Origin of the sequence: Kitasatospora sp. NBC_00240, from assembly GCF_026342405.1 — a bacterium.
Lineage (GTDB): Bacteria > Actinomycetota > Actinomycetes > Streptomycetales > Streptomycetaceae > Kitasatospora.
In genome coordinates, this window is sequence record NZ_JAPEMU010000003.1 from 1 (window position 1) to 56,564 (window position 56,564).

Consider the following 56,564-nt stretch of genomic DNA (forward strand, 5'->3'; position numbering starts at 1 on the left):
ATGTCGAGCAATCCCACGTCGAGGACGCGTGGGTCCGGGCCGGCCAGAGGGCCGCCGCGCGCTTTGGGAGGACACGGTGAAGTGGAACCTGCGGATGGTCGCCGCCCAGCGCGACGTCTGGAAGGCGTCCGAGCTGCAGAAGATGTTCGCGGACGCCGGACTGGTCATCTCGGCGGGCAAGATGTCGCACCTGTGGTCGGGGCGCCCACTGACCGTTCGCCTCGACGATCTGGACGTGATCTGCGCGGTGCTGCAGTGCACACCCGCTGACCTCCTGGTCCCCGAGCCGATCGACAACCGGCAGCCGGACGGCGTGGACGAGCAGGCCGAGCGGAAGGTGGTCGGCGGCAGCCCGGTTGTCCTCCGGCGCCGTCCCGGCCGGTCCGGGCCGCCGTTGTGAGCACGCCGATACGTCGCCGCCGTCCCTGGGCGACCCGCAGCTGCCGGGACTGTCTCGGCTGGGGATGGCTCGACCGCCCCCGCTGCAAGGCATGCTGGGGCTTCGTTGCCAAGGCCACCGGCGGTCACTGCGAGGTCTGCGACCGCGACGTGGCCGCCCAGGACGGCGTCTGCCGGCTCTGTCGGCGCCAAGCCAGCCTGATCGCCGGACCGGACAACAAGACGCGCGTCGATCTGACGGCCGCCGCCCGCACCGGCCACCAGCTGTTCATCGTCGGCACCCTGCGTCCGCGGGGCGGCCCGCCGCTCCGCCCGGAGCACCCCGCGGACCAGTCGACGGATCGGTTGCTGCCCTCCGTCCGGCCGCGATGGAGACAGCTGCCGCTGTTCGAGATGGCCCATGACCTGCGCGGAGTCAGCAGCATGGCACCGCTTCTCGATGCCGAACTGGCCGCCGTCCTGGAAGCGCGCGCCGGACGGATCGCGGAGCTGAGAGGCTGGCCCCCTCGCACACTCGGCTCCGTCCGCAGGGGCATCCGCATCCTCTGCGCGGTCCACGCGATCGGCGAGCCGATCCGAGCGTCCACGATCGCCCAGCTCACCCACAACGCGATCCCCTCCAACCACGTCCTGGAGGTCTTCGAAGACCTGGACGTGCTGCTGGATGACCGGCCCGACACCGTGAGGGCCTGGTGCGACACACGCCTGGAATTCCTCGCAGCCGGGATCCGGGCGGAGGTCGACGCCTGGGTCGCGATCCTGCGCAACGGCAGCCGACGTCGGCGCCCCCGCGCCCGGTCCACGGTCATCACCCAGCTCAGGTTGGTCCAGCCGTTCCTGCGCGAGCGGACGGCGGCCTACACCACCCTGCGTCAGGTCGCCCGCGACGACATCACGAGCTGGCTCCCCGACCGCCCCAACCGAGTGCACGAGGCCAGTGCCCTGCGGAGCCTGTTCGGCGTGCTGAAGAAGGAACGGCTCATCTTCGCCAACCCGATGCGAGGGGTGAGAACGAGCGGGAACCACGTCTCGGTACCGGTTCCGCTCACCAACCAGGAAGTCGACTCCGTCGCCACCGCAGCTGAACAGGATCCCGCCCTGCGGGTGGTCGTCGCCCTCGCGGGCGTCCACGCACTGCCCGCCCGCCGCATCCGCGCGCTCCAACTGGACCAGGTCGACCTGCCCGGCCGCCGCCTGGATCCAGCCGGAAGCAATCGCCCCCTGGACGACTACACAGCCGAGGCGATCACCGACTACCTGGCCCACCGGCGCCGACGCTGGCCCAACAGCACCAACCCTCACCTCCTGGTCAGCCGCAACACGGCCACCACCACGACAGCCGTCGGCACCTTCTGGCTCGACCGCCTGGTCAATCGGCTCCCCGTCAGCCTGGACCGGCTCCGACAGGACCGAATCCTCGAAGAAGCCGCCGCCACGGGAGCCGATCCGCTCCATCTCGCCCACGTCTTCGCCCTCAGCGCCAAGGCCAGCCTCCGCTACACCACCGCAGTCACGGAGTCCGCAGCGGAACAGACCTGAAGGAAGCCCTGAGCAGCCACTTCGACGCCCCGCTCGCAGCGCGACAGAGCCGGCGCGGCATCATGTCACCGCAGCGACATCAGCCAGGGAGAGCATGTGATCGAGTTCATCGTCCACGACGACCCGGTCGGGCGCGCTCAAAGCAACTACATCGCCCATGCCGACCTGGCGCCCTTCGGCCTGGACGGGCAGAAGGAGCAGTTGTGGCTGAAGCCTCTCGACGACGGGACCTTCTCGATCGCCTGCATCCCGTTTCGCACCTACGGGCTGGCCTTCGGCGACCAGGTCGTTCTTTCGGACGTTGACGAAGTCGCCGAGGTGGTCGCCCTCTCCTCCCATCGTGTTCTGCGGTTGCTGTTCGTCCCAGGCCTGCCCCCGGCACAACTGAACCAGGCAGTCGATCGCATCAAGAACGAGATCGGTACGGCGGGACTGCTGAGCGAATGGAGCGGTGACCGTCACGTCGCCGTCGACATCCCGCCCAATACGGATGCCTCCCGACTGTTCGCAATCATGGAACACGAGGTCACGGAAGGCCGAGCGTTCTGGGAATGGGCCGACGCCATGCCGTTCTCCGCACGACGCTGAGCCGACCCACCAGTTCGGCCTGCTTCCAGGCCGAACTCGGTCTCTCCATGCGGCAATACTGCCCGGGCTTCCGTGGGTTCGCCCGGCCGATACTTCAGAATCTCTGAACCCGCGGAAGATTGGGGTGACGCCGTTCTACTGCACCCCTGGAGTGGACGGCGCCCACGAGAAGGGCGGCGTCGAGCACGAGGGCGGCAGGTTCCGCCGCACCCACCTGGTCCCGCCACCGCAGGTCGCCACGATCGCCGAGCTCAACGAGCAGTTGGCCCGGATTGATGAGCTGGAGGACACCCGGCACGTCCACGGCCGGCCGACCAGCATCGGATTCGACTTCGAGGCCGAGCGCGAGCTGCTGAACCCGCTGCCGGCGGACCCTTACGACTGCGGGCTGGACCTGACGCCGACGGTCCACCGCAACGGGCGGATCACGGTTCGTCAGAGCTACTACTCGGTGCCGGCCCGATTCATCGGCGGCACGGTCCGCGTCTCGCTGCGGGCCAACGAGCTGCTGGTCTTCGACGGGCGCCAGGTTGTCGCCCGCCACCCGAGGCTGACACGGCGTTATGTCTACCACGACGTGCTGGACCACTACCTGGAGGTCCTGCTGGTCAAGCCCGGTGCGTTCGCGGGTGCCGCAGCGCTGGCCCAGGCCCGTGCGGAGGGCACGTTCACCTCCGCCCACGAGGCGTTCTGGGCCGCCGCGCGGGAGGCGCACGGTGAGCGGGAGGGCACCCGGGCGCTGATCGAGGTCCTGCTGCTGCACCGCCAGTTGCCCGCCGATGCCGTCGTCGCCGGACTTCAGGCCGTCCTGCGGGCGCGCTCCTGCAGTGCGGACCTGGTCGCGATCGAGGCCCGCAAGGCCCAGGAGGCACCGGAGGAGCTGGAGGCGGCCGTCCTGGACAAGGACCCGGTGCAGGCCGAGGCGTTCGCCCGGCTCGGGGTGACAGCCGCTGAGCGGGGCAACGTGATCTCGTTGCACGGCCGCCGGCCGCTGCCCGCCGACACTCGGCCGCTGCCCTCGCTGTCGAAGTACGACCGCCTGCTCAAGCGCAGGCCCACCCAGGAAGGCACGGCATGACCCTGACCGCCGCGAACCCCGCCACCGGCCGGGCGCACGAGCTGACCGGCACGGCGGCGCCGGGCCGCATGCACCGCCCGGATGTCGACCCGGAGGACGCGCTGATCGACGAAGCCTGCAAGACACTGCGGCTGCCCACGATCCGCGACCGGTTCGAGGAGCTCGCCCAGGCCGCCCGCCGCGAGAAGTTCACCTACAAGCAGTTCCTGCTGGACCTGCTGCAGGTCGAGTGCGCGGACCGCGACGTCCGCCGCCGCCAGCGCCTGGTCGCCGCCGCGAAGTTCCCTCGCCCCAAGCGCCTGGAGGACTTCGACTACGACGCCAACCCGAACGTCTCCCCGGAGACCGTCTCCGCCCTCAAGAGCCCGACCTGGGTACGCGAAGGCCGACCGCTCGTCATGATCGGCGACTCCGGGACCGGCAAGTCCCACCTGCTGATCGGGGTCGGCACCGCCATCGCCGAGGCCGGCATGAGTGTCCGCTACACGACCGCGACCGCGCTGGTGAACGAGCTCGCCGAGGCCGAGGCCCACAAGAACCTGACCGCAGCCCTCCATCGCTACACCAAAGTCGATCTTTTGTGCCTGGATGAGTTCGGCTACCTCAACCTGGACAAGAAGGGCGCCAAGCTACTGTTCCAGATTTTCACCGAGCGCGAGGAGCGCAAGGCCACCGCGGTGGCCTCCAACGCGCCGTTCGGCGAGTGGGACAAGACGTTCACCGACCCGAGGCTCTGCGCGGCCATCGCCGACCGGCTCACCTTTCGCTTCACCCTGATCGAGACCGGCACCGAGTCGTTCCGCCTCCAGACCACCGAAGCCGAACACGCGGCACGGTGACTCCATCCTCCGCCCTGCGGAGTTGTCTCCTGAAAGCCGGTGGCGGTGGCTCAGTCGAACCGGATGTGCTTGGCCCCTGTCCAGGCCCGGCGAAGGCGCCCTCGTAGTGTGCTGTCGGTGTTCGGGGCGAGCGTCAGTCCGGAAGAGACGGCGATGTGGTCGGCGACCTGCGGGATCGTGAGGCGATCGGTCCACAAGTGCTCGGCGAACTCGACCTCGCGCAGGCGCTCCAGACACAGGTCGAGTTTCGACAGAGCGAAGCTTTCCCGGCGCAAAGGGGCGTCTTTCCCGGCGACGAACTGCACGGCATGCCCGAAGCCACGCTCGCGCAGCCGTTGCAGCACCGTCCCGCGCTCGGCCAGCAACGCGAAGTGCCGGACGTCATGGCCGCGCTCCCGCAGCCGGCCGACGGTCTCGCGGAAGTACGCTGGCTCCACGACCGTCATCGGCGCGATCACCACACCGTCGTGCTCGGCGAGAGCCCGGTCCAGCACCTCATAAACACCCTGCCGCCAGGCGGGAAGGTCCTGGAAGTCCCCGCGCAGTGGCGGGGGCGTCATCCGGTGAAGGCCGAAACCTACGTGTTCGGGGTCGCAGATGATGCTGCCGGCAAGCCGCCGCTGGATCTCGTGCGCGGTCTGCGTCTTGCCACCGCCGAAGGGGCCGTTGATCCACAAGAGCATGCACAGACCCTACTGCGCTGATGCGGCAACGGAGCCGGGTCCTCCCGGGCTGGGCCTGTCAGGGACCGCGCCCGGGGGGACCCGGGACAGCCAACCTATCGACCAGACCATCACAAACCCGGTGACAGCACCGGGACACGAAACGTCGTGACGAAACATCACCCGATAGGAGTGGCTCCGAAACTCACCGCCGATCTTGGTCCATCGACGACCCCACAAGCTCCACGAACGGAGCAACGTGGCTCTCACTTCCACTGTCCGAGTGGCTCTCACTCAACCTGTCGAAAACAGGCATCCAGACCGTGCCGGACACCGAACTTGCCGAGGCTCTCGAAGTACTGGCCGGCGCCACGCTGGCCGCCACCCTTGACCCTCTCCCCAACCTCTCCACCCTGGAGGATCTTCGCCCGCCGGTATCGACGGCGCTGCGCACGACGCTGGAGAGGGCCCCGTCGGGCACTGGCGGTGTCGTGGCCGCCGTTGCCACGGCCCGCACGATCGCGTCCGTTCGGGGTTTCGATGCCAACCTCGCCGCACTTATGGCCCTCTCGACCGGAATCCGTCTCGATCAGGCCGTGAGGGTCCCGGGGTACCTGGCTGCCAAGCGGGCGGGGCCCGGTGTACTCCAGGGCCTTGCCGACTACCTGACGAAGGCGAACATGCCCTTCGATGAAGTGGTACGCCGCCTTGGCACCATGCTCCCGGCCGTCAGCGAGGAGAATCGCAGGCAGACCGTCCGCGAGTCGATCCTCGCGGTCCGCCGTGCGGCTCCCGTCATGCAGAGGATTGCGGACCTGGTCCGCTCCGAGGGCGCAGCGGCCATGTCCAGGCATGCCCTTTCGAGCGGCCATCCAGTGCTCGTTGCCCGCGCCGCAGCAGCTACGGCTGTCGCCGAGGCGCTGCACCGATATCCGGGAGAGGGGGACCGACTGGTGCAGGAAGCGATCGATTGCGGCGCTCTCCTTCTCGTCGCGATCGCGGAGGGGGGAATGGTGATCGGTGCGGGTGGAGCCGTAGGTGACGGCTCATTGATCGTCGCCGCCCGCGGTCAACTGGTCGAGCTGGGGCGCCGGCCCGATACCGCGCCCTCGCGCTTGCGGGCGTCCGCGGCAGCCGAATGGGTGTGCGCCACCGGCGGCGAGGCGGCGGCGCTCCTGCGGCGCCACGGCATCCACTGACCCTGCAGATGCCGCCGCAGGCCGATCAGTGACTGTCGAGCAGTAGTGCGATGTGGCCGACGGAGAGTCGCCCGCGCGAGCGACTCTCCGACCCCCATCGCCGCTTGCATAAGGCTATATGCAAATGTATTGTCGTTTCTGCTGGGTGGGGGTGACGACAAGCCCGCCGCCCGCTGCGCGCCCAGTCTCGCGGCCCGGAATCCGGCCGCCCGTCCGGATCACCCGCTGGGCGGCACTCTCGTTGCAAACCCGTATCCCTGGAGGTATTTCCGGTGTTCGGCAGACTCCTCATGCTCATCTCAGGCAACGACACCTTCTCCTGTCCGCACCACGGCTGTCCCGCGCAGGTCAGCCTCCGCGGGTTCAGCCCGCACCACCGTCTGGAGTTCAAGCGGTGGGCAACTGACCACTCCCGCCACCGCATGCCCCGCGCGACCCCGAAGGGACTCTGATGTCGACCACACCGTCCCGCCCGGACCCGTCTCGCGGAGCCGCAGCAGGCACCGCGCCCAGCATTCCCGCGCGCTGCGCGAGCCGGCCGCGAAGCGGCGGTCTGGTAGTCCCGTGGATCACCTTCGAGCACGGCGGTCACGCCGCGTTCGGCACCGTCGACGAGCGAAAGCGCATCGTCGCGCTGATCAACAGGCTCTGCCAGGTGTGCGGGCAGCGCCTAGAGAACCGGATCTTCCTGGTGGTCCGGCCGAGCGATGTGCGTCTTGGCCACGCCTTCGAGCCAGGTGTGCATCCCGAGTGCCTTCCGTACAGCGAACAGCACTGCCCGATGCTCAACGGTGCCGCCACGACGTACCGCCAGCGGTCCGTGATGACAACTCACCCCGCAGGCAGGCCGTGCAACGACCCGTCGTGCCCATGCTCCTCGGTCAAGCCCGCTCAGGACGACGAGTTCCGAGTGGGCCAGCCCGCTGACGACTTCGACGGCTGGATGATCGACGCACAGGACTACCAAGTCATGTGGGACCCACAGGACAAGGAGAGGCCGCTCGGCTTGGATCTTGACGTCCCGGTGCTGAGAATGCGTCCCATCCGCCGGAATCCCCGGCCTGACCTGCCCTATCCCGAGGAGTTCGCGGTGCTGCTGAAGGCCCTCGGCCTGGGCCTTTGAACGGCCCCACTCGGAAAGCCCGTGGCTGCGACCGCGCCTCCCCTGACGAAACGGAGACATCGATGCCCGCCCTCACGACCATGCTCGGCAAGGCCCTGGGAGCCGCCGCAGAACACCCGCAGGGTTGGCTCCCGGATACCGTCACCGAGAAGACGCTGGCTCAGCTCCGGGATCTCGGCTACGTCCCGGCCGAGCCCGGCCGACCCGCCATCACCCTCAAAGGCCGCCTGGCGCTGCTCAGCCGCCCGCAGCTGAACGCCCTGACGACCGCGATGTCGGACGGCCGGTTGGCGCCGAACGTCGCGTGGCAAACCTCGCACAGGCTCGCCCGGTGGCACCTCGTCGTGTTCAAGGACGCGGCGGGGAACAGCTTCCCGGACGACGCGGACACCGGCAGCGGCCGCCCTGTCCGTCACGCCTTCCGAACCGGTCTCGGTCTCGCCGTTGCCACAACCGCGCCGCCGAGGCGCTGACACTGCCTCGCACCAGCGCACCGCCCACCGGCGGGGCGCCCGCACAGGCTGCGGGTGCCCCGATGCGGGACATCACGGCCGCGCTGGCACCGCGCCTGAGAGCCGGCCACCACTCCTGAACTACCCTGCCACTCCACGATCGGAGTACAACCGTGCCCATATTCCTTGAGGAGCCCAGCTACGGCCCCGGCGGTCCGGACGGCCAGGGCTGGAACCGGCTCTCGCTCAACGCGCACTTCGACCAGCGCCACCAGTGCGGGCTGCTGCCGATCAACTTCCCCACGCTGTTCGAATCGATGACCGGCCGCCAGCGCTGGGGCGGCTACGAGCGCTGCCGCCAGCTCGCCCCCGGCCACTGCGGCGAGTGCCCGATCCAGCGCCGCCACACCGAGGACCAGGGCGCCATCGCCTGGCCCGACCGCACCCCGCTACTCCTCGCTCGCGTCCGGCCCCTAGCTCCCACCCCCGGCGCGCTCTTCGCCGACCCGGCCTCCGGGCGCAGCACCTTGGAACTGCGGCCATGGCCGGGAGGCACGGCCGTGGAGGCCTCCTGGGTGCAGGTCCGCAACACTCCCGCGCTCCGGCTCAGCTGGGCGTGGCGGGACGCGGAGGGGGAGGCGTTCTGGCTGGTGCGCAACAATCCCGCCGCCGCGGACGCGGTGGTGCGGAGCAAGAAGTTCGGCGCCCACACGCGGCATTCGCTATACAGCCTGGAGGACGGGCCGCGTGTAGCCCTGCTGACCTGCCGCGGCAGCTGCGCCCACGCCTCCTCGCACCTACAGCACCTGGCCGCCGACCTCGGGGTCCACGCCGGCAGGTCGCCCGGATGTGTGCCAGACACGACCGAGCGCCTGCCCGGCGTCCGCAGTATCGAACTCGCTCAGAAGGACGGGCGCAGCGTCATCCGCCGCCACGGTGCCGAAACCCTCATCGCATGGGACGTGCCATTCGACGAGACCACCGCGGCGGCTCTAGCGGCGCACACCGTCCGTCTCACCTCCGCAACCTGACGCTTCCGCAGCAGGGCGCGGGGCGCGGCCGCCACCAGGCCGGCACAGCGCCGCTACCGCGACCCCAACAGAAAGGCAAGAACTCATGCCTGAGCACAGCCCCGTCTCCATCCTCGGCCTGGTGCGCGATCAGATTGACACCCAGGCCGAGTACGCAGTGCAAGTCCGCGACTTCGAGGCATGGGCCCGCCCCATCGACGTCGAGCACCGTCAGCTGACGGGGCTGGACGTCTGGCACGTCGTCCGACGTGCCCACGCGGCGGTAGCCAGAATCGGCCCTCACGGCGTGATCACCCTGGCCACCCCGGCGGCGGTGCTGCGCTTCATACCGATCGGGGTCTACGCGGCTCTCTTCTGCTCGGCTGACGACTGTGAGAACGCCGCCGACGGTGAGGGTTGGGATGGCCTCTGCGGCAGCTGTGCCGACCGTGTCTGCGCAGCCGAGCACCATCCGAAGGAGACCACCACCGCGGCGAAGCCCGGGGCCATCACAAACCAAGAGAGATTGCGTAAGTCTATTTTAACATGTAATGTCGCTTGCGCGGCCGGAGTTCGGCCCGCCACTTCACCCTCTCAAGAGGAGAACACCGAGCATGAATGACAAGCGCATCACGGAGTCCGTCAACGCCCTCCGACACATCGCATGCGTCCTCGCAGCAGCTCTGCTGATATACGGCCAGTTCCGGCTGGCGGCATGCGCGGGGGTGGCCTCGCTGGTCGCCAGCTACTGGCTTCGGGAACGGCGCAGCGGAGTCGAGCCGTCTCGGGCCGCCACGAAGCCCTGCCACCACAAGGCCGCCCGCACAGCGGCCACCAGGTCCCCGGCAGCAGCACCCGCGACGGCCGCAGCCGGGCGGACGAACATCCAGCCTGCTGCAGGCGGACGGCTCGCGCCCCGCAGGCTCGCGGTCGCTCCCGCGCGCCGGACGCAGCCCGGTGTAGCGTCCGACGGCCATCGCGCCCCCTGGCTCCCCCAGCGCCGGGGGCGTTATGCCGGGTGAGGACTCACAGGACCAGGGGGCCGCCGCCGTCCCCCTGGTCCTCGGCGAGCGGGAGGCCGCCATCCTTTTGCTCGAACAGCGCTTCTGGGCGCGGTCGGCGCCCACGTCGGCCGGGCCGAAGGAAGCGGCGATTCGGGCGGAGCTCGGCATCACTCCAACGCGCTACTACCAGCTGCTCAACGGCCTGCTCGACACTGAGCGAGCTCTGGCGTCCTATCCCGTGATGGTCAACCGCCTACGGGCGGTCCGCGACGACCGCCGGACCGCCCGCCAGTGACACCCGGAGACTTTGATGGCAACGACCGCACCGTAGCCGGACACATCAGCATTGAGCCGCCACTCAGGTGAGCGGAAGTCCGCTACAACCCCTCAACTCGCACGACGCCAGCGGCGACGTGCGAGAGAGCCGTTCTGACGTGCATCTGTCCGTGGCGACGTCCCGGCTGGGTGCGAGGGAGGAGTGATCACAATCCTCACCGCCGACGGTCTGGTTCCCTCCTGGGACGCGTCGCGTCCCGTGCATTGATTGTGCGAGGAGGTGCAGGCCGCCGTCGAAGCCTGGCCGGGCCGCACGTTCGCCGGCTTCTTCGAGAGTCTCGACGAGGTGGGCGGCATTTCCCGAGTGCTGGTCAGGAACGGAAAGGCAGTGACCATCACCCCGTAGATCACCTGGGCCTCGGAGGATTAGCCCGAGGCGCACGCATGCGCCCCGGCCGGAGCTGGACAGGCTCCGGCCGGGGCGCATTGGCGTACCTACGGACCGAGGGGGAGCGACGTCGACGCACCGGTGGGACGGCGTTCGGCCCTGCCCACAGTCGGCTACTTGCTCACCGAAGCCCCTGCGGGCCCGCCGACAGGCACGGGTGGAGCGGCCGCGATCTCAGACGTCCCGGGGTCGACATGGCGCCGGCTGCAGGGTGAGCCTGGACGGTTCCTCGGGGTTGGCCGTGAACGCGCGGCCATCTTCGTCGACGACCGTGGCGTCCATCGAGGGGTTCCGCCCCGGCGCTGGAACTCGACGGTCGGCTGCTTGCTGGCGCGAGAGCGACGGGCCACGACAGGGTCGAGGCCTCCGTCGACAGTCCGCCAGTGTCGTTGGCAGTCACGGGGATCGGTAGCTGCCACCGTCTCCGGCGAGCCGGGGTGAGTTGCGGCGAGGAACTCTCCTATGGCCCTGGCAGGCGCAGCGAGTCGGCGCGCCAGGTGCTCACCGGCCGCTGACCCGGGGGTCGGGGTCTGCACCTGCGGGTCGGCCCGCAGGGCGGCCGGCACCGGGCGAGCCGAGGCGAAGCCTTCCGGGTCACGGCGAGGCGACCGCCGGGCCGTCGCCACAGGGCCAGCTCGGGTGAGCAGCTTGGGCGTAGTTGTCTAACTCTATTTATCGCTGTAGTATCAGCACTATTGGGAGGGCGTCCTCCCGGTCTCCGCTCATCGAAAGGGGACTTCTGTGCCCTCTGATCAGCACACCACTCGACCAGTACACCCTTGCGGCCACACCGCCCCGATGCGGGGCTACGTCGCGCTGTGCCGATACCACGGGAGCGTCGTAGCTCCCGCTGACCTTCCGGCGGTCCTGACCGGATTCCTCGGCGCCTCCAAGCAGCTGACCGAGCATCTGGGGATCGGTTTCTGGCCCCTGCTCGGCCGCGCGTATCTCACGCACACCGGAACCGAAGGGTCAGCCCCACCCCGTCAGGACTTGGAGCTACCGCTGGCCGACGTTCCGGACGGAGAGCCCGCAGCTGTTGCCGCGGCGCTGACCGCCTTCAACGGTGGGCTCGGCGCTCCAACGCCACCGCACCAGTACAGCCGCTCCCTGAGCTTGCTGCTGGCCTCGCTCGTCGGGCTGGCTGACCTGCTCGACGCCGATTTCGAGGGGTGCTTGCTCCTGGCCGTTCCGGAAGAGCCGTCCCCACCGCCCGGCCACGTCCCACCTCCCCTTGAACCACGACCCAGGAAGACAGCCCCGTGAGCCCCAGCCCCGCCACCGACATCATCAGCCCGGCCACCGTCGGCCGCGGATCGGTCCGCCAGCGACTCGACCGCGGTACACACCCGGCAACGCTCAAGCCCCTGAAGCCGACCGCCCCGGACGCTCCTGCGGCCTTCTGTGGAGGCTGCGCCTCCCTCCAGCCCCGCATCATCGGCGACGGATCGACACGGCTGAAGTGTGCCCGCAAGGCCACCCGCCGCCGCGGGCCCGATCTCAAGCCCGACTTCCCGGCCTGCGAGGACTACCAGGCCGCCTCGGCATAGCAGCCCCGATCCCGCGGGGCGCCCACCGCGCAGCAGCCGCGCGGGACGGCTCGGGTTCCGCTGCGCCCTTCGATCACCCCATTCCAAGAAGAAGGAACGACGACGGCCATGGCGAATGTCGAAGTCACGATCCAGGAGCTCATCACAGGGTTCCCGTGTTCCTATTCGAATCGCACCCAGGCACTGCACTACCTCCTGGTCGTCGGCGGTAACGGCTATGTGTGGGGCGGCGGCGAGGTCGTCGCTCGGCACGCCGACAGCCGGACCTGTCTGAGCGTCCACACGCTGTCCGGTCGCGAGCTGAAAATCGTGGAAGCGGCACGGCGGGCCGGGCAGGATGTTCCAGCCGGCCTCCTGGGCATGTGCCCGGCGGACGCGCTCCGCCCGCAGGCGGCCCGGCTGGCGCGGACATCGGGTCCGCTGCAGGGTGAGGCGCACCCGCCTTCTTCCGGGTGCCTCCTGCTCACGGTCCCCCCGGACACGGCCCCCGACTGGCGCGCGGCCGCCGAGGAGGTAGCTGCGGTGGTCCGCCCGCTGTGGGAGAGCCCGGCGGAGCGCTGGCTGGCCCTGCTCGCCGTCTTGACGGATGACCAGCGCGCCTACCACCGGCGCCAGCGGGCGGGGGCGCTGGCCACCCTCGACGCCCTGGGTCTGACCGACGGAGCCAATCCCGGGAAGGACCGTTGATGGCGGTGTTCCCGCAGGGCCGGCCGGTGAAGGAGTGTCCCGGCTGCGGGGTGCCGGTTGGAGAGGCTCATACCGGTAGCTGCTCGGAGGCCCAGTGCACGCGCACCGGAACCACGCGCGGGATGTGCGGTTCCTGGCACGACCACGGCGTGAGCGTGTGGACCGGGATGGGGCCAGGCGAGGCGGAAGCCATCGAGTTCGGCTGGTTCGCCGCTCTGGTGCCGGGCCGGGGGTGGGTGCCTGTCCCTGCTCAAACCCCGAGTCCCGAGCACAGCTCCGCCTACTGGCCCGACATCAACCGGGTGTTTTCCCAGGCGTACTGGGACCGGAAGACAAGGCGGTGGACCAAGAGACCGAAGATTGCGTAACTCTATTTCACTATGTAGTGTGGGCGTTGCGGGTCGGAGGTTCGGACTCCCTCGCATCACCCACCTCGTAGGCATTCACCCCTGGAGTGCGCTTTCATGCTGGCCAACGACGCCGTCTCGACCCCCGCCGACAAGTGGCGCTGGAACGCTCCGGCCCCCCGCGAGCTGGCCGAGCAGCGGCAGCAGATGGAAGAGTTCTGCCGGACCGACATCGGTCTCGCGGCAATGACGGGGGCCCTCCAGGGCGGCAGTTCGTCGCTGTTCCCCCACGTCGAGGACGCGGCCGACCCGATCGCTGCCGCCGCCCGCATGCTGTGCGTTCAGGAGAGCCAGCGTCTCGCCGACGCCCGCCTCTACTTCGCGGACTCGGAGACCACGGCTGCGGCACTGGCCGCCGCCTCCACCCCGCCCACCGAGGCCATGACCGAGGCCCGACTGCCGTCCCCGGCCGGTCTGATGGTCTTCGCAGACCCGATCGGCTCCTACGAGATCGGTTCGGACGGTCCGGGCGGCTGGGGCGCGGAGAGGAGCCCGTTGGGTTTCCACACCCCGATCGTCGCCGTGTCGTGGTCGGCGTGGACGGCTCACCCGCGCCGCCCGGGTTCCCTCCCGGTCCAGTGGGTCGCGAACACCGTGCACGGCCGCGAGCTGGTCGAGCCCGGAGCCCGGGGCATTTGGATGACCTTCTACACGGCGTGCGGCGCGGCCTACAACACGTTGGACCCGGACACCGAAATCGAGGTCCCGGTGGTCGGTGGGCGGTCCACGGCCGGGAAGATGGCTGCCGCTCTCGCCCGCGCATACAGGCCGGAGCTGACTTGGGACAACGAGACCGTGCTGATGCTGGGACGCCGGTTCCCCAGTGTCGGGAGCCTGATGGGAACGACCGGAGCATGGGCCCAGACCGTCTACACGGCATGGCAGTTGATGGCGCAGACCGGCGAGCACGCCTGGACCGAGACTGAGGTCATCCCGCGCGACCGGCCGGGACGCAAGCGCGATCGGCGCGCTGGCATCCCCGACGGAGACGTTCGCGTCGTGCGGCTGCGGTCCACCCACCGACCCTCCGCCGAGGCCGCTGCCAAGGACCTCGAAGCAAGCGATGGCCGCATGCCGCCGCGCACCGAGTACCGGTGGGAGGTTCCGCCCTACCGCAGCCCGAACCGCTGCCTGAACACCCACTTGCACGCCGAGGGCCGGTGCACGCACGAGGAGCGGATCATCCGTAAGCACGTCAACGGCCCCAAGGGCAGGCCGGTACGCAGTGTGCGCGGGCCGGTCTACGTCCTGGACACTCCCCCGGCCGAGAGCTGACGCGGAGGGCTGCGGGGGAACCTCCCCCGCAGCCACCGTCACGGCGCCGCCGCCCGACTGGCGCACAGCCGGCTGCCGTCCGGCGCACGGAGGTCCGTACGCCGGGGCCGGCCGCAAGTCGCGGCCGGCCCGCACCCCACAAACCGAAACCCTGTCAACACTCCGGAGAACCTCCGCATGTCTCAGCCCACCATGATTGCCGACATCGCCGTACGCGCCGCAGCGCTTCTCCCTGGTCAGTGGGTCTGTGAGCCCGTGGCCGACGTCGACGCCTTGGATCTGGCTACGGCCCTCGGCAGCTCGAAGGGCAAGGGCCCAACAATCCAGGGCACCAAGTCCCCCGGTGTGCTGCTTCGCGGCCCGGGCGGAGCCCGCCTCTACATGGCTCCTGTGCGATCTCACCGTGGCCGGCTGCGCCGAATCGCCGTCGGAGCGCTGCTCCCGCAGGTGGCCGGCTCGCCGCGGGCCTGCGTAGCCCTGTCGACCCTGGCGCCGGGCGTGATCTACGTTGACGCGACCCGTCGGCCGAGTGGCATTGCGGCAGCTACCCGCACCCGCCTCCTTCCGTCGTATCTCGACGTCCTGGCCGAGGCGCACCGACTGCTTGAGATCGAGGCGACCGAGCGCATTGCGGCCTGACCAGCTGGGAGAGCACGCGTCCAGACGCCGTCGAAGCCGCAGGGCGGCCCGCCGGAAGGCGCGTACGACAGACCCTGCATCATCCGCTTGCACAACGCTATTTCAGCATGCCGAACAGTCATCGCCGGCTGGGCCGGTGATCATCCGCTCCTTCACCGTCATGAGGTCGCACCATGCCAGTGCCCGCCGTCCCGCCGCTTGTCCCCCTTCCGAACGAAGACCTGCCGCGCTCCGAGATGCAGGCGGTTCTCGCCGCCATAGGGGGCGCTCCCGGCTCACACCACGTCAGCTACCGGCTGTCCGGGGGCCTCATGGTCACTTCCGGCGACCACCTCCGGTGCCCCCGGGCCGGCACCGCGAAGCGGGCCGCGCACGATGCACTTCTCCTGGACTGGGCGGCCCGTCTGGAGGCCGCAGGGTTCCAGGACGTGACGACCAGGCAGTGCGCGACCGTGTACGGCGCTCCGCCGCCCCGCAGCCCGGCAGCGACCACCGCGCACGTGGTGCGTGACGCGGAGTTCGGAGCCCTCGGCCACACGGTGACGTTCGATGGCTACGACGGGGAGTGCCGCTTCGAACTGCGGGTAGGCCACTCCTACTGCTTCTATCAGGCGACCAGCCACACCGGCCGCGCCATCGACGTACCCCCGTCAGCCGAGAACTACGTGCAGGTGGTCGAGGCAATCGCCGCACACTACGACCTCCCCACCCCGCGCAAGGTCACGTTCGCCTGACTGCAGAGGACTTCACCGCTCGCGGCTCGGCCCCGGCGAATGGAGGAGTCGGCCCGCAGCCGTACAGGGCTCTGGCTGGCCGCTACGCCGCCCTCGACTTGCACACCAGCTCCACGGAACGGGATCCAACTCGCTGGCGGCACTGGGCGCAGCCTGCAGGGCCGGCGCATCGGAGGGCGAGTGACCCAGACGCGACTGCGACTGGGGTGGGTGTCGGGCACAGCCAGGCTGCGGATATTGCGTAAGACTTTTTCTAGATGTAATGTTTTCCATGTTGGTCCGACTGGAAGCAACCCCACGAGCTGAGCCGATAAGGCGCCGCCACCTGGGCTTCAACCGACCCTGTCGCGCCAGCCGATTCATCACCGCCCAGTATGTGGAGCAGTCGTGCCTGTTCTTACGCCGTCGACGGCGTCTGCATTTCAGATCCTTCAAGATGCCGCTGAGGCCAAGGCCCTACCGTCCGGGAGGGCGACGACGGTCACAGGTGCCAACTACGTGCGAACCACCATCACCACCGGCCTGATCGACTCCGCCGCCGTCGAGGCGTTCACCAGGGGTCAGTGTCACGCGCTGGCCCTCGCCATGGCGGAGGCCACCGGTTGGCCGACAGGCGTTCTCTGTCAGCCGGAGTGCGACGCGGCGGGTTGTGAAGACGACTTCTGCAACGAGCCCCTGATCGCCGACAACGTCTGCGCCTGCCAGCTGCTTCACCTCGTGGCCCTCCGCCCTGACGGATGCCTGGTGGACATCAACGGCGTCCACGACCCAGACCGTGTGCCCGGGTTCGAGGAGTGCCCCGTTCTGGTGACGACCCAGGAGGTGTGGTCCCACATCCTGTCCGCGTCCGACTGGCGGCGCCCGGCACTGGCCGCAGCCAGGACCTTCGTGGCGCGCTGTTGGAGCAGGTGGCTCTGCCGTATGAGCTCCTCACCCTGTGGTGACAGCTCTCCCGCCCATCCGATCATCTGACCGCAAGGAGTCGTAACCCATGTCCTGGGACCTGACCGTCGGCGAGCACGTAGGCCGCGATGAACTGCACGCTCGATACGGCGGCCGTACGAGAGGGCGCATCAGCCCGTGCAGCCTGACGCCGAACGTCATGCTGTTCACCAGCCCCGGCTCCCCGCTCGATCCGCTGGACGGGTGGAGCTTGTTGACCGAACTAAAAAGCATGTCTGTGCAGGTCAGAGCGTTATCTGCTAGCTTCCCGCCATGATCCTGGAGGAGGGGCCCAAGAGGGATCTGCGGCAGCTGGTTCTGCCTCAGATCGGCAAGCTGGTTGCCACGGATGATCCGTGGGACCCGTGGCAGATCCTGGACCCCCAGGGCCAACCGCTTGGGCCCGTTGCCCTGTACTTCGCAGACCTGTTGGCCGGCGGGAGTCCGGCCACCACCCTGCGCTCGTACGGCATGGACCTGCTTCGCTGGTGGCGGTTCCTCTGGGTGCTGGGAGTCGAGTGGGACCGCGCAACTCAACGCGACGCCCGTGACTTCGCCTTGTGGATGCGGATGGCCGACAAGCCGGTCCGACCGCACTGGCGCAACGGCAGTGAGCCCGACACCCGCCCCGCAGCCGGAAAGGTGCTACCAGGGGCGCCGAACCCGGTGACCGGCAAGCTGACGATCGGTCCCAAGTACGCCCCGACCACCCGCGCGCACTGCGAGACCGTCCTACGGCAGTTCTACGACTTCCATCTCGACCAGCGAACCGGGGCCCTGCTGGTCAATCCCTTCCCGCTGGTGCGGGGACGTCGAGAGCGTCGGAACGCCAGCCACAAGCCGACCGAGCCCTTCCAGCCCGAACGGAAGGGCCGCTACCGGCCGAAGGTCCCCAAGCGGATCCCGCGGCGGATCCCGGACGAGAAGTACACCGAGATCTTCGCCCGCATCCGCCACAACCGGGACCGGGCCCTGCTGGAGGCATGGGCATCGAGCGGAGCCAGGGCCAGCGAGCTGCTGGGCGCTCAGCAGCAGCACGCCAAGCCGGGGCAGCAGGTGATCGGTGTGATCCGGAAAGGCACCGAGGACTTCCAGGAACTCCCGGCCTCCCCAGCCGCGTTCGTCTGGCTTCGGCTCTACCAGGAGGAGGTCTGGCGCCGCGGCGCCGGCCGCGGCCGCGCGGAACCGCTCTGGGTCACCTTGCGGCGGCCGTTCCGTCCGCTCACCTACGACGCGGCCCGGATCATGTTCACCCGCGTCAACCAGCTGCTGGGCAGCAACTGGACTCTCCATGACCTCCGGCACACGGCGTCCTTCCGCATGGCAAACGATCCCGAAATGTCTTTGCACCACGTGCAGTTGATCCTCGGCCACAAGCACTTGAGCACCACGGAGACCTACTTGAACCCGAGCGCCGATGAGTTGATCGAGCACGGCCTGGCCCACCTCACCAGGATGGCCAGGAAGCAGAACGCGCCTCAGCCGGCACCGCCGGCGCCCGGCTACAACCCCGATTCCCTGAACACGCTGTTCGGGGTGATCGACGGATGACCCAGACCACGACCCGCGCACCGCTGGCCACCCGGTCCACCCCGACCCAGACCCTCCGCCCCTACGCCGGGGCCGAGGCCACAGACCTCCTGGAGAGGTTCCCGCCCCGGGAGCCTCAGCTCTCCTGGCTGGCCACGGAGGCCAGCCGGGAGGACGTCCTCGGGCGCCTCCAGAAGCCGCCTCTGGCCGGTTCGACCGACAGCGCTCAGGAATCCCGGAAGCGGGGCGCTCGCGCGCTCCTGTCCTGGCTGGAGTCCTACCCCGGCGGCAACTGGCAGGCCCGGTGGGCCGCGAGCCCAGCAGCCTCGAACCCCAAGACCTGGCACGCCGAGATCGTCGGCTGGTGCCGCCAGCACGGCATTGCCCGCGTCGACCGGCAGTGCCTGGACTCCGGCATCCTGGCGCTGATCAGCGCGGACGTGATCCGCCCTGAGCTGAGCTGGCTTGCCGCGCGGCCCTCTCGGTTTCTTGGTCCGGCCATCGCCGAGGCACGCGACCCCGAGGGGTTCGCCCGCCTCGAACGGATCATCCCGCCCGACATCCGGGGCATCCCGGCCGCCAGCGCCGGGCTGACCTACCTCGCCCAGATGATCGCCGTCAACGGCGGAGGCATCGACGACATCGTCGTGGGCGACTTCCTGGCGATGCGTCAGATTCGCGGCGCCGCACAGGCCAAGGCCCTTCGACTGGCCTACTACTGGCTGCGGGACCTCGACCTGCTGCCGGCCGACGCACCGGCCACGTTGTTGCTCCTGGAGAACCGCACCGGACAGTTGACGCCCGCCCAGCTCATCGACCGGTACTTCCTGAAGTCGCAGCCGATCCGCGACCTCCTGGTGGACTACCTGACCGAACGCTCACCCGGCATGGACTTCAACTCGCTCAAGCACCTGTCGTCCCTGCTGGCCAAGGTCTTCTGGCAGGACATCGAGCGACACCACCCCGGGCTGGATTCGCTGGACCTGCCGCCAGATGTCAGCGCGGCCTGGAAGACGCGAGTCGCGACGAAAGTGGTCCGCACCCGGCAGCCGGACGGCTCCGTCATCGAGGAGATCCACCCACGCACCAGTAAGACCGCCGTGATGATGGCCGTCCGCACCCTCTACCTGGATCTCGTGGCTTGGTCGCTCGACGAACCGGCCCGCTGGGGACCCTGGACCGCGCCCTGCCCGGTCAGCGAGGCCGAGACCTCGGGCAAGAAGCGCGAGCAGGGCCAGAAGACCCGCTCCGACCAGCGCACGCGAGAGCGCCTGCCTGTCCTGCCGACCGTTGTCCGCGTCGCCGACCGGCGGCTCAAGGAAGCCCGAACCCGGCTCGACGCCATCAGCGCGGCACCGTTCGGCGCCTCCTTCACGGTCCTCGGCGAGACGTTCACCGCGGCCAAGAGCACCAAGCGGTCCGCCGGCACGCCCAGCCGTTCCTACGACAGCCTCGGCGGCTACCGCTACTTCGGAACGGAGGAGAAGCACGCCTTCTGGGCATGGGCCGCCATCGAGATCCTGCGGCACACCGGCATCCGGATCGAGGAACTACTCGAACTGAGTCACCACAGCATCATCCGCTACAAGCTGCCCTCCACCGGCGAGGTCGTGCCGCTCCTGCAGATCGCCCCGTCCAAGACTGACCAGGAGCGACTCGTCCTGATCAGCCCGGAGTTGGCCGACGTACTGAGCGCGGTCGTCTCCCGAGTCCGCAACGAGAACGGTGTCATCCCGTCGATCGCGAGCTACGACATGCACGAACGGGTCTGGAACGCACCGATGCCGCTGCTGTTCCAGTGGACCAACGACAGCGAACGCCGCCCCATCTCGATCGCGACGATCCGTCGCGCGCTCATCCGGACCCTGGAAGCGTCCGGCATCACCGACGCGAGCGGAAAGGTGCTGCAGTTCCAGCCCCACGATTTCCGGCGAATCTTCATCACCGACGCGATCCTCAACGGGCTGCCCCCGCACATCGCCCAGGTCATCGCCGGCCACCGCGACATCAACACCACGATGGGCTACAACGCGGTCTATCCACAAGCGGTCCTCGAAGCACACCGGGCCTTCATCGCCCGCCGACGCAGCGTTCGCCCGACCGAGGAGTATCGAGCGGTCAGCACCGAAGAGTGGGACGAGTTCCTCGGGCACTTCGCACGGAGGAAGCTCTCGCTCGGCACCTGCGGACGCGCCTACGGGTCGGACTGCGTCCATGAACACGCCTGCATCCGATGCCCCGTCCTCATCGTTGATCCCTTCGAGCGAGGCCGTCTCGAAGAGGTCCGGGACAACCTCGTCGAACGGATCACTGAAGCTGAGCGCGAGGGCTGGCTACAGGACGTCGAGGGCCTGTCCGTGAGCCTCGATGCTGCCAAGGAGAAGATCGCCCGTCTCAAGGAGCAAGAAGATCGGCGATCGACAACTTACCTGGGGATTCCCACCATCCGAGAGACAGACTGACCAACCCGTCAGAGGCGACTCGGGTGGTCACAGACGCTTAGGAGTCACGGGGGCGCCGAAGCCAACGCTCCCTGTGGTCAGGTTCGCCGAGGGCAAGATCCGGGTCACTTCGGCCCTCCAGCGCCTCGTCCCACAGGTGCCGCAGAGCCTCCTCGAAAGTGATGGACTTGAACACCGTGGCCGAGTACCGCTCCCCGTCCTTGGCGATGCCAGACCGCCTGCACAAGACGGTGAAGACCGCGTCCACCGTGGCCCAACGGGTGGGGACGGCCTTCCCTCGCAGCATCTGACGGATCGTCTCCCGGCTGGCGGTGCAATCGAACTCGCCATCGTTGAGGACGTCACTGGCGAGCTCGCGCAGCGGGGGCCGCTTCGCCTCGCGGTAGTGGAAGAAGATCTCCTGCACGAACAACCTCGACGGCCCGTCGGGGAGTTCGTCGATGGACGGCATGGTCAGGTGCTTGCTCACGTGGCCCCCTCGGCATGTGTCTGGCCGCATGGCCACAATGACAAGCTACGGCAGGCTATGGCAATCCTTGACAACCTTCGAGGGCGGAAGACCGGAGGGGCCAAGTGGTTCTGGGGGTGCTGGAACCTGGAATTGAGCAGGTCAGCCGCTGGATGGCTGCCGGCTCTGCCCAAGTTCGAAGACCTGGAGGGGAACGTGGAAGAGATCGTTGCGCAGCCGGAGAAGGCCCTCGCGCGGCTAGTGAGCGCCTGCCGTCGCCGTCGCCGCACGCTGGTGACGGGCGTTGCGGTCACGTTGGTGGGGGCCGTCGTGGCGGGAGTGATGTTCTGGGCGCCGGTCGAACGGGCCAACCTCCTCGTCCAGTTGCTGAGCCCCATCTTGGCTGCTGTGATCGCCGGCGCTCTGACCGAGTACTGGAAGCGTAGCCGAGGCAGTCGCTGACATGCCAGGTGGGGATGGCTAGGGCTGCCGGCCCTGCCTGGCAGTCATCACCATTCGAGGTCCGCTGGCTATTGATCAGCAGATGGGACCTCAGTAGTTCGGAGAAACCGGAACCCATGTCCACTTCACCGGCGAGGGGGGCACCGACGGATTGGATCAGCAGCCCAACCGCGGGAACGGCACGATCCTCAAGCACCGGACGGAGGGCCGTACGCTGCGGCTGTTCACTCTCTTGCCGGGAGCGCTCCCCCGCTACCTGGGGGCCTATGCACTCGACCCGCAGGTCCCGTACGTGCGGGCCGACGTCCGAGCGGAATCGGGCACGGCCGACCGCAGCGTCCTCGTCTTCCGGCTTCTTCCGCTCGACTGTCCACCCACCACCCTGCCTGGCACGGACGCGGTCGCCACCGAGCTCCAGCTCAAGCGCACCGCTCCGCTCCAGGCCAGCCCCACGCCGCTCCACTGGTCGGATCTGCTGCCCGGGCAGAAGGCCGCCTGGACCCTGTCGGAGGCCTATGAGCGCCATCTCCGCCTCACCGAAGGACACGAGGTCACCGGCTACCGGATCACGCTTCCAGGGCACCTGACGCCGTTTCCGGTGCAGCTCTTCGATCTCACCCGTAACGAGCTGGTCGTCGTACGGGCTGTCACCGCACGCTCGTCACTGCTGCTGGCCCTGGGCGAACTGTTCGACCTCGTCAGGCACTTCGCCGACACGCCGCGCAAGCTCCTGCTGCTGGCCAAGCAGCCCGACGATACCTTCCTCGAACTGTGCGCCGAGAAGAACGTCACCGTCAGCTGGCCCGACGGGACGGGGACCTTCGTGCGAGCCCCATCCGTCTGACCCTCCCACTTGAGTGTCCCGCCCAGCCTCGGGCCGGGCGGGACACCTCCCTTGACGAGAGCGAGACCGCCGTGCGCGATTACCAGCCTCCACTGTCCGGCTGCACCCGCACCTTCGCCAGGCATGGCTCCTACCCTCCGCGGCAGGGATGGCTATTGAAGGTCCACGAAGCCGTCCAAGCGGACCCTGGACTGTTCAGCCGGGCCGACGCCACGGTCGTGCTCGGCGTCGGCTCGAGCATGGTCCCGTCGATGAAGTTCTGGTCACGCGCCTTCGGGCTTCTCGAGGACGCTCCGCGACCCGCAGGGGCCGGCGGCGAGCAGCGCCCGACCCGTCGTGGGCACTGGCTTCTCGCCGAGGACGGCGCCGACCCGTACCTCGAACTTCCCTCGAGTCTGTGGCTGCTGCACTGGTGGCTGCTCAGTGGCACCTGCCAGGTGCCCACCTGGTTCTACCTGTTCGGCTGCGCCGGGCTGTCCCGCCAGACCCGCCTGGAGCTGCGGGCGGCTGTGCGTCGCGCCGCAGTGGAGACCGGCTGGGCCCAGCCCTCCGAAGGGCTCGTGAGCCGGGACATCGCCGCGCTTGTCTCGATGTACGCCCCCACGCAGCGCTCGCGCGACCAGCCCCGCGCCACGCTGGAGGACGTGTTGTCGAACCCGTTCCGTGACCTTGGAATCCTCCAGACAACGACTGAGGGGGCACTTCACCGTGCCCGCAGGGGCGAGGAGGCGCTCGTGGTGAACCGCTGGGCCGGCCGGCTGGCCCCCCGCGCCGTGCTGGCGTACGCCTGCCTGTCCTACGCACACCGCCTGGCGCCCGAGGCGCGGGCCGTCAGTCTCGCCCGCCTTGCAACCGATCCCGCAGGGCCAGGCCGACTGATGCTCGCCGATGCTCCCGCGCTGCGGTCGGCCCTCGAGGTCGCCAGGGCCGACCTGCCGGACCTGGGCCTCGAGCTCGCCGAGACGATCGGTGACACCCGCCTCGTGTATCCCCGGCCGGCCGATGAATCGGCCGACCTGATCCTGGCCGCGCACTACCGGCGAGAGGACGGTCCTGATGGGCGACGGTGACGTCCTGAAGCTGAGAAACGCTCCTCGTGGGGAAAGCAGGTCATTGTCCTGCAGCTGGACGCGGAGATCGTCCAGCGTGCCCAAGCCGGCCACGTGCGCTACCAGGCAGTGGCGCGGCGGCGCGAGCAAATCCGCGACACTGCCCGCGCTGCATACCGGACGGCGGAGGCGCTCTGGAACGAGCGGCAGGAGCAGGCGGCTTACAGCGAATTCCTGGTCCAGTACGGCGAGCCGAGCCTGGGGGAGGGGCACCGCAAAAGGATCAAGCTGCCTACTCTTCCCGAACCGCCCGACCAGCCCCGGCACAGCTCCAGGCTGCTTGGCACCTCGTGGTTCACCGTCCTCAGCACTCTCATCGAGTCCGGCGCGGACCTTGCCGACTACACCCTCGGACAAGCGCTCCAGACTCAGGGTGTGACCGGCATCTGAAGCGCTGCACACCCTGCCTCTGCACCCGCGCGACCTGACTCCCGCAGGTAGGGACGATCACCGGAGGCCGATCGGCTCGCCGTCCAACGCGGCCGCGAACTGCGAGAGCAGGGCGCCAGCGAGCGCGAGCAGAGCGGCGTCCATCCGGACCGTCTGCGCGTCCGGGGTGGGGGTGGCGGGGTGCCGGTCGACGATGGCCGCGCCCCGGTCCCGGTCGTGACGTTCCAGGGCGGTGGTCATACCGAACATCGTGTGCTCGCCGCGCAGGCCAGGGCAGACCGCTCCTCTGCGTGGCCGCCCGGGTTCGCCCACCCGGCCCCCGCAGGCGGGGTTGTCGCGTTGTCGGGCTGGTGTCCATCCCGTGGCGTGGCCGCGTACGGTGGGCACCCGGTCCCAATCAGCCCTGCTCGGTCGATTCCTTCGCCGCCCGACGGCACCCTGGCCGGCGATTCTCAACGGCTGTTGGTCGTGGGGAAGTTCTCGTGTCGAGACGGGTCCTGGTGCGTCTGCGACAGACGATCTTCTGGTTGCTCTAGAGTCGGTGCGAGCTTCCCGGTGGCGCCCCGCGCTGCCGGGTTTCGTGTTCTCTGGGCGGAGTTGGATCTTGCGAAACGTGTGGCCGCTGGACCGGAAAGCGGCGGGCTCTGTCCCACGGATCGGCTGGGGGGCCCGCGTCCGGGAGGCAGGTGCGCCGCTGGCGATCAGACCGTACCGACTGCACTTCACCGCCCGTCTGCTGTCGTGGACTGGGTCGGCGGTCTCCCCGATCGGCCTGGCGTTCGCGGTGCTGCACATCGGCGGGGGCGCCAGCGCGCTCGGGCTGGTGCTCGCGGCCAGCGTGGTGCCGCAGATCCTGCTGCTGCTGGTGGGCGGCGTGGTGGCGGACCGGCTCTCCCGGGCCCGGGTCATGGTGTGGTCCAACATCGTCTGCGCCGTGGCGGAAGCGCTGGTCGTCATGCTGCTGTGGACCGGCGCTGCCCGGGTGTGGCACCTGGTGGCGATGTCGGCGGCTTGCGGGGCTGCGTCGGCGTTCTTCAACCCGGCGGCAGGCGGCATCGTGGTGGAGGTCGTGCCCGCCGAGATGCGGCACGCGGCTAACGCGCTGCTCAAGATCGGGCAGAACACGGTGAAGGTCGCCGGTCCCGCGCTCGGCGGCGTGCTGGTCGCGGACTTCGGGCCGAGCTGGGTGATCGGTTGGGACGCGCTCACCTTCGCCGCCTCCGCGGTGCTCTTCGCCAGGATCGACCTCGGCGCCGGGCGGGTGAAGATGAAGGCCCGCTTCACCGCCGACTTGCGCGAGGGCTGGGAGGACTTCCGTTCCCGGCGCTGGCTGTGGGTGATGGTCTGCCAGTCCGCCCTGGTCGTGCCGGTGTGGCTGGCCGGCTACCAGTTGCTCGGCCCGGTCTACGGGGCCCGGTTCCTGGGCGGTGCGGCGCCGTGGGGCGCGGTGGTGTCCGGGTTCACCGCAGGGCTGGTGGCCGGCGCCGCCGTCGCGCTGCTGTGGAAGCCGCGCTGGGTCGGGCGGGTGGTGTGCCTGGGCACCGGGTCGATGGCGCTTCCGCTGGCCGCGATGGCGCTGGCCGCCCCGCTGCCGGTCCTCATCGTTGCGACCGCGGCGGCCGGCACGGGGCTGGCGATCAGCATGACCGTGTGGGCCTCCTTGGTGCAGGAGCGCATCCCCGCGGACCGCCTCAGCCGCACGATGTCGTACTCGACGCTCGGTCAGATCCTGCCGGTGCCCCTCGGGTACCTCCTCGCGGGACCGGCCTCCCACGCCTTCGGGGTCCGCTCCACCCTCGCCGTCGGCGCCCTGGTGATCACGGCGGCCGCCGTCGTGCCGCTGGTGATCCGTCAGGTGCGCTGGCTCTCCCTGGCCGCCGACGAGGAGACGACGGCAGCCGGCGGCGAGCTCGTCTCGGCGGCCCGGGCCCCGAGGTAGAAGGCGCGGGCGACCTCGATGGCGCCCGCGAAGTCCCGGAACGCCCGGTCGCGGGCCGCCGCGTCCAGCACCGCCTGGTCGGCGTCCGCCGCGAGGTGCCAGCGGGCCGCCAGGTGACGGCCGATCCGGTCCGGGTCCAGGTGGGCGGTGCTGCGGCGGGCATCGGCGGCTTCGGCGGCCGCGTTCAGCGCGAACGCGGCGGCGACCACCTCGGCGGTCGCCAAGCCCGCGTCGAGCAGCTCCCCGGCCTCGGCGCGGGTTGACGGCCACGCCGTCCAGGCGCCGTCCAGGCGGGCCGAGCGGACCATGATCCTCAGCAGTGACTCGGCGGGGGCCAGGTCCCGGATCTCCTCGGGGGTGAGCCAGAACGCCAGCTGCCGCCGCGACATCCCCGCGGTGTCCACTCCCTCGGCGGCGGCGACCCGCAGCGCGGCGCTCTCCAGATCCGCCGGATCGCCCACGCTTCGCCAGGCGACGGCGGCCAGGACCCGGGCCCGCCAACGGCCCGCGAACCGGGGGTCGTAGAGCTGCTGGTGCTGGAGCACGGCGAGGAACGGCACCGTGCCGGAGTCCTGGTCGGGGCGGAAGGTCGCGGCCCAGTACCGCACGAAGCTGGTCCGCCACGGCTCCTGCGCCCACGGCCCGGCGCCGGTCACCGGTGGGAGGCCGGCTGCGACCAGGGCGAGTGCGCGTTCGGCGTCCTCGCGCTTGAGGTCGTACGGGTTGGTGCGGCGCCAGGCGTCGACCGTCTCGAACGCCTCGGTGGCGCCGGCCGCGCGGGCACCGTGGCCCAGGGCCGCCCATGAGCGGCGGGTGTAGGGCAGGGCCCGGGCGAGGTCTTCGAGGTTGCGCGCGTCGTCCGTGCTGATCAGACCGGCCGCGGCACAGCGGGTGAACGCGGTCCGCAGGTTCACCAGCGCCTCGGCCAGCGGCTTGCCGTCCGGGGTGTGCAGGACGGCCACCTCGTCGTCGGCGTCCAGGATCCCGTCCCGCAGCTGGTCGAAGATCTGGCCGATGCCGGTCATGCCGTAGGGGGCGAGCTCGGCGGCGCGAAGGGCGCCCATGCTCGCGGCGCCGACCACGCGCACGCCCTCGGCCAGCAGCAGCAGGATCTCCTTGTGCCGCACCGGGGCGCTCTGGTGCCACAGTCCGTCGATGACCACCACGGTGTCGCCGGGGGCGGTGTCGAGCCGCAGCAGGTCGCCGTGCCGGACCGGTGGATGGCACACCGCGCCCGGGACGAGCTCGCGGACGCGGGCAGTCGGCAGGGTGGGGCCGGCGAAGACGTGGACTCTCACGCGGCGACCTCCTGGGTGGGACGGGGGATGGTGTGGCGGGCGTCGTAGCGCAGGTGCGGCGCCAGGACCTTGACCACGGCGAACTCCTCCCGGGCGTGCGGTCCCCAGGTCAGGTCGACGACCAGGGGGTGGACGCCGGTGGTGTCGGCGACGAGCGCGGCCACGTGCCCGGCCTCCCCGTCGTCGGTGGCGAAGTCGGCCACGTACCGGCGGGCGACCATCGCCCAATCCGCCCCGGCGGCCGGGGCGGGGGCGGGGCCGCGATGGATCGTGTCGCGGTAGGCAGCCGGGTGGATGTCCTCGCGGCTGCCGGTGATCTGGGTGAGCCGGGACTGCGCGGCCTCGGTGATCGCCCGGGAGAGGGCGACGTGCGGGTCCAGGTGGGCGCCGGAGCCGGAGACCAGCAGCGCGGGCTGGTCCTCGCGCCACAGGTAGCAGGCCATGACCGGGACGCCGAACCGGTTCGGCAGGTGCCACAGCTCCAGCCAGGCCCGGGCCGCCCGCACCCGTCCGATCAGCTCCGCGCAGTGCGGGTCCTCGACGGTCGCCGGGGCGATCAGCTGAGCGGGCCACGGCCGGCCCAGGGTGGCGAGATCGCTGATCGTGTCGCGCTCGATCACCTCGCACAGGCCATGCACGACGGCCTCGGCGCGGGTGTTGCCGGAGGCCAGGCCGTTGGTCGAGGCGCTGGGCAGGTGCAGGCGCCACTGGTCGTGGACCTCCCGCCCCAGGCGCACGCACGCGGCCGGCACCGGCACGGGAGTGTCGTCGACGGCCGAGCGAGCGGTGATCCAGTCCAGGACCGTGCGGGAGGTCAGCAGCGAGCCGGGGTGCGACTCCAGCGCGGTCACCGGGTAGGGCAGCCCCATCTCCCGGGCCGGCGCGCGCACCGACGGCGCGGGAACGGTCCGTTCGCCGTGCCATGCCTCGATCGCCTCCATCGCCCCGGACACCCGGGCCGCGTCCAGGCTCGCGCCCTTGCCCTGGGCGACCGACAGGGTCCGGGCGAGCGGCCGCACCGCCATGGTCACCGGGATGCCGAGGTCGTCCAGGCCGGTCACGTCTGCGACGCGGGTGATCCCGTACGTCGCCAGCAGCGGCCGGATCGCGGCCCAGGTCTGTGCGGGGTGGCGAGTGCGGTGGGTGCCGTCGAAGAACGCCTTGCGCATGCTGCCTTCCTCCTCGGGATGGCGAAGCCCGGCCGCCGGACACCCAGGTCATGGGCGGTGCCCGGCGGCCGGGCGATCAGCTACTCAACTACCGGCTGCCGGCCGCCTCAGACGGTGGGCAGCTCGTAGGTGTGGGTGTCGGGGAAGGCGGAGTCGGGCACGGCCGGGTCGCCGCCGGAGTTCTGCGGCATGTTGCCCTCGGCGTGGAGCTCGGCCACGAAGTCCGCCGGGTCGACGACGACCCCGGGGGTGGTGATGTCGGGCATGTGCGTTCCTCCTTGAGCTGGACGGACAGCTACACCGAGAGGTCGGTGAAGCAGATGGTGATCAGCACCTCGCGCGACTCGGTGTCAAGCGGGGTACGCCAGTGGGGGATCCGACTGCCGTCGAATCCGGTCAGGACCCGGTGGCGGATCGGGAACATCTCGCCTTCCGGGTAGGGGGTGTCGGCGAGGCGGCCGGCGACCTGCTCGGTGGTCAGCCAGCGCAGGTTCGGCAGCCAGCCCATCGCGCCAAGGCCCGGGGTGAGGCCGCAGCTGAAGGTGATCTCGCACTTCCCGTCGTCCCGGTGGACGTGCATGTAGTCGCCGGGCGCGTAGTACTTCAGGCCGAAGCGGATCGCCGTCATCCGACGGTGGCCGGTCGCCTCGCCGGCCACCTCCGCCAGCGCCTTCGACATCGCCAGCGCGCTGAGCGCGGCCCCGCCGGTGTGGACCTTGCAGCGCTGCGGGGAGGTGATCGAGCCATCCCGCATCGCCAGCAGCCCGGGGCGCTGGTTGTGGCGTACCACCGCGTACGGCTCGCACCGCTTGGCCTCGGCCGCGATCTCCTCCCACAGCCCCGGGTCCACAATGTCGTCCGGCACTGGGGCCCGGCCTTCCGCCAGCCAGTTCTGGCGCAGCGTCCTGGCCATCACAGGTCCATGAACGACATGGTGACCAGCAGGCCCATCGGCAGGGTCAGGCGCGGGCGCCAGTGCGGGACGTGGTAGCCGGCGAACGCCCGCACGCTGCCGTCGCCGTACGGGTGCGCGAGCGTCGTGAACCCGTCCCCTTCGGGGAAGATGCCGTGCTCGGCGACGACCTCCCCCAGGTAGTCGGGGTGGGCGTTGCGCAGGTGCGGCGCCCAGCCCATCGCCGGCAGGTCCTCGGTGAGCGCGATCCCCACCGTGACCGTGGACTTCACCGAGTCGGTGTGGATGCCCTGGAAGTCGCCCTCCCGGTAGAGGACCACCGCGCCGCCACGGGGGACGAGGCGCGCGATGCCGGTCGCCTCGCGCAGCCGGGCCAGCAGGATCTTGTCGTAGGCCAGGGCCTCCAGCACGGGGCCGGGCGGGATGAAGCCGCAGTGGACCGGGGAGGCGAACGAGCCGTCGCGGTGCGAGCTGGTGTGGTCGTGCACGTGCGGGGTGACCAGGTCGAGCCGCCCGTGCGCCTCGCTGGCCAGGGCCTGGAAGCGGTCCGGCGTCAGCACGCCGGGCAGCAGGGCCGTTCCGGTCTCCTCCCAGGTGGCGCGAGCCGGGAGCCGTTCCGCGAGCGCTTCGGTGTCCATCGTCCCCTCCGGGTCTCTCGTCTCGGGTAGCCGACCGGTGCCTCAGCCAGGCGGGGGCCCGGCGATTCCCGATCGCGCCCCGGGCGGCTGACGATGAGTCAACAACCAGTCACAACACGCATCTACGGGCCGGACAGGGGCTACGGTTGAAATCCTTGAATTCCGGGGGAAGGCGACTCATGTCCGACCGCACCCGCAACACAGCTCTCCAGAACCTCATCCGTGAGACCGGCTGGAACAACGGCCAGTTCGCCCGCGCGGTCAACGCGGTGGGCACCGAGATGCACCTGGGGCTCAAGTACGACGACACCTCGGTCTGCCACTGGCTGACCGGCACCACCCCGCGGGCCAGAGTCCAGCCGGCGATCCTCGAAGCCCTCAGCCGCAAGCTCGACCGGACCATCACCAGCTCCGCCGCCGGCTTCGGCGCGACCACCTCAGTGCCCGGCCAGCCGGACACTGCGACCGCCCTCATCGAGCTCTGGAGAGCAGACATGGACCCCTCCCGCAGGACGGTGCTCGGCGCCGTCGGCCTCTACTCCGTCGCCCTGGCCGTCCCCGGCTGGCAGGACGTCATAGGCCGCGCCCAGCGCGCCCACCAGGCCAGGACCCGCATCGGGGCGAACGAGGTCGCCACCGTCACCGCCATGTCCGAACGCCTCTCCCAGATGGACGACGAGTTCGGCGGTCGCCTGGCCCGCCCGCTCGCGGCCGCATTCCTGGGCAGCACCGTCGCCCGCTACCTTCAGTGCGACGCCTCCGAGGCCACGAAGAAGGCGATGTGCTCGGCCGCCGCCGACCTGGCCTACTTGACCGGCTGGATGGCCGTCGACGAGAACAAGCACGGCCTCGCCCAGCAGTACTACACCCAGGCCCTGAGCCTCGCCGGAGTCGCCGAGGATCACCTCACCTACTGCACGGTCCTGCGCGGCATGAGCGTCCAGGCGATCGGGCTCGGTCACGGGCCCAAGGCCCAGCAGTACGCCGACGCCGCAGCGGAGGCCGCCCCGGCGGCCGGCCCCCGCATGAGGGCCTTCCTCGTCGGCCAGCAGGCCCATGCCTCAGCCGCCGTCGGCGAGCGCCACACAGCCCTGCGCCAACTCGCCGAGGCGGAGTCCGCGCTCGACAAAGCGACGTCCGGATCGGCGTACGTCGCCGGTTACCATCCCGCGGCCCTGCACTACCATGCCAGCCACGTGCTGTTCGAGCTGCGTGACCTGGGCGGCTCCATCAGCGCGATGCAGGAGTCCAACCGCCACCGCCCGCCCACCGAGCGCCGTGCGCGAGCCCGCTCCACCGCCCTTCTCGCGGAACGCCAGTTCGCCTTCGGCCACCTCGAGGCCGCCTGCGCGACCTGGAACACCTTCCTGGACGACTACCAGCACGTCAGTTCCGCGCGCTGTGACGACCACTTCGCCACCCTGCGGCACTCGGTGGCCCAGAACCCCGGCAACAAGATCGCCCGTGCGCTGGGCGAGCGGGCGCGAACGCTGGCACCCGCTGGCGGCCGCCTCAGTTGAGCGCCTGCCGGTGTCAGCTAGACCGCCCGGGAGCCGAGGCGGATGAAAGCCCGCCCCACCGCGCGTCCGGGACGGGCATCCTGGGGCAAAAAGCCACGAGGATCCGGCGAAGCCGCCGGCCGAGATCGCTCCGCCCGGCTCGGCATCATGCTGCACGGCCGGGCCTAGAGCTCGCTAGCTTCCAGGCAAAAGGCCCCACCGGGTCGGGTTGCGGCAGTAAGTTGTGCCGATGACCGAATCCCCGCCGCCCGGCGGCGCTGTGCTCGACGTGGACGAACTGGATGCCCGGTGGGCGGACGCCTGGCGGCCGGAACAGGTCGCGGAGCGGTTGGGTGGGATCGGTGCGCCTTGGTGCATTGCAGCGGGGTGGGCGCTGGACCTATTCCGCGGAGGGCAGTCACGTCCGCATGGCGATCTGGAGATCGCGGTGCCCGCAGCGGGGTTCCCGGAGATTCGGGACCGCTTCCCCGAGTGCGTGTTTGACGCGGTAGGTTCTGGGCGGGTCTGGGCAGCGGCGGGAGCTGAGGCGCTGGCGGCCACGCACCAGACCTGGCTGCGGGATCCGGCAAGCGGTCAGTTCCTGTTCGATGTCTTCCGCGAACCGCACGAGGGCGGGACGTGGATCTGCCGGCGGGACGAGGCGCTGCGGCTGCCGTACGACGCGATCATCGAGCTGACGGCGGATGGGATTCCGTATTTGGTACCGGAGTTGGTGCTGCTGTTTAAAGCGAAGGCGGTGCGGGCTAAGGATCAGGCGGACTTCGACGGGGTGCTGCCATTGCTGGGCCGGGCGAGGCGAGACGTCCTCATCAGGTGGCTAGAGCGCGTGCACCCCGGGCATCCGTGGCTGGCGGAGCTGGCGGAATAAGTGGCGCTGGCCGCTCCTGTGGATCGACAAGGACGATCTGGCCACGAGGACTGGGTGGCCCAGTGTCGTCCTGATCGTGCTGCGGGCCGATCGATCGACGTGGCGGCACCACGACAGGTCAGGCTGATGCGTGCGGGCCGGACGGATACAGCTCAGCGCTTGATTGTTTCCATGCTGGCGTACGCTACGGGCACCGCCGCGAGCAGCGTCGGCGGACGGCGAAGGACAGCAGGCACGCGAAGGGGACCGCGCTGTCTTGTCCCCGCGGGGCATACCACAGCTCGTGAGGCCAAGGACCCATCTCGGGGGCACAGTTGGCTCGAACGCGGTGCTCGGTTGCGCGGACCGCTCTGAATGGCAATCTGGCCGGAAACCCCATCGTAAGCACGGGGAGCAGGTGACCATCCGCCTCGTGGAGGTGGGGCTGACCGCAACCGGTGCACCACCCTGCACTCCCAGTGCCCACTTGCCCAAGTCGTAGGGAGCACGTTCGAAGTCAGCCAGGACGAACTGGTCATCCCTGCTCTCGCACGGGCAGGACCGCCGGAACCGGTACAGGTCAAGGTCGGGCTGCTGGTCGGGGTCCATGGCCAGCCACTCCGGGTGGATGCCGAAGAGGTTCGCCAGCGCCGTGCGCTGCTCGGTTGTTGGGCGCGATCGGCCAGCGGTCCAGTGCCCGCCCGACCTGGTGGGCTCCCACATTCAGCGCCCCGGCGAGAGCTGTGCCAGTAGTTCGGGTGGCTGCCGGGAGCAGGCGAGGACGGCGGCCGCCCCGTCGAGCTGGTGGGTGCGCCAGGCCGGGTGGGCGGACATCGCTACGCCCTGCGGGTCGGCCGCACGCGCGGGGCGTAGCGGACCTGGCTGCGCAGCGCACTCGGGCCACGGCACTTCCCCGTTCGGCCGACCCGCAGTGGATTGTGTAAGTCTTTTTACGCATGTATAGTGATGGATAGCCGGTCGGGTGTTCGCCGCCGGTTCGCCATCAGCCGACCAGGGAGCACCGATGACCGCCCGCACCGCCATACGCCTGTCGCCCATGACCTACACCACCGGTTCCACGGAGGACGCGGTGTACGTCTGCACCGCCGGAACCAAGTACAAGGACTACGGCGGGCGCACCTGGGAGATGACCGGGGTGACGAACGACAGGGGCGAACCGATCCTCTTCACTCCCGGTCGCAGCAAGGTGATCACGCTGCCCAAGCTGGCTCGACGGGGTATCTTCCACAAGATCGGTGATGCCCCTCGTACCAGGTACGAGTACGAGGGCAGCACCTTCCACACCGACCGGGTCTACATCGACGGCGTGGGCGACCCCTGGACCCACGACGGTACGTGGGCATGCAAGGCGCCGGGCGGGCCCGCGCCGCGATACACCCGACCCGACGAGCCGGAGTATGCGCTGAGCATCCCCGAGATGATCCAGTTCCACGGTCCGCTGCACGAGGCAGGTCAGCCCGCCTGACATGCCGCCACGAGTCCCGGCCCGCCATGCCCGGCCCGCCATGCCCGGCGGGCCGGGACGCGGCCTCGCCGACGCCGTCCCTCGGCTTCGGCGTCCCACTCTGCCCCCACCCGCTGGCACCCCGATTGTCAGTGCCTGACGAGAAAATGGATCTCATGACCGACGCACCCGCCGCCGTCCTGACCGACTACGACACCTACCTCCTGGCTGTGGAGCAGGCCCGTACCGCCGCTGCCGCCTACTACGGCGACGGCACCTCACCCATGGACGACGAGAGCTACGATCGGCTCACCCGAGGCATCGCCGCCTACGAGGCCTCGCACCCGGAAGGGGTGTCGAGTGACTCCCCGACCGACAAGGTCGCCGCAGGGGCCCTCGCTGGCGGCGACGTCACTCATTCGACCCCCATGCTCAGCTTGGACAACGTATTCAACCTCGACGAACTGAGCCGCTGGGGCGCAGGCGTGGACAAGCGACTCGGGCGCCCTGTGCGCAACTACCACGCCGGCCCCAAGATCGACGGCCTTGCGATCGCCGCGTACTACACCAACGGAAAGCTGGAACAGCTGGTCACCCGCGGCAACGGCACCACCGGCGAGGACGTCTCCCACGCCATCGGCACCATCGCGGGTCTTCCTGACCTGCTCTCGGCCTCCATGACGGTCGAGATCCGGGGCGAGATCGTGCTCACCAGTGAGCAATTCGAGGATGCCAACCGCATCCGGACCGCTCACGGTGAGCCTGCGTTCTCCAACCCGCGCAACGCCGCCGCCGGAACGCTGCGCGCGACCGGTCGCGCCTACACGATCCCGCTCAGCTTCTACGCCTACGGGCTGCTGTCCTCCGAGCCCGGCCCCAGCGGCGACGACATCCGCGACCGGATGACGCACAGCCTGCTGATGGCCACCCTCACCAGCCTCGGTGTTCAGACGGTCAACGACACCCCGGTGGGCACCCTGACGTTCTCCGACCTGACCGAGGCCGGCGCCTACATCGAGAAGGTCGCCGAACAGCGCGCCAGTCTGCCGCTCGGGATCGACGGCATCGTCATCAAGGCCGACCACCCCCTCGACCAGAAGGCCGCAGGTAGCGGGTCCCGCGCGCCGCGCTGGGCCATCGCCTACAAGTTGCCGGCCATCGAACGGACAACGACTCTCAAGAAGGTCACGTGGGAGGTCGGTCGTACCGGCAACCTGGCCCCGCGGGCCGAGCTGGAGCCGGTCGAGGTCGCGGGAGTCGTGGTCACCTTCGCCACCCTCCACAATCCGAACCTAATCGGCCGCCTCGATCTGCGCATCGGGGACCAGGTCGTTGTGCGGCGCGCGGGGGATGTGATCCCACAGGTCGTCGGACCGGTCGTCTCGGCCCGCACCGGCTCGGAGACTCCCGTCCCGATCCCGGCCCAGTGCCCCGAGTGCGGGGGCGGTATCGACAGCAGCCAGGAGCGTTGGCGGTGCCTCAAGGGCCGGGCCTGCAACCTCACCCGCTCCATCCAGTACGCCGTCGGCCGCGACCAGCTCGACATCGACGGTGTCGGCCAGAGCACGGTCACCCAGCTGATCGCCGCCAACGCGGTCGGCGACATCGCAGACCTGTTCACCCTGAGCCGCGAGCAGCTGGTCAGCGCGACCGGCAGTGAGAAGAACGCCGACAAGATCCTCGCCCGCATCTCGGCAGCCAGGCAGCAGCCCCTCAACCGCGTCTTCTGCGCCCTGGGCGTGCGCGGCACCGGGCGCAGCATGTCGCGCCGGATCGCTCGGACGTTCGGGAGCATGAAGGCCATTCAGGAGGCCGATGCCGAGGCGTTGCAGGCGGTGGAGGGCATCGGTCCGGAGCGGGCCGCCTTGGTCCTCGCCGAGCTTGCGGAGCTGGAGGCGGTGATCGGCAAGCTCGCCGCGGCGGGAGTCAACCTCACGGAGCCGCAGGTGGGTACGCCAGTCTCCGCTGTGAGTACGGCCGAGGGGGACAGTGCCGCCGCGCCCGCGCCGCCGCTCACGGGCAAGGCCGTGGTGGCGACCGGGACGATGAGCGGTCCCCTGGCGGGCATGTCCCGCAACGACGTCAACGAGCTGATCGAGCGCGCGGGCGGGCGGGCCTCATCGAGCGTCTCGAAGTCGACCGGCCTGGTGGTGGCCGGCGAGAAGGCGGGGTCGAAGAAGGACAAGGCGGACTCGCTGGGCGTCACGGTCGTGACGCCGGAGGAGTTCGCCGAGATGGTCGCCGCTTACCTGTGACGTGCTGCGCCGCCGGGGGTCTGGCCACCAGGCCGCCGGCGGCCTTGCTCCCTGCACCTTTCCCAAGGAGGAAGACTCTGAAGACCTCGATCGGCACCGCGGTGCACCTGCACCCGGCCGGCACTGCCGGCACCCTTTGCCGCTGGCACAACCGCTCGGCGCTCGCCACCACGGTGGCATCGATCGCGCTACGCGGCGGCCTGGACGCGGACGCCAGCGACGACCAGCTCGCCGAGTGCGCCGGGATCGCGAAGGGCACCCCGCTCAAGCGGCCCCTGTCCGAGGAGACGCTGAGCGCGGTCCGTTCGGCGCTCGCACCTGCGCTGGACCGCGAGAGCGGCGCTGACGATGTCGTGGCCGCCGTGTTCGACGCCCTGCCCGACAAGCCGATCCGCATCGTCGCCGACGACGGCCAGGAGTTCTTCCTGGTCCCCATTCCTGTCACGTAGTCACATCGCTGTCTGTGCCGTGCACTTGGGTTACCTGGTGTGCGGCACAGCTACTCTCCCAGTGTTGCGTAACTCTTTTTTAATATGTATGGTCATCCTGCCAGCGCAGCCGCCACGCCACGTCAGGAGCACTGAACCCCATGCCGGTCAACCGACACTCCCGAGCGCTCAAGACCCGCGACATCAACGAGGTGTTCGTCCAACAGCTCAAAGAGCGCGAGGACATGCTGCGCCAGAACCATGTGTGGCTCGCCCCCGCGCTCGACCAGCTCTCCAGCGGACGACCCGTGAGCTTGAACCTCCGCGCCCCGCAGTCCATGTCCGTCGCGGATCACGCCGATCTCGTCGACGTCGCCTCCCATGTCGGGATCTTCCGCATGTGGGCCCGCCGTGGCCGGGTCACCTACGACCTGAACGAGCACATGGCCGCCGAGCTGTACCGCTCCACGTACACCAAGCTGCCCGGTGACGTGTTCTCCCACCTGCCCCACATCAACCCCCTGGTTGTCCTGCCCGACCCGTGGCCGATCACCTTCAACGGCTCCAGTGCCCTGGTGCGCGGGTTCTTCGTCTTCGGGTTCAACCAGCACCCCGAGCAGCAGACCTACACCGATGACGAGATCGAAGGGCTCGGGCTGATGTTCGTCATCGACCTGCTCGACGACGACAGCTACGAAGTGCGCGGCCAGACCTACGTCAGGATGAACATCCCCACCGGCGCCGAGCGGTTCACCCTGAGGCAGGCTGTCAACTTCGCCGCAGCGCGGGCGGAGGCGCACTGGTCGCGGGTAAGCGACGAGCGCCCGGTCTACGCCCTGTTCGAGGAGCTGCTGCGGCCCGCACTGTCGATCCTGGTCTACCTGTCCTGCGACAACCGCGACCTCGCCGAACCGCCGGTGGTGAAGCCCACCCGACGCAAGCGCCGACCGGTCCAGAAGGACCGCGACCCGTTCTTCGTCGAGGTCGGCTGGCGCATGGGCCCCGCCCTCCACGCCGCCCGCCGGGCGATGGGACGCATCCACGAAGGGGCCGGAATCCCCTCTGGCGTCCAGCAGGCGCCCCACCAGCGGTGCGGCCACTTCCGCCGGTTCCGTATCGGCAAGGGCCGCACGGGCGAGACCACCCGCTTCGTCATGCCCTACTGGGTGCGCCTCGACCTTCTCGCCGAGAACGAGGACCCCATCACCACGGTGGTCCCCGTGGACGAGCAGCGGCGCGACCCGCTGCGCATCCGGGGCCTGAGGCAGCGAGGTGCCCGGCAGCCCGAGAGTGCTCCGGACGCGCGCCACGCCGCGTGAACCCGGCCGGGGCGGCATTCCACGACCGAAACGCCGCCCGGGCCACCGCCCAGAGACCTGGAGCGAGCGGCACCACGCCGCCCGGTCACACCCACCCGCCTGGCCGCGCCAGGCCATCAGCCCCAGAGCGCCGGGCCAGCCGTGGCCCGCCAGCTGGACCCATCAGAGGAGACCCCAGTGTCGGACAGTTCAACGTTGCAGCTCATCGTCCACACCGCCAGCGAGGAGGACGCGCCCCGCGTCCTCGAAGCCATCGCCGAGCAGACCCTTGACCAGCTGGAGGGTGACGAGCCCGAATCCGGGATCCTGGCCCTGGGGCAGCGCTACTGGGTGGAGCAGACCCCGGTCGGCAGCTCGTTCGAGCTCGCGGCCCACCTCATCGAGCACGCGCCCAGCGCGGCCTTGGCGCTCTGGCAGGACCCGAACCCGCCCGCAGCCGGCCACTATGTCGCCCACGTCCCCGGCACGGGAACCTACGAATCCGACTGCGACGCCGAAGGGAACCCGTACATCGGCGTCAAGGCCCTCGCCGCCCGCCTCGCAGCACTCCCCGAGGGCATCACCGTGGCGGAATGGCTGGCCGGCGACGGCAGCGTCGCCCTGGGCATCAGCGTGCTCGAAGCCGTCCGCCGCTACGAGCCCGAGCGCAACGCTCGGTGCCAGGACTGAAAGCCCGCCCAGCCGACCACTGCCCCGCGCGGCCCGCCCGGCCGCGCGGGGCGTCGAAGGAGCCAAGTCCGTGACCAACTCACCCCTCGCCTCCGTCCACCGCACCGGCCCGCAGGGGAGCGCGCACGGCGGAGCAGCCGAACGGGACGACCGCCCCTGGGAGGCGGGCCAGTTCGAGAGTCTTCTCAAGAGCCTGCTGACCTCCGAGGGCGGCGTCAGTGCGGTGACCACGTTCGCCGAAGCGGGCTACACCGTGAGTCGCTACGGTCTGCGTCTGTCCCTGCCGTCCGGTGCGGCCGTCTACCTGCAGATCGTCAGCGCGTCAGCCCCGGACGGGCGCGCCCCGCAGCAGGGCACCGCACCGCCGCGGCTCCGGGCAGCCGCGCTGCCCGCCCGCGGCAAGACGTCACTTTCCGCCGTCGAGCGCCACCTCCAGGCCGTCCTGTCCTCAGCCGGTGACCGCCGCATCCGGCTCACGGAGCCGTACAGCGCTCGCGGCGCCTCCATCGCCTACGGCCTCCACGTCCGCTTCCACAACGGCGCCACGGTGTACTGCTACGTCGTCCACGCGCTCGCTCCCGGCACCGACGTACCCCGCGGCCGCCCGTTCCGATCCGTCCGTCAGATCTGACCTGACACGGCGGAAAGCAGTCATCCCACGCGGGCGCGGTGAACGGCCCCGGGAGTTTTGGGGCTCTTGTGCTCCATCTGTGGGTCGCTGAGGAGCGCCTGACGCAGTACACGCCGTCCCCTGTGCAGATCTTGAGGTGTTGAGGCCCGAGATCGGTTTGCGCAGGGAGAACGGCGTGCGGTTCACCACGGTATTGAACGCGCTGGTCGGATGCGAGCAGGCGGTGCCGGAGGACGTGCGGTTCGAGGTAGATGCGCAGGTCATCGTGGTCGCGGTCCGGCCGAGGTCTCGGGCGCGTCGCCGTTGCGGGATCTGTGGGAGCCGCTGTCCGGGGTTCGACGCCGGTGCGGGGCGTCGGCGCTGGCGTCACCTGGACGCTGCCGGCCTCAAGCTCTACCTGGAGGCCGACGCGCCCCGGGTGACCTGCCGGCGGCACGGGGTGGTGGTCGCCGCCGTCCCCTGGGCCCGCCACGACGCCGGGCACACCCGCGACTTCGATCAGCAAGTCGCCTGGATGGCCACCGAATGCTCCAAGGCGGCCACTGCCCAGCTGATGCGGACTGCCTGGCGCACGGTCGGCGCGATCATCACCCGCCACCAGGCCGACGCCGACGCCGGGATCGACCGGCTCGCCGGCCTGCGGCGTGTCGGCATCGACGAGATCTCCTACCGGCGCGGGCAGAAGTACATGACCGTCGTGGTCGACCACGACTCCCGACGGGTGGTGTGGATGGCGGACGGCCACGGCAAGGACGTACTGCGCTCCTTCTTCGACGTGCTGGGCGCCGACCGCGCGCACGGGCTCACCCACATCAGCGCCGACGGCGCCGAGTGGATCGCCGACGTGGTCGCCGAGCGCGCTCCCAACGCGGTACGCGCCATGGACCCGTTCCACGTCGTGGCCTGGGCCACCGAGGCCCTGGACGAGGAACGCCGCTCCGCGTGGAACCGGGCACGACGCGAGGCCGCCGACCCCGAACTCGCCCGCCGCCTCAAGCACTCACGCCACGCGTTGTGGAAGAACCCCGAGGACCTCACGCCCCGCCAGCAGGTCAAACTCGCCTGGATCGCGACCAACGACCCCCGCCTGCACCGCGCCTACCTGCTGAAGGAGGGCCTGCGCACGATCTACCGGATCGCCGCCGAGGAGGGCGTCCAGGCCGCGGTGAAGGCCCTGGACCGATGGCTGTCCTGGGCCGCCCGGTGCCGCCTTCCGGCCTTCACCGACCTCGCTCGCAAGATCAAGCGCCACTACGAGGCCATCCTCCACGCGATCATCGAGAAGCTGTCCAACGGCCTGATCGAGTCGACGAACACCAAGACCCGCTTGATCATCCGCCGAGGCTTCGGCTTCCGTTCCGCCGAGGCCGTCATCGCCCTCGTCATGCTCTGCCTCGGCGGCAACCGCCCCACCCTGCCCCGACGCCAACTCGCATGACCCGACCCACAGGTCCAGCACAAGAGCCAGTTTTGGCATCATCCTTGTCACGGAGCAGTCCACCCGGGACCTGAAGGATGAGCGATGCGCGGTGCACGACGAATCGGCACGGCAGTAGCAGCGGCCGCAGCACTACTCGCCGCCGGGTGCACGCAGAGCACGTCTTCGCAGGGCGAGCCGTCGCACGCCGCGAATCCCGCACCCCCCACCAGCGCGGCATCGCAGACCGGCATCGTGGCCCTGGGCGAGTCCACCACGACTGCCCATGGGGCCTGGTCGCTGTCGGTGGCGCCCTTCACGGAGGCCGAAGCGTCTGCAGGGGCCCAGGTTCCCGCCGGCTGGCTGGCGCTGCGGACGAAGGTAACCCTGACGAACACAACCGGCCAGATCGCGGTGCTGCCGGAAACCGCCCTGACCGTGCGGTACGGACAAGCCGGCCGGGCAGGACTGCAGTTCACCGGCGAGGGCCTGGCCGGCCTGCCCAAGCGCCAGGACGGCGTGAAGGTCGCGCCCGGCGCAGCCTTCACCGCCGAGGTCGGCGTTGCCGTCCCCCCGGACGCCTCGGGCCAGCAGTCCACGGTCACCGCCGAGACGACGGAGGAGGGGCTCGCCGAGGCCGATGCCGTCTTCTTCGACGGCCAGCTGCCCGGCACGGTGTCCGGCGCCGCCGGCGAACCGTCCCCGGCCGGCACCTCGGGCGGCGCGGTGGTCCCGCTCGGCACTTGGGCGGCCAGCGGCATTCGGGTCTCCACGATCACCGTCGGCGCGGCCCAGGCCAACGGCCGGGACGCCTCCCTTGAGCTGACGGTGGCCAACAACCGCACGGAGCCCAGGCGGGCCCTGGGGGTGGCCCTGCTCTTCTTCACCGGCCAGCAGCTCACGCAGGCGGGCACCGCTACCCCGGAGCTTGACTACCCGGACGCGCCGATCGCGCCAGGTCACTCCGCCACCCAGACCGTGAAGTTCACCGTGCCTGCCGGAGCCGTCCCCGGCCCTCTGACCGTCGAGGCCGTGAACCCGGACGGGACCCGCACGACCTTCCAGGGCACGCTCTCGTAGCACCGCCAAGGCAGTCAGGCGCAGCCCGCGCGGCGAGGAGCGTGAAGAAGGTCGGCCCGCCGATGTCACACGGGGGGCCGTTTCGACACCTCTATGGACGACTTTGCCCACCGCCGGAGGAGATCCACCGTGACCGTCCGCCTCACCCGCTGCGCCACCATGATGGTGCTGGCCACCGCCGCAGCGGCTCTGTCCGCCGCCTGCACCCTCGCCGGGGCGAACGTCGGCCCGGCGGGAAGCGCCAGCCGCGGCACCGCGGCTGCCGCCGACGCTGAGCTCGACCGGCTGCCCGTCAAAGGCCGCGCGCCGAAGGCCGGATACAGCCGGGACCAGTTCGGACCCGCGTGGAGTGACGAGAGCTCCGCGCCGATGTCGGGGAATTCCTGTTCGACGCGCGATGATGTACTGGCGAGAGACCTGGTCAACCCGGTCCGTGAGGGCCGCTGCACGGTCGTGTCGGGCGTGCTGAACGACCCGTATACGGGCAAGACGATCGCGTTCAAGCGTGGCCCGGGCTCTTCCCTGGCTGTGCAGATCGACCACGTGGTCGCGCTCTCCGATGCTTGGCAGAAGGGCGCACAGCAACTCAGTGCCGCGGACCGGCTGAACCTGGCGAACGACCCTCTCAACCTGGTCGCGACCGACGGTCCCACCAATGGCGCGAAGGGCGACGGCGACGCTGCTACCTGGCTCCCGCCCAGTGGCGAGATCCGGTGCGGCTACGTGTCGCGCCAGATCGCCGTGAAGGCGAAATACCGCCTGTGGGTGACCGAGGCCGAGCAGGCCGCGATGCGTCGCGTCCTGGCTCAGTGCCCGGGACCAGCGCTCCCGGGCTAGGAGCAGTAGTACGAGTCACGCCGGGGCAGCGGACCGATCGCGAGGCCGCCGCCGAGAGCAGCCGCGACCTCCCCCACATTTCCTTCACAATAACTTTGCGGCAGTGGCCGAAGAGTGCTCCCCGGGAACAGAACCGATTGGCCGTCATGCTTGGTTGACACCAAGCAATCTGGCGCCCTCCGAGGTCAGCAGCAGCGCTGCGCGCACGACACATATGTTCTGACATGCACTCTTCGTTTGGCCAAGCACAGATGTGGAGAGATCGGGCATTTGTGACCTATAGTCACGACTCGCTAGCGAATAGCTGTTGACGCATCGAACAGTGCGTGGAAGATTCGAGCATGTTACCGATCAGATTCAGTCACTGGCCGGTCACCCGCTAGCAGCGGACGGGGGAAGGGGGGCCTTGTGCTGTACGCGCGTTCCAAGACAACTTCGAGCGAACTCGCCAACGCTCCTGCTTGCCCACGCGCACCGATGAAGGCGGCACCCCACGCGGGCGGAACGGCTCAGGCCCCGCGCACCGCCACAGGCGGCACCAGCTCTCAGGCCCACAGGGGCCCGGGTCACCACCCAGGGATCGGCGAGCACGGAGCAGGACACGATGGGCAGTCGCGAGGCAACCGGCTTCAGTGCCGCCGCCCTGCGGACCCTTCGGGCCGAGGCATCGCTCTCCCAGGGCGACCTCGCGCTGCGCGCCCGCCGCAGTGGGTCGAAGCTGGCGGCGCACCACATCTGCCTGTACGAGAAGGGCAGGCGGACGCCGCGGCTGACCACGCTGAAGGCTCTCGCCGCCGGCCTGGGCGTTCCGCTCTCGGCGCTTGTGGCCAGCTGCTCGCAGGACGACCTCAAGACGCTGCGGACGCTCGCCGGCCTGAGCCAGCGTCGGCTCGCCGCGCTCCTCGGCATCGCACAGGCCCGCTGGTCGAGAATCGAACGCGGCCTGTCGTCGCTGGACGAGTCCAAGCTGCACCAGGCCGCCGGGCTGCTGCTGACCAGCACCGAGGAGCTGCAGCGCGTCTTGCGGGCCGCGCGCCCGCACGCCGCGCCTCCGCTCGGCGGCTGACGCGCCGGGGCGCCGCCTCCCCACGCATCGTGCGGCGGCGGCCGGCCGCTGGAGCGTGCCGTCCACCCGGCCGCGCACAGCACTACGCCGAGGCCTGAACCTGCCTTCTTCACCTGAACGTTGGACCACTCACGAGGGGGATATGCCAGTGGCTAAGTCAATCTCTACCGGTATAGGCCAGCCGGCCCTGCGCACCATCTCCGCGGCAGCGGCGCTGGCCGCCGCGACCGCCCTGCTGACCGGCTGCGGGTCCGGTGGCGCTGCCAAGGTGGACGCCTCTCCCTCGCCGTCCGTCGCGAGCTCAGCGCCCCCGTCCGCCGATCCGACCGCGGCCGCCAGCGCGGCCGTGCTCACCGCCTACCGCGGGATGTGGGCGGAGGAGGTCAAGGCCTTCGCGTCCGGCTCGCTCAAGGACGTGAATCTGGAGCAGTACGCCGGCGACAAGGCGCTCGCGGACATCAAGGCCAGCGCCGTCTACTACCAGGACAACAACCAGGTCTTCAAGGGTGAGCCGAAGCTTGCTCCCAAGGTGACGGCGATCGACCTGTCCACCACGCCGAACCGCGCGACCGTCGAGGACTGTGTCGACGCCTCGAACTTCCTCCCGGTGGACAAGGCCACCGGGACACCGGCCAAGATCACCGACGCCAACCGGCCCTACGTCCAGACCTCCAGCGTGCGCATCTACGCCGGGCGCTGGGTCGTCATGGAGTCCACGATCAACCGGGACAAGACGTGCTGACGCTGCGTCGGGCGATGGCCGCGCTGCTGATGGCGATGGCCGTGATGCTCGGCGCCGCTGCCTCTCCCGCGCTGGCAGACGGAGGCGTGCAGTGCCCGCCGCTGTCGCCCCACTGCACCGTCGACGCAGGTGGCGGCGGCAGCGGTGGTGGAGGAGCCGGTGGCGGAGGAGGCGGCAACGGCGGCGGAGGCGGGTCTGCCGCCAAGTGCTTCGCCGGCTCCAAGGAAGTGCCGTGCTACCGCGACGGGCTGGGCTGGTTCAACTCGTTCAACAGCTGCTACTACATCCTGATGGCCCCCCAGCCGCCGGCGGACGACCCGGTCTGGCAGGGGCCGATCCCGGTGTACGCCAAGGCCTACCAGGTGACCTGCCCGTACTCGACCTCGCCGACCAACAACCCCAACGGCGTCATGGTCCTCAGCACGCCCCCGCCCGGCTACGGCGGGATGGTCGCGCCGGCGGTCCTGGCGCAGCGGGCCATCGACAGCATGCTTCTGAAGGGCGCGGACATCGGTATCGCCCCGAAGCCGGGTGCCAAGTCGCTGGTGGGCCTGCCGGTCTGGGTGTGGAACAACGTGTCTGACACCACGTGGGGACCGAAGGGCGCCGAGGCCTCGGCTCCCGGCATCACGGTCAAGGCGACAGCCCACGTCTCCAAGATCGTATGGAAGTTCGGGGACGGGACGTCCCAGACCTGCACCGGCCCGGGCAAGGCCTACGACCCGTCGTACGGGACGCAGACCCCCGAGTGCGGCCACCCGTACACCAAGGCGGGCAGCTACACGATCACCGCGACGAGCACCTGGGCCGTCGACTGGACGTCCACGGACGGGCAGAGCGGTCAGATCCTGACCGACCGCACGTCGACGACCTCGACGCAGATCGCCGAGGCGCAGGTCCTCAACACCCAGTGAGCGGGCTCAGGCCCCCACCCGCAAGCCAGTTCCACCTCCTGAAGGAAAGACCCTGATGGCACGCAGCAGTACGCGGTCGCGCACCAGCGCGCCCGAGGACACGAAGCAGCAGCCCGTGGCGGCCCTGCCGATCACGGAGAGCGCGCCGCGGCGCAGCCGGCGCCCTGCGTTCGTCGCGGTCGGTATCGCGCTCGCCGCGGTCGGCGGCCTCGGTGCGGCGTACGCGGTCAACCAGGCCGGTGACCGGGTGTCCGTCATCGCGGTGAAGCAGGACATCCCGGCGGGGAAGGTGATCACCTCGTCGGACCTGGTCGCGGCCGAGGTTGTCGCGGACCCGGCTCTGCACCCGGTGCCGGTCACCCGCAGCCACGACATCCTCGGCAAGGTCGCGGCAGCCGACCTGCCGGCCGGCACCCTGGTGACCGACGGGTCGGTGCGCGGCGGTCAGCCGATCACGAGCGGCAAGGACACCGTGGGTGTGCTCGCGAAGGCGGGTCAGCTCCCGGCCGGGAACCTGCAGCCGGGCGACGCGGTGACCGTGGTGGCGACGCCGCGCCAGGATGACGACAAGCCCGCGACCCAGCCGGCGACGATCACCGCGGTGATCGTGCGGATCGGTGACCCGGATGCCAACGGCGCCCGGGTCGTCGACCTCGCGGTGTCCCCCGTTGACAGCCCCGCGCTGGCGTCGTGGGCCTCGACCGGACGGGTCGCGATCGTGCTGAAGGCCAAGGGCTGATGGCCTTCATCACGCTGGTTTCGGCGAAGAGCTCCGGGGTGACGTGCTCGGCGCTCGCTCTGGCGCTGGCCGCGCCCAAGCGGACGCTGCTCGCCGAGTGCGACCCGGCCGGCGGCAGCATCCGCACCGGCTACCTGCAGGGCCGCGGCACGACCGCGTCCATCGGGCTGCACCGGCTGGCCGCCGCGGACCGCACCGGCACGCTTCCCGAGGTGTTCGAGCAGCACCTGGTGTCCTTCGACGAGGCGGGCAACCGCCTGCTCCTGCCCGGGCTGACCGATCCCGCGCAGGCCTCCTCCCTGGCCGGAACCTGGGATGCCCTGCACCGGCTCATGCGGGTCATGGAGGAGGACGCCTTCGACGTGATCGTCGACGCGGGCCGCGTGGTGGTCGAGTCGTCGGCGCGGCTCAACGCCGTCAGCTCGCCAGCCGTGCTGCTGCGCCGTTCCGACCTGGTCCTCCTCGTGGTCCGCGGCAACGCCCCGTCCCTGACGGCGGCGGCCCCCGTGGTCAAGACCATCCGGGAGGACCTCGACCGCCACGGAACCGGCTCCGGCGCCCTCGGGCTGCTGCTCATCGAGGACGGGCCCTACAAGGCGTCCGAGATCAGCGCGCAGCTCGGCGTGCCTGTCATCGCCGCTCTGCCGTTCGACCCGGACACCGCCGACGCGCTCACGGTCGGCGGGAAGGTGCGCGGCCGCTTCGCGATGACCTCGCTCATGCGGGCAGGCCGAAGCGCCCACGAGCCGATCACCGTGGCCGCGACCCGTCGCCGCGCCCAGCTCGATCCCCGCCCGTCGCCCATCCCCACTGAGGAGGTTTCGCATGTCTGACACGCTCGTTCCGAGCCAGTCCACCGGCGACACGCCCTCACGGACCTCGCGGTTCAAGCTCGCCCTGCAGGAGGGGTCGGGCCCGGTGTGGCCGGCGCAGGCCCCGGCAGCAGCTGGTGGCCCGGTGCCCGCGGCGGCCGTTCGCGCCGCTTCGCCGACCGCCGTGTCGATGCCCGCTGCCTCCGGTCCGGCGTCGGGCGTGCTGCCGGTGGACTACGCCAGGATCGTTGAGCTGCGGCAGCAGGTGGCCGACCTCCTCGCCCAGGAGACCGCCACCACTCCCGGTCTGTCCACCGAGGACCGGATGCAGCGCGGGCAGAGCCTGGTGAACCAGGTCGTGGGTACCTGGGCGACCGGTCATGCGGCCGCGCAGGGGGCGCTCAGCCGCCAGGACGAGTACGCCATTCGGCGTGCGGTGTTCGACGAGCTGTTCCAGGCCGGGCGGCTGCAGCCGCTGCTGGACGACGCCGGCGTGGAGAACATCACCATCAGCGGGTTCGACAAGGTACGCGTTGACTACGTCGACCGTCCCTCCAAGAGCGTCGCCCGGATCGCCGAGTCGGACGCCGGCCTGATCGAGCTGATCAATCAGTTGGTCCGCACGCAGGGCCAGGGCGAGCGGTCGCTCACCCCGGCGACGCCGATGCTGAACACGCGTCTGGGTGACGGGTCCCGTCTGGCGGCCACCGCCTGGGTGACCCCTCAGCCCGAGGTCGTGATCCGTCGTCACCGCACCCGCTCTCAGGGCCTGGAGGACCTGAAGAACTGGGGGACGATCGACCCGATCCTGGTGGAGTTCCTGAAGGCCGGTGTGCTGGCGAGGAAGAACCTCATCGTGGTCGGCTCCCAGGGCGTCGGCAAGACGTCCCTGATGCGTGCCATGGCTGGGGAGATCCCGGCGTCGGAGCGCGTCGGGACGCTGGAGAGCGAGTACGAGCTGTGGCTTCACGAGGACCCGAACGGGCCGACCGTGGTGGCGCTCGAAGGCCGTGAAGGCAACGGCGAACGCGGCCCTGACGGCCGCGCGGTCGGGGAGATCACCCTGTCCGAGCTTTTCGCCCAGTCCCTGCGTATGAGCCTTCGGCGGGTCATCGTCGGCGAGGTCCGCGGCCGCGAGGTGCTGCCGATGCTGCACGCCATGAACGAGGGCGAGGGCGGGTCGATGTGCACGTTGCACGCCCGCTCGGCGGAGATGGCCATCGAGCGCCTGGTGATGCTCGCCATGGAGGCCGGCACGGGCATGACCGACTCGCTGGCCTACCGTCTGATCGCGAACGCTGTGGACTTCATCGTCTACGTCAGGCTCGTCGACGAGACGGCGATCGGCGGCAAGAAGCACCGGTTCGTCTCCGACGTCGTGGAGCTGACCGGCGTTGGTGAGGGGGGCCGCCCGTCCCGGCAGGCCGTGTTCGGACCGCGTGAGGAGGCGGGACGGCGCGAGCCGCGCGCCGTGCCGCTCATGCCCCCGCAGTGCCTGGCGGACCTGGAGCGGGCAGGCTTCGACCGTCGGCTTCTCCAGCAGCCCTGGGGCGCGTGGGAGAAGCCGCTCGAGGCGGTGACCCAGCTGTGAACCTGAACCCCACCGCCGTCATCGCCGCGCTGGCCGGCGCCGTTGCAGTAGGCGGACTCTGCCTTGCGATCGCCGGTCTCGTCGGAACGACCGCGCCCGACCCGGCGCGCCCTGCGGGTCGCCTGGAGCGCAAGCTCCGTGCCGGCGGCTTCTCCGGGTCCGGGACCGGTCCCGCGGGCGCGCTGACGAACCAGCGCACCCTGGCCCTCGGCGCGGTCGCCGTCGGCCTGATCGTGTGGCTGTTCACCTCCTGGCTGATGGGCGGGCTCCTGACCGGCCTCGCCGTGTTCGGACTGCCCTGGATCCTGCAGCCCGGACGCGGCAGCAAGGCGCAGATCCAGCGGCTGGAGGCTCTTGAGGAATGGGTGCGGCGGCTGAGTGACATCCACACCGCCGGCATCTCCCTCGAGCAGGCCGTGGCCAGCAGCGTCCGCAGCGCTCCGAAGCTCATCGCGCCGGAGGTCACCCGGCTCACCTCCCGCCTCGCGGCGGGATGGCGCGCCGAGGTCGCCTACCGGGCGTTCGCGGACGAGCTGAACGACGCGACCGCCGACAGTGTGGCTGCGCCGCTGATCCTGCACGTCCAGGACCGGGGAGCCGGACTCAGCACCGCCCTCAAGGCTCTGGCCGCCCAGGTGGGCGAAGAGGTCCTGATGCGGCGCAAGGTCGAGGCTGAGCGTGAGAAGCCGAGGACGAACATGCGCTGGGTCAGCCTGTTCTGCCTCGCGGTCTTCGCCCTTGCGATGCTCTCGGGCGCCTACGTCAAGCCCTACAGCAGCCTCACCGGCCAGGTCGTGCTCACCCTCCTTGCCGCTGGGTTCATCGGCGTCATGGTGTGGATGCGTCGCATGGCGATCGCCGACCCTGCGCCGAGGTTCCTCGCACCCGCCACCGACCGTCCCGATTCCGGGGAGGCACTGTGATGATCACCTCCGCGCCTGCGATCATCGGCGGCGCCTCCCTGGGCGTCGGTGTGGCCGTGGCCATCACCGGGTTCAGCCGCTCACGCGCCGACCTCGGCGACCTTCTCCACCGCAACGACGCCAGCCGGCTCGAGAACCTCGAGCCGCGCGCCGCGCGGGCCGCGGACTCCCTGCTGGACACGTTCGGTGCCCGCCTGCTGGCCCAGGTCGGCGAGGGCTTCGTCCGCCTGCCGCGCCAGGAGCTCGACCTGCTCGGGCGCAGCCCTGCCCAGCACGTCGGCCAGAAGATCGGCTACGCGATCATCGGGCTGATGTTCCCGCCTCTGGCGATCGCCGTGCTCTCGTTGGTCGGTGTGTCTCTCCCGTTCACGGTGCCCGCGCTCGCGGGGCTCGTGATGGGTGTGCTGCTCTGGCTCCTTCCTGACATCAATGTCAAGGAGGAGGCGGAGAAGGCACGTAAGGAGTTCAGGTATGCCATCGCGTCGTACCTGGAGCTGGTGTGCCTGGAGCGCGCGGCCGACGCCGGGCCGAGCGAGGCCCTGCGCAAGGCCGCGGATATCGGTGACGGCTGGGTTTTCGGCCGGGTGCGTGACGCGCTGACTCGGGCCGAGCTGGCCGGCATCCCGCCGTGGGACGGGCTCAAGCAGCTCTCGGAGGAGCTCGGTGTGCCCGAGCTCGGTGCGCCGGCCGACATCATGGCGCTCGCCGGTGAGCAGGGGGCGGCGGTGTACTCCACGCTGGCCGCTCAGGCGAAGAGCCTGCGAGGCGTTCTGCTGACCGATGCTCAGGCCGAGGCGAACGCGGTGTCGGAAAAGATGATCGTTCCCGTCAGCGCCCTCGTGATCCTCATGTCCATTTTCGTCGCCTTTCCCGCGATCATGCGGATTATGGCGAGCTGACCACCCATCACTGTTTCACCTGATTCGGAAGGTATGCCGCACATGTTCAGCAACGACCCGATTGTCCAGTCCCTCGTCGCCATGGTCCGCCTCCAGGCGGAGCGCCTGCGCGAGGTCAAGAACAGCGACCGCGGTGGCCTGTCCATCGAGGCCGCCATCATCGTCGGCGGCCTCGTCGTCGGCGCGATCGCCCTGGGCGTCTTCCTCGCCTCCAAGCTGACCGAGAAGACCGGCCAGATCAAGTAACCCAAGCCGAAACGTTTCTTCAACCAGGAGGGAGCGATGCTCTCCATGCCTCGCCCAATCTCCTGGGCACGCCGTCGGCTGACCCACGCGTGCTCCAGGGACAGCGGTGCGCTGTCCCTGGAGCTCGCGATCGTCTTCCCGGCCGTGATGCTCATGATCTTCACGATCATCCAGGCGGGCCTGTGGTACCACGCCCGCAACGTCGCCCTGTCCGCCGCCCAACGCGGCGTCGAGCGCGCCCGCGTGCAGGGCGCGAGCCTGGGCGACGGCACCTCCGTCACCAACAGCTTCCTGGACCGGGCCGGCGCCAGCATCAGCGGGCGCAGCGTGTCCGGGAGCGACGGCAACACCGTGACCATCACCGTCAGAGGCCAGGTCAACACATGGATTCCCGGGCTGAGCATCCCCGTCGACCAGCACGCGAGCGCCGCCCGGGAACGTCTGACAGGAGCGCCGTGAAGCACCTCGCGCCGCGGGACGACCGGGGAAGCCTGAGCCTGGAGACAGCGATCCTGGCTCCGGTGCTCTTCGGCTTCCTCGTCCTGGTGATCGCCGCCGGGCGGGTCCACATCGCCGACAACACCGTCGACGCGGCCGCCCGCAACGCCGCCCGCGCCGCGTCCCTCGAGCGCAGCGGCTCCGCCGCCCAGCAGGCCGGCACCCGTGTCGCCCAGCAGACCCTGAAGGACCAGGGGCTGCGCTGTTCCTCGGTCGACGTGTCCGTACCGACCGGCGGCTTCAACGCCGCCATCGGCACGGCCGCGAGTGTGACCGTCACGGTCACCTGCCGCGTCGACCTGTCCGACCTGGCGCTGCCCGGCCTGCCCGGCACCAAGCCGATCACGTCGCACTTCACCAGTGCGATCGACTCCTACCGAGGAAGATGATGACCGGCGCCCTCACCCGCCTCAGCCACCGCACGTCCTGGGGAGACGAGCGCGGTTCCATCTCGCTGTTCGTCGCCGTCGCCGCGGCCAGCCTCATCCTGATCGTCGGGCTGGTCGTGGACGGCGGCGGCAAGCTGCGCGCCCTCAACCACGCCGAGGCGTCCGCGCAGGAGGCCGCGAGGACCGGGGCGCAGGCGGTCAACGCCGGAATGGCGATCTCCGGCGGAGGCATCCAGCTCGACAGGAACGCGGCCTCGGCCGCCGCGTACAAGTACCTCTCCCAGGCGGGAGTGAGCGGCACGGTGGGCTGGGCGGACGACCGCACCATCACCGTGTCCGTCACCGAGCACTACTCCCCCGTGTTCCTGCCCGGCTCCTGGAGTGTCACCGGGCACGGCCAGGCCAAGCTGATCGTCCAGGGAGGCTGACCCCATGTCCCGCCGAACCGCCTCCCGTCTCACGGCCGCAGCCCGCGGGCTGGCCGCGCTCGTCGTCCTCCTCGCCCTGCTCGCCGGCGTCCCCCTGCTGCTGTGGCGCACCGGCGTCCTGCCCGCGCACGTACCCACGATGGATGAGGTCACCGGCGCGCTGACCAGCACCGACAACGGGACACTGTTCCTCGGCGCGTTGACTCTCCTGGGCTGGGGAGCCTGGCTCTCGTTCGTCTTCTCCACCGTCGTCGAGGCGACCGCGCTGCTGCGCCACCGTCAGGCGCCGCGCGTCCGTGTCCTCGGAGCGACGCAGCGCCTGGCCGCGAGCCTGGTTGCGGGCGTCGTCCTGCTGCTGCCCACCAGCGCGGCGTTCGCCGCGGCCCCGTCGGCTGGCGCGACCACGGTCACGGCACCCGTGTCCGTCCAGTCCGTCGGCAGCACCCAGACCGCAGCTCACAGCGAAGCCCCGAGCTCCTGGACAGGGCCCGTCCACCACGTCGTCCACGGCGACACCCTGTGGGACCTCGCAGCGCACTACCTCGGCGACGGCACCCGCTGGCGCGAGATCGCGCAGCTCAACGACGGTCTCCGCCAGCCCGACGGTGCCGTGACGACCAGCAACGTCCGTGAGCTGCACCCGGGATGGACCCTGCGACTGCCGCCCGAGGCCAAGGCGCCCGCCCACGAGAGCGCGGCCCCGGCCGCAGGGGGCGCCCACCACGAGCACGTCGTCGCCGCCGGCGAGACCCTGACCGGCATCGCCCATGACGAACTCGGCGACGCCGGACGGTTCGAGGAGATCGCCAGCCTGAACAAGGGTCACGTCCAGGCCGACGGCCAGGCCCTCCAGGACCCCGATCAGATCAACGCCGGCTGGACCCTGGAGCTGCCCGCCGCCGCAACCGCGGCGCCCGAGCCCGCACCTGCGGCGCCCACCAGCCCGACGACGCCTGCCGATCAGGCGCCGGCCGCCCCATCCCAGTCCGCAGCCCCTTCGGCTGCGGCCACCCCCGCGCCGGCGACCACGCCAACGCAGCAGGCGGCCCCGACCACCGCGCCGACGTCCGAAGCCACCACACCCTCCGCGCCCACCGCGCCCGGCGAAGCGGACACCCCGGCCGCCGTCTCGACCACCGACGACGCGGAAGACACCGACATGCTCAAGATGGTCGTCGGCGGGACCAGCCTGCTCGCCGCCAGCGTCCTCGCCACGGTCGGCGGCCGCCGCGCCATCCAGCGCCGCCGCCGGCGGTTCAAGCGCCGGATCCCCATGCCCGTACCGGAGAGCGCCTCCGCCGACCTGGAGAGGCAGCTGCGGATCACCGCCGACGTGAGCAGCCTCTCCCTCATCGACCACGCCCTACGGACCCTCGCCGCCAACTGCGCCAGCACCGGGCAGGCGCTGCCGGAGATCGAGGCCGCGCGGATCCTGCCCCGCGGCGTGGAGCTGCACCTGGCCCAACCGACCCCGCCGATCGAGCCGTTCACCGAGATGGAGGAGCACCCCGACCGCTGGTGGTGCCCGGCCCGCGGCGCTGCGCTCCTCGACGAGGACGAAGCACGCGACACCACCTCCCCCTACCCGGCGCTCGTGAGCCTGGGTGAGACCGAGGACGGCGAGGCAGTCATGGTGAACCTCGAGGCCGTCGGCCTGCTGCGCCTGTACGGCACCCCGGCCGACGTGCGGGCCGTGATGCTCGGCATGGCGGTCGAACTCGGCTCCTCCCAGCTCGCGGACGACACCACCGTCCTCCTGAACGGTCTCGGTGAAGAGCTCGAGGATGCCTTCCCGGCGCGGATCGACCACAAGCCCGCGCTGGCCGAGGCGATCCCCGACCTCATCGCTCACGACGCGATGCAGCGCGGCGTCCTCGGTGAGGACAGCAGCCTGTTCGAGGCTCGCCTGACCGGAGACGGCGGTGACACCTGGACACCCAAGATCCTCCTCTCGCCGACGGCACCCGACGCGCACGAGGCCGAGTCCCTGATCGACCTGCTCTCCTCACGTCCGCGCACCGCGGTGGCCGTCGTCACGACCGCCGACGACGCCCTCGACCTGCCCGGCGCCTGGACGCTGTCGGCCACGCCCGGAGGCACGGTCGCGCTTCCGGGCCTCGACCTGTCCATCACCCTGCAGCGCCTGGAGGACGAGACGTACGGGCCGCTGCTCGAGCTCCTCGGAACGGCCAGCCGCACCGACGACGTCGCGGCGCCGGCCTGGACGCATCCGCCGCACGGCGCTCCCGTGCCCAACGGACCCTCCCGGATCCCGGTCAGCGCCGGCCTGGCGCCGGACACGACCCCCCAACCGGCCGACGAGCACGACGGCGAGCCGGCCGAGGAGCACAGTGCCCGGCCGATCGCCGTGTCCTTCAGCAAGGCACCCGTCGGCCTTGCCACCTCCCTTCCCGGATTCAGTGCGCTGGCCCCGTCGGTCACCGGCGCGTCGGCGCCCGCACACGCTCCGGCGGTGGACCAGCCCCTGGACGACGACATGCCCCCCGAGCCGGAGGACGACTTCGGCGACGAACCTGAAGCCGACCCGTTCGAGGAAGCCCTCAGCGAGGTCCTCCAGGAGCAGGCCCGGCCCGCGGTCCACCTGGACGACGCTGAGCTCCATGAGGAGGACGAGCCCGCCGGCGACGCGGAGAACGACGCTTCCGCGCTGTCGCAGGAGGCCGTCGGCGCTCACGCCCCCGTGCCCGCACCGGCCGCTGCCCCCCGGGTCACCGCCGTGACGTCCAGCGTGCTCGCCGCCCTCAACACGCCCCCGGACCCGCCCGCCGCACCGCAGATCCGGGTGCTCGGCTCCGTCGACGTGATCGGAACCCTCGGCAAGGTCGAGTCGAACCGGCGCAACGGCCTCACCGAGATCGCCGCCTGGCTGGTCCTCCACCCGGGAAGCAACCGCCACGAGCTCGGCGAGGCAATCTGGCCGGGCCAGCGCGTGCGCGCCGACACCCGCAACACCAGCATCAGCAAGCTGCGGACCTGGGTGGGACGCGACCCGCTCCTTGCGCCCGACGACCCGCAGGGCGCCTACCTGCCGCCGATCAGCGACGGGGTCTACGGCTTCAACGACCAGGTCACCAGCGACTGGACGCAGTTCCAGGAGCTCTACCAGCTCGGGATGCACCACCACGGGACCGACGCCGACATCGCCCTGGCCCACGCCCTCGCCCTGGTCCGCGGCCGGCCCTTCTCCGACATCGACCAGTCCAAGTACAGCTGGGCGGAGTACCCGATCCAGGAGATGCTCTCCGCGATCGTCGACGTCGCCCACGAGTTGGCGACCCGTCGCCTCGCCGTCCGCGACTACCGGGCCGCCGGCACGGCCGCGAGCAAGGGCCTGCTGTGCGACCCGCAGTCCGAGCTGCTGTTCCGCGACCTCATCGCCCTCTACAGCGAGACCGGCGACCGGGCCGGCCTCGAGCGCACCGCTCAGCAGCTGGCACGCATCGCCGTCGACTCCGGCTGCGATTCCTCACCCGAGACTGTCTCGCTGATCAACGCGCTGATGGACGCGGACCGCATCGCCTCCGCGTAGAACCCGCGGGCCGTCTCGGCAGCGACGACTCCCGAGACGGCCCACCACCGTCCACCCGGCCCTGACCGCCATCCGACCCCGTAGGGAGAGCAGACCGATGTACGCCCTGACCATCGCCATCGCGTCCCTGGCCGGACTGGCTGTCGGCATGCTTGCCCGGCCCCTGGTGTTCGCCTGCTCCGTGCCCGAGGACGAGCCGCCGCGCTCGCACTGCCCGGGCTGCGGGGAGTCACTCCCCCGCCGCAGCTCTGCGGCGGCGCTCCTGGGCCGGTGCGGCACGTGCGGTCAGCGGATCCCCCCGGCCGCCCTCCTCCCGGAGGTAGCCGGGGCCGCAGCGTTCGCCGGCATCGCGGCCAGCGGATCGACCGGCTGGCTGGCCGCCGCGCAGTACTGGTTCGCCGCGTGCGGGCTGGCCCTGGTGCTCGTGGACGTCGCGGTCCATCGGCTGCCCGACGTCCTCACCCGGCCGGCTGTCCTCGGGACGCTCGCCCTGCTCGCAGGCGGGGCGCTCGGCAGAGACTGGAGCAGCTTCGTCCGCGCCGTCCTGGCCGCAGCCGCGGTCACCGCCGTCTACCTGGTCCTGACGTTCGCCGGCCTCGGCGGTGGGGACCTGAAGCTGGCGCCGGCCATCGGCGCTCTCCTCGGCTGGTCCAGCTGGTCCGCCGTCCTCCAGGGCGCGGCCGCCGGGTTCGTGCTCATCGCCCTCTTCGGCCTCGCCCAATGGCTCCTGCGCAGGGCCAAGCGCGGAGACGAACTCGCCTTCGGACCTTTCATGGTCTGCGGGGCCCTGGCCGTCTCGGTACTCACATGAGCCCGCCGAGCCGGACACCAGGGAGCACACCGGCGCAGGCAGCACTGCCCAGCCGGAAAGAAACTGCACAACCGATTCGTGTCACACGGACACCTCAGATCACACCTCTATGGGAGATCAGCGAGCGTGCGCGCGAACTCGACGTAAGGGGACCCTCATGACAGCCGGGCAGAGCATCGCCCCGGAGCAGGCACTCGCCACCCACGGCCCGGCTATGCGCAAGCGGCAGTGGACCCGCGGGCGCAAGGTCATGTTCGGCACCATCGGCTTCGGGTCGATCGTCATCGCCGGCGTCGGGTTCACCGGCTCCTACACCGCTGTGCGTCTCCTCGCCGTGGAGAAGGGCTTCGGCTGGTTCGCCGATGTCTACCCCCTCGGCATCGACGTCGGCATCGCGGTCCTCCTCGCCCTGGACCTCGCACTCACCTGGATCGA

At 70.3% G+C, this 56,564-nt stretch carries 60 protein-coding genes (1 of these 60 running past the window's edge); 52 read left to right on the forward strand and 8 right to left on the reverse strand.

Annotated elements, in window-relative coordinates; all coding sequences use genetic code 11:
* Window positions 1-76 precede the first annotated feature (76 nt).
* The 5 genes from OG689_RS41560 (at window position 77) to istB (ending at window position 4,443) form a co-directional block, all read left to right on the forward strand.
* On the forward strand, window positions 77-400 hold the full coding sequence (locus tag OG689_RS41560) for a helix-turn-helix transcriptional regulator (protein WP_266328399.1): 324 nt from the start codon (window positions 77-79) through the stop codon (window positions 398-400).
* Window positions 397-1,938 (forward strand): hypothetical protein, encoded by a 1,542-nt coding sequence (locus OG689_RS41565; protein WP_266328401.1) that lies wholly within the window; start codon window positions 397-399, stop codon window positions 1,936-1,938. Before OG689_RS41560 ends, OG689_RS41565 begins: the two co-directional genes overlap by 4 nt.
* Before the next feature lie 96 nt (window positions 1,939-2,034).
* Window positions 2,035-2,526, forward strand: a complete 492-nt coding sequence (locus OG689_RS41570) for a DUF4265 domain-containing protein (protein ID WP_266328403.1) — start codon at window positions 2,035-2,037, stop codon at window positions 2,524-2,526.
* A 124-nt stretch (window positions 2,527-2,650) separates the two neighbouring features.
* Complete coding sequence (locus OG689_RS41575) at window positions 2,651-3,604, forward strand: hypothetical protein (RefSeq protein ID WP_266328405.1); 954 nt, start codon at window positions 2,651-2,653, stop codon at window positions 3,602-3,604.
* Between the two features lie 68 nt (window positions 3,605-3,672).
* Window positions 3,673-4,443 carry an IS21-like element helper ATPase IstB gene (istB, locus tag OG689_RS41580; RefSeq protein WP_266328887.1) on the forward strand — a complete coding sequence of 257 codons (771 nt, stop codon included), beginning with the start codon at window positions 3,673-3,675 and terminating at the stop codon, window positions 4,441-4,443.
* Window positions 4,444-4,493: 50 nt separating this feature from the next.
* Here istB and OG689_RS41585 read toward each other — a convergent pair whose 3' ends face one another.
* Window positions 4,494-5,126 (reverse strand): AAA family ATPase, encoded by a 633-nt coding sequence (locus OG689_RS41585; protein ID WP_266328407.1) that lies wholly within the window; start codon window positions 5,124-5,126, stop codon window positions 4,494-4,496.
* 302 nt (window positions 5,127-5,428) lie between these two features.
* On the opposite strand from OG689_RS41585, the gene OG689_RS41590 reads away from it, so the two are divergent.
* The 16 genes from OG689_RS41590 (at window position 5,429) to OG689_RS41665 (ending at window position 20,843) form a co-directional block, all read left to right on the forward strand.
* Complete coding sequence (locus OG689_RS41590) at window positions 5,429-6,304, forward strand: hypothetical protein (RefSeq protein ID WP_266328409.1); 876 nt, start codon at window positions 5,429-5,431, stop codon at window positions 6,302-6,304.
* Between the two features lie 451 nt (window positions 6,305-6,755).
* On the forward strand, window positions 6,756-7,427 hold the full coding sequence (locus OG689_RS41595) for a cell envelope biogenesis protein OmpA (RefSeq protein ID WP_266328411.1): 672 nt from the start codon (window positions 6,756-6,758) through the stop codon (window positions 7,425-7,427).
* 62 nt (window positions 7,428-7,489) lie between these two features.
* Window positions 7,490-7,900: a hypothetical protein gene (locus tag OG689_RS41600; protein ID WP_266328413.1), complete on the forward strand. Its 411-nt coding sequence runs from the start codon at window positions 7,490-7,492 to the stop codon at window positions 7,898-7,900.
* Window positions 7,901-8,052: 152 nt separating this feature from the next.
* Window positions 8,053-8,910, forward strand: coding sequence for a hypothetical protein (locus tag OG689_RS41605; protein WP_266328415.1), 858 nt, complete (start codon window positions 8,053-8,055; stop codon window positions 8,908-8,910).
* Window positions 8,911-8,995: 85 nt separating this feature from the next.
* The gene (locus tag OG689_RS41610; protein WP_266328417.1) at window positions 8,996-9,511 is read left to right on the forward strand and encodes a hypothetical protein; all 516 of its coding nucleotides are present in this window, start codon (window positions 8,996-8,998) and stop codon (window positions 9,509-9,511) included.
* Between the two features lie 389 nt (window positions 9,512-9,900).
* Entirely contained in the window at window positions 9,901-10,188 is a 288-nt protein-coding gene (locus tag OG689_RS41615) for a DUF3263 domain-containing protein (protein ID WP_266328419.1), read from the forward strand.
* Window positions 10,189-10,449: 261 nt separating this feature from the next.
* A complete protein-coding gene (locus tag OG689_RS41620) occupies window positions 10,450-10,575 on the forward strand; it encodes a hypothetical protein (RefSeq protein WP_266328420.1) in 126 nt (41 codons plus the stop codon).
* A gap of 1,304 nt (window positions 10,576-11,879) precedes the next feature.
* Window positions 11,880-12,167 carry a hypothetical protein gene (locus tag OG689_RS41625; RefSeq protein WP_266328422.1) on the forward strand — a complete coding sequence of 96 codons (288 nt, stop codon included), beginning with the start codon at window positions 11,880-11,882 and terminating at the stop codon, window positions 12,165-12,167.
* Window positions 12,168-12,275: 108 nt separating this feature from the next.
* On the forward strand, window positions 12,276-12,854 hold the full coding sequence (locus OG689_RS41630) for a hypothetical protein (RefSeq protein ID WP_266328424.1): 579 nt from the start codon (window positions 12,276-12,278) through the stop codon (window positions 12,852-12,854).
* A gap of 464 nt (window positions 12,855-13,318) precedes the next feature.
* Complete coding sequence (locus tag OG689_RS41635; protein WP_266328426.1) at window positions 13,319-14,536, forward strand: hypothetical protein; 1,218 nt, start codon at window positions 13,319-13,321, stop codon at window positions 14,534-14,536.
* 177 nt (window positions 14,537-14,713) lie between these two features.
* On the forward strand, window positions 14,714-15,175 hold the full coding sequence (locus tag OG689_RS41640; RefSeq protein WP_266328428.1) for a hypothetical protein: 462 nt from the start codon (window positions 14,714-14,716) through the stop codon (window positions 15,173-15,175).
* Window positions 15,176-15,486: 311 nt separating this feature from the next.
* The gene (locus tag OG689_RS41645; protein ID WP_266328430.1) at window positions 15,487-15,909 is read left to right on the forward strand and encodes a hypothetical protein; all 423 of its coding nucleotides are present in this window, start codon (window positions 15,487-15,489) and stop codon (window positions 15,907-15,909) included.
* Window positions 15,910-16,407: 498 nt separating this feature from the next.
* Window positions 16,408-16,881, forward strand: a complete 474-nt coding sequence (locus OG689_RS41650; protein ID WP_266328432.1) for a hypothetical protein — start codon at window positions 16,408-16,410, stop codon at window positions 16,879-16,881.
* A 19-nt stretch (window positions 16,882-16,900) separates the two neighbouring features.
* On the forward strand, window positions 16,901-17,128 hold the full coding sequence (locus tag OG689_RS41655; RefSeq protein ID WP_266328434.1) for a hypothetical protein: 228 nt from the start codon (window positions 16,901-16,903) through the stop codon (window positions 17,126-17,128).
* Entirely contained in the window at window positions 17,125-18,402 is a 1,278-nt protein-coding gene (locus OG689_RS41660; RefSeq protein ID WP_266328436.1) for a site-specific integrase, read from the forward strand. The genes OG689_RS41655 and OG689_RS41660 overlap by 4 nt, the downstream gene beginning before the upstream one ends.
* Window positions 18,399-20,843, forward strand: coding sequence for a site-specific integrase (locus tag OG689_RS41665; protein ID WP_266328438.1), 2,445 nt, complete (start codon window positions 18,399-18,401; stop codon window positions 20,841-20,843). The genes OG689_RS41660 and OG689_RS41665 overlap by 4 nt, the downstream gene beginning before the upstream one ends.
* 37 nt (window positions 20,844-20,880) lie before the next feature.
* Here the strand turns inward: OG689_RS41665 and OG689_RS41670 are convergent, their stop codons facing one another.
* Window positions 20,881-21,312, reverse strand: a complete 432-nt coding sequence (locus OG689_RS41670; RefSeq protein ID WP_266328440.1) for a hypothetical protein — start codon at window positions 21,310-21,312, stop codon at window positions 20,881-20,883.
* A 195-nt stretch (window positions 21,313-21,507) separates the two neighbouring features.
* On the opposite strand from OG689_RS41670, the gene OG689_RS41675 reads away from it, so the two are divergent.
* The 4 genes from OG689_RS41675 to OG689_RS41690 all read left to right on the forward strand — a co-directional run bounded on the left by OG689_RS41675 (window position 21,508) and on the right by OG689_RS41690 (window position 24,096).
* Window positions 21,508-21,753 (forward strand): hypothetical protein, encoded by a 246-nt coding sequence (locus tag OG689_RS41675; protein ID WP_266328441.1) that lies wholly within the window; start codon window positions 21,508-21,510, stop codon window positions 21,751-21,753.
* Between the two features lie 151 nt (window positions 21,754-21,904).
* Window positions 21,905-22,597, forward strand: a complete 693-nt coding sequence (locus OG689_RS41680) for a hypothetical protein (protein ID WP_266328443.1) — start codon at window positions 21,905-21,907, stop codon at window positions 22,595-22,597.
* Window positions 22,598-22,668: 71 nt separating this feature from the next.
* Entirely contained in the window at window positions 22,669-23,667 is a 999-nt protein-coding gene (locus OG689_RS41685) for a DUF4007 family protein (protein ID WP_266328445.1), read from the forward strand.
* A gap of 93 nt (window positions 23,668-23,760) precedes the next feature.
* Complete coding sequence (locus OG689_RS41690) at window positions 23,761-24,096, forward strand: hypothetical protein (protein ID WP_266328447.1); 336 nt, start codon at window positions 23,761-23,763, stop codon at window positions 24,094-24,096.
* Between the two features lie 57 nt (window positions 24,097-24,153).
* Here the strand turns inward: OG689_RS41690 and OG689_RS41695 are convergent, their stop codons facing one another.
* Complete coding sequence (locus tag OG689_RS41695; protein ID WP_266328449.1) at window positions 24,154-24,336, reverse strand: hypothetical protein; 183 nt, start codon at window positions 24,334-24,336, stop codon at window positions 24,154-24,156.
* Window positions 24,337-24,709: 373 nt separating this feature from the next.
* On the opposite strand from OG689_RS41695, the gene OG689_RS41700 reads away from it, so the two are divergent.
* The gene (locus tag OG689_RS41700) at window positions 24,710-26,035 is read left to right on the forward strand and encodes an MFS transporter (protein ID WP_266328889.1); all 1,326 of its coding nucleotides are present in this window, start codon (window positions 24,710-24,712) and stop codon (window positions 26,033-26,035) included.
* On the opposite strand, the gene OG689_RS41705 is transcribed toward OG689_RS41700, so the two are convergent.
* The 5 genes from OG689_RS41705 to OG689_RS41725 all read right to left on the reverse strand — a co-directional run bounded on the left by OG689_RS41705 (window position 25,948) and on the right by OG689_RS41725 (window position 30,053).
* Window positions 25,948-27,333 (reverse strand): TfuA-like protein, encoded by a 1,386-nt coding sequence (locus OG689_RS41705; protein ID WP_266328451.1) that lies wholly within the window; start codon window positions 27,331-27,333, stop codon window positions 25,948-25,950. The genes OG689_RS41700 and OG689_RS41705 overlap by 88 nt on opposite strands.
* Window positions 27,330-28,502 (reverse strand): YcaO-like family protein, encoded by a 1,173-nt coding sequence (locus tag OG689_RS41710; protein WP_266328453.1) that lies wholly within the window; start codon window positions 28,500-28,502, stop codon window positions 27,330-27,332. The genes OG689_RS41705 and OG689_RS41710 overlap by 4 nt, the downstream gene beginning before the upstream one ends.
* A gap of 107 nt (window positions 28,503-28,609) precedes the next feature.
* Complete coding sequence (locus OG689_RS41715) at window positions 28,610-28,768, reverse strand: hypothetical protein (protein WP_266328455.1); 159 nt, start codon at window positions 28,766-28,768, stop codon at window positions 28,610-28,612.
* Window positions 28,769-28,797: 29 nt separating this feature from the next.
* Window positions 28,798-29,415, reverse strand: coding sequence for a hypothetical protein (locus tag OG689_RS41720; protein ID WP_266328457.1), 618 nt, complete (start codon window positions 29,413-29,415; stop codon window positions 28,798-28,800).
* Entirely contained in the window at window positions 29,415-30,053 is a 639-nt protein-coding gene (locus OG689_RS41725) for a hypothetical protein (protein ID WP_266328459.1), read from the reverse strand. The genes OG689_RS41720 and OG689_RS41725 overlap by 1 nt, the downstream gene beginning before the upstream one ends.
* Before the next feature lie 179 nt (window positions 30,054-30,232).
* Between OG689_RS41725 and OG689_RS41730 the strand changes: the two genes are divergently transcribed.
* From OG689_RS41730 to OG689_RS41855, 26 genes are all read left to right on the forward strand, one after another.
* Window positions 30,233-31,573, forward strand: a complete 1,341-nt coding sequence (locus tag OG689_RS41730) for a tetratricopeptide repeat protein (protein WP_266328461.1) — start codon at window positions 30,233-30,235, stop codon at window positions 31,571-31,573.
* Window positions 31,574-31,802: 229 nt separating this feature from the next.
* Window positions 31,803-32,441 (forward strand): hypothetical protein, encoded by a 639-nt coding sequence (locus OG689_RS41735; protein ID WP_266328463.1) that lies wholly within the window; start codon window positions 31,803-31,805, stop codon window positions 32,439-32,441.
* A gap of 1,003 nt (window positions 32,442-33,444) precedes the next feature.
* A complete protein-coding gene (locus OG689_RS41740) occupies window positions 33,445-33,906 on the forward strand; it encodes a hypothetical protein (RefSeq protein ID WP_266328465.1) in 462 nt (153 codons plus the stop codon).
* A gap of 155 nt (window positions 33,907-34,061) precedes the next feature.
* Window positions 34,062-36,140 (forward strand): NAD-dependent DNA ligase LigA, encoded by a 2,079-nt coding sequence (gene ligA / locus OG689_RS41745; RefSeq protein WP_323189407.1) that lies wholly within the window; start codon window positions 34,062-34,064, stop codon window positions 36,138-36,140.
* Window positions 36,141-36,184: 44 nt separating this feature from the next.
* Window positions 36,185-36,589 carry a hypothetical protein gene (locus tag OG689_RS41750; protein ID WP_266328467.1) on the forward strand — a complete coding sequence of 135 codons (405 nt, stop codon included), beginning with the start codon at window positions 36,185-36,187 and terminating at the stop codon, window positions 36,587-36,589.
* 140 nt (window positions 36,590-36,729) lie between these two features.
* Window positions 36,730-37,887, forward strand: coding sequence for a hypothetical protein (locus tag OG689_RS41755; protein ID WP_266328468.1), 1,158 nt, complete (start codon window positions 36,730-36,732; stop codon window positions 37,885-37,887).
* Window positions 37,888-38,064: 177 nt separating this feature from the next.
* Complete coding sequence (locus OG689_RS41760) at window positions 38,065-38,556, forward strand: hypothetical protein (protein WP_266328470.1); 492 nt, start codon at window positions 38,065-38,067, stop codon at window positions 38,554-38,556.
* A gap of 70 nt (window positions 38,557-38,626) precedes the next feature.
* Complete coding sequence (locus OG689_RS41765; RefSeq protein WP_266328472.1) at window positions 38,627-39,187, forward strand: hypothetical protein; 561 nt, start codon at window positions 38,627-38,629, stop codon at window positions 39,185-39,187.
* Between the two features lie 175 nt (window positions 39,188-39,362).
* Complete coding sequence (locus tag OG689_RS41770) at window positions 39,363-40,625, forward strand: ISL3 family transposase (protein ID WP_266328087.1); 1,263 nt, start codon at window positions 39,363-39,365, stop codon at window positions 40,623-40,625.
* An 84-nt stretch (window positions 40,626-40,709) separates the two neighbouring features.
* Entirely contained in the window at window positions 40,710-41,684 is a 975-nt protein-coding gene (locus OG689_RS41775) for a hypothetical protein (RefSeq protein ID WP_266328474.1), read from the forward strand.
* A 129-nt stretch (window positions 41,685-41,813) separates the two neighbouring features.
* Window positions 41,814-42,521: an HNH endonuclease family protein gene (locus OG689_RS41780; protein WP_266328476.1), complete on the forward strand. Its 708-nt coding sequence runs from the start codon at window positions 41,814-41,816 to the stop codon at window positions 42,519-42,521.
* Between the two features lie 604 nt (window positions 42,522-43,125).
* A complete protein-coding gene (locus OG689_RS41785) occupies window positions 43,126-43,587 on the forward strand; it encodes a helix-turn-helix domain-containing protein (protein ID WP_266328478.1) in 462 nt (153 codons plus the stop codon).
* A 148-nt stretch (window positions 43,588-43,735) separates the two neighbouring features.
* Complete coding sequence (locus tag OG689_RS41790; RefSeq protein WP_266328480.1) at window positions 43,736-44,329, forward strand: hypothetical protein; 594 nt, start codon at window positions 43,736-43,738, stop codon at window positions 44,327-44,329.
* Window positions 44,323-45,243, forward strand: coding sequence for an ATP-binding protein (locus OG689_RS41795; RefSeq protein WP_266328482.1), 921 nt, complete (start codon window positions 44,323-44,325; stop codon window positions 45,241-45,243). Before OG689_RS41790 ends, OG689_RS41795 begins: the two co-directional genes overlap by 7 nt.
* Before the next feature lie 55 nt (window positions 45,244-45,298).
* Complete coding sequence (locus OG689_RS41800; protein WP_266328484.1) at window positions 45,299-45,982, forward strand: SAF domain-containing protein; 684 nt, start codon at window positions 45,299-45,301, stop codon at window positions 45,980-45,982.
* Complete coding sequence (locus OG689_RS41805) at window positions 45,982-46,815, forward strand: hypothetical protein (protein ID WP_266328486.1); 834 nt, start codon at window positions 45,982-45,984, stop codon at window positions 46,813-46,815. Before OG689_RS41800 ends, OG689_RS41805 begins: the two co-directional genes overlap by 1 nt.
* Window positions 46,808-48,385 (forward strand): CpaF/VirB11 family protein, encoded by a 1,578-nt coding sequence (locus OG689_RS41810; protein ID WP_266328488.1) that lies wholly within the window; start codon window positions 46,808-46,810, stop codon window positions 48,383-48,385. Before OG689_RS41805 ends, OG689_RS41810 begins: the two co-directional genes overlap by 8 nt.
* Entirely contained in the window at window positions 48,382-49,308 is a 927-nt protein-coding gene (locus tag OG689_RS41815; protein WP_266328490.1) for a type II secretion system F family protein, read from the forward strand. Before OG689_RS41810 ends, OG689_RS41815 begins: the two co-directional genes overlap by 4 nt.
* On the forward strand, window positions 49,308-50,207 hold the full coding sequence (locus OG689_RS41820; RefSeq protein WP_266328893.1) for a type II secretion system F family protein: 900 nt from the start codon (window positions 49,308-49,310) through the stop codon (window positions 50,205-50,207). Before OG689_RS41815 ends, OG689_RS41820 begins: the two co-directional genes overlap by 1 nt.
* A gap of 42 nt (window positions 50,208-50,249) precedes the next feature.
* Window positions 50,250-50,453 (forward strand): hypothetical protein, encoded by a 204-nt coding sequence (locus OG689_RS41825; RefSeq protein WP_266328492.1) that lies wholly within the window; start codon window positions 50,250-50,252, stop codon window positions 50,451-50,453.
* A 45-nt stretch (window positions 50,454-50,498) separates the two neighbouring features.
* Entirely contained in the window at window positions 50,499-50,912 is a 414-nt protein-coding gene (locus OG689_RS41830; RefSeq protein WP_266328494.1) for a TadE/TadG family type IV pilus assembly protein, read from the forward strand.
* Window positions 50,909-51,340, forward strand: a complete 432-nt coding sequence (locus OG689_RS41835) for a TadE/TadG family type IV pilus assembly protein (RefSeq protein WP_266328496.1) — start codon at window positions 50,909-50,911, stop codon at window positions 51,338-51,340. Before OG689_RS41830 ends, OG689_RS41835 begins: the two co-directional genes overlap by 4 nt.
* The gene (locus tag OG689_RS41840) at window positions 51,340-51,768 is read left to right on the forward strand and encodes a pilus assembly protein TadG-related protein (protein ID WP_266328498.1); all 429 of its coding nucleotides are present in this window, start codon (window positions 51,340-51,342) and stop codon (window positions 51,766-51,768) included. Before OG689_RS41835 ends, OG689_RS41840 begins: the two co-directional genes overlap by 1 nt.
* Before the next feature lie 4 nt (window positions 51,769-51,772).
* Window positions 51,773-55,318 carry a LysM peptidoglycan-binding domain-containing protein gene (locus OG689_RS41845; protein WP_266328500.1) on the forward strand — a complete coding sequence of 1,182 codons (3,546 nt, stop codon included), beginning with the start codon at window positions 51,773-51,775 and terminating at the stop codon, window positions 55,316-55,318.
* Between the two features lie 97 nt (window positions 55,319-55,415).
* Window positions 55,416-56,129 carry an A24 family peptidase gene (locus OG689_RS41850; RefSeq protein ID WP_266328502.1) on the forward strand — a complete coding sequence of 238 codons (714 nt, stop codon included), beginning with the start codon at window positions 55,416-55,418 and terminating at the stop codon, window positions 56,127-56,129.
* Between the two features lie 157 nt (window positions 56,130-56,286).
* Window positions 56,287-56,564 carry the 5' end (the start) of a DUF2637 domain-containing protein gene (locus tag OG689_RS41855; protein ID WP_266328504.1) on the forward strand. It continues 1,600 nt past the right edge of the window, so 278 of the gene's 1,878 nt are visible here — the first part of the coding sequence; the start codon lies at window positions 56,287-56,289; the stop codon falls past the right edge of the window.

What these genes read in the sequence shown, in the direction of transcription:
- OG689_RS41820 (WP_266328893.1), top strand. Translation starts at nt 49,308, where the DNA reads ATGATCACCTCCGCGCCTGCGATCATCGGCGGCGCCTCCCTGGGCGTC.
- OG689_RS41655 (WP_266328434.1), top strand. Translation starts at nt 16,901, where the DNA reads ATGTCCTGGGACCTGACCGTCGGCGAGCACGTAGGCCGCGATGAACTG.
- istB (WP_266328887.1), top strand. Translation starts at nt 3,673, where the DNA reads ATGCACCGCCCGGATGTCGACCCGGAGGACGCGCTGATCGACGAAGCC.
- OG689_RS41635 (WP_266328426.1), top strand. Translation starts at nt 13,319, where the DNA reads ATGCTGGCCAACGACGCCGTCTCGACCCCCGCCGACAAGTGGCGCTGG.
- OG689_RS41850 (WP_266328502.1), top strand. Translation starts at nt 55,416, where the DNA reads ATGTACGCCCTGACCATCGCCATCGCGTCCCTGGCCGGACTGGCTGTC.
- OG689_RS41640 (WP_266328428.1), top strand. Translation starts at nt 14,714, where the DNA reads ATGTCTCAGCCCACCATGATTGCCGACATCGCCGTACGCGCCGCAGCG.
- OG689_RS41615 (WP_266328419.1), top strand. Translation starts at nt 9,901, where the DNA reads ATGCCGGGTGAGGACTCACAGGACCAGGGGGCCGCCGCCGTCCCCCTG.
- ligA (WP_323189407.1), top strand. Translation starts at nt 34,062, where the DNA reads ATGACCGACGCACCCGCCGCCGTCCTGACCGACTACGACACCTACCTC.
- OG689_RS41595 (WP_266328411.1), top strand. Translation starts at nt 6,756, where the DNA reads ATGTCGACCACACCGTCCCGCCCGGACCCGTCTCGCGGAGCCGCAGCA.
- OG689_RS41600 (WP_266328413.1), top strand. Translation starts at nt 7,490, where the DNA reads ATGCCCGCCCTCACGACCATGCTCGGCAAGGCCCTGGGAGCCGCCGCA.
- OG689_RS41715 (WP_266328455.1), bottom strand. Translation starts at nt 28,768, where the DNA reads ATGCCCGACATCACCACCCCCGGGGTCGTCGTCGACCCGGCGGACTTC.
- OG689_RS41810 (WP_266328488.1), top strand. Translation starts at nt 46,808, where the DNA reads ATGTCTGACACGCTCGTTCCGAGCCAGTCCACCGGCGACACGCCCTCA.
- OG689_RS41755 (WP_266328468.1), top strand. Translation starts at nt 36,730, where the DNA reads ATGCCGGTCAACCGACACTCCCGAGCGCTCAAGACCCGCGACATCAAC.
- OG689_RS41785 (WP_266328478.1), top strand. Translation starts at nt 43,126, where the DNA reads ATGGGCAGTCGCGAGGCAACCGGCTTCAGTGCCGCCGCCCTGCGGACC.
- OG689_RS41830 (WP_266328494.1), top strand. Translation starts at nt 50,499, where the DNA reads ATGCCTCGCCCAATCTCCTGGGCACGCCGTCGGCTGACCCACGCGTGC.
- OG689_RS41730 (WP_266328461.1), top strand. Translation starts at nt 30,233, where the DNA reads ATGTCCGACCGCACCCGCAACACAGCTCTCCAGAACCTCATCCGTGAG.
- OG689_RS41665 (WP_266328438.1), top strand. Translation starts at nt 18,399, where the DNA reads ATGACCCAGACCACGACCCGCGCACCGCTGGCCACCCGGTCCACCCCG.
- OG689_RS41800 (WP_266328484.1), top strand. Translation starts at nt 45,299, where the DNA reads ATGGCACGCAGCAGTACGCGGTCGCGCACCAGCGCGCCCGAGGACACG.
- OG689_RS41585 (WP_266328407.1), bottom strand. Translation starts at nt 5,126, where the DNA reads ATGCTCTTGTGGATCAACGGCCCCTTCGGCGGTGGCAAGACGCAGACC.
- OG689_RS41840 (WP_266328498.1), top strand. Translation starts at nt 51,340, where the DNA reads ATGACCGGCGCCCTCACCCGCCTCAGCCACCGCACGTCCTGGGGAGAC.
- OG689_RS41645 (WP_266328430.1), top strand. Translation starts at nt 15,487, where the DNA reads ATGGTCACTTCCGGCGACCACCTCCGGTGCCCCCGGGCCGGCACCGCG.
- OG689_RS41775 (WP_266328474.1), top strand. Translation starts at nt 40,710, where the DNA reads ATGCGCGGTGCACGACGAATCGGCACGGCAGTAGCAGCGGCCGCAGCA.
- OG689_RS41725 (WP_266328459.1), bottom strand. Translation starts at nt 30,053, where the DNA reads ATGGACACCGAAGCGCTCGCGGAACGGCTCCCGGCTCGCGCCACCTGG.
- OG689_RS41695 (WP_266328449.1), bottom strand. Translation starts at nt 24,336, where the DNA reads ATGACCACCGCCCTGGAACGTCACGACCGGGACCGGGGCGCGGCCATC.
- OG689_RS41720 (WP_266328457.1), bottom strand. Translation starts at nt 29,415, where the DNA reads ATGGCCAGGACGCTGCGCCAGAACTGGCTGGCGGAAGGCCGGGCCCCA.
- OG689_RS41845 (WP_266328500.1), top strand. Translation starts at nt 51,773, where the DNA reads ATGTCCCGCCGAACCGCCTCCCGTCTCACGGCCGCAGCCCGCGGGCTG.
- OG689_RS41825 (WP_266328492.1), top strand. Translation starts at nt 50,250, where the DNA reads ATGTTCAGCAACGACCCGATTGTCCAGTCCCTCGTCGCCATGGTCCGC.
- OG689_RS41740 (WP_266328465.1), top strand. Translation starts at nt 33,445, where the DNA reads ATGACCGCCCGCACCGCCATACGCCTGTCGCCCATGACCTACACCACC.
- OG689_RS41735 (WP_266328463.1), top strand. Translation starts at nt 31,803, where the DNA reads ATGACCGAATCCCCGCCGCCCGGCGGCGCTGTGCTCGACGTGGACGAA.
- OG689_RS41630 (WP_266328424.1), top strand. Translation starts at nt 12,276, where the DNA reads ATGGCGAATGTCGAAGTCACGATCCAGGAGCTCATCACAGGGTTCCCG.
- OG689_RS41660 (WP_266328436.1), top strand. Translation starts at nt 17,125, where the DNA reads ATGATCCTGGAGGAGGGGCCCAAGAGGGATCTGCGGCAGCTGGTTCTG.
- OG689_RS41805 (WP_266328486.1), top strand. Translation starts at nt 45,982, where the DNA reads ATGGCCTTCATCACGCTGGTTTCGGCGAAGAGCTCCGGGGTGACGTGC.
- OG689_RS41610 (WP_266328417.1), top strand. Translation starts at nt 8,996, where the DNA reads ATGCCTGAGCACAGCCCCGTCTCCATCCTCGGCCTGGTGCGCGATCAG.
- OG689_RS41710 (WP_266328453.1), bottom strand. Translation starts at nt 28,502, where the DNA reads ATGCGCAAGGCGTTCTTCGACGGCACCCACCGCACTCGCCACCCCGCA.